Below are 57,671 nucleotides of genomic sequence, written 5' to 3'. Positions count from 1 at the left end.
AAGAGCATCTTCATTTTCTGCCAAAGTATTTAATCCTAGTCCATGTGGCACATAAACAGCATCAAACAAAACGGATGAAGCAGTCAGGAAACTGAATTCTGCCGCAATTGCTCCATCGTTATCTGTTGTAACAGAACCTAAATGCGGTGCAATGACACAGCCTTTGGCACCAGCTTTTTTCAGTGCATTTTTCATGTTCATTACAGCGCCTTCTGAAACGCCGTCCGTTACTAGAATTGCTACTTTTCTGGATTCGATTGTTGGTGAATTGGTTGGATTATTAACCATACTTAAAGCTTGAGACGATTCAACTGAAGATTGAACCGTTTTGGGTTCCTGAGTTCCTGCTTCTTCTATTTCTGGAGATACTCCTTTGTTTATTGGTGTTTCTAATACTGTCGGAACTTTTGCCCCAAGTCCCTGCGCTACTTTTTGAGCAAGTTCTACATCAACTTGTTCCAATAATCCCAGCATTCTGACTCTGATCGCTGTTGTTTCTACTTTTCCAAGTTCAAAGCGCAGTGCTTTTACAATATGGCTTTTTTCTTCAGGCGTCTGGCTGTTAAAAAACAATTTGGCCTGACCAAAATGATCGTTGAAACTTTCGCTTCTGGCTCTTACTTTATGCGAGTCAACACGTTCGTTGAAACTTGCAAAACCTCCTTCGGCAATTTTTGCCTGATACGGGCATCCTCCTCCAAGTGAATTTGGAGAATAACTTACACGTCCTTTGTTGATTTCCTGACGCATATGTCCATCACGCTGATTGTTGTGAACGGGAGCAATGCTTCTGTTGATTGGTATTTCATGAAAATTAGGGCTTCCTAATCTCGATAATTGCGTATCGGTATAAGAAAACAATCTTCCCTGCAAAAGCGGATCGTTGGAAAAATCAATTCCTGGAACAACATGACCGGGATGAAAAGCAATTTGTTCGGTTTCGGCAAAGAAGTTTTCAGGGTTTTTGTTCAAAACCATTCTTCCCACAATGGTTACGGGAACTAATTCTTCGGGAACAATTTTTGTTGGATCTAAAAGGTCAAATTCATATTTGTGTTCGTCTTCGGCTGGAATAACCTGAATGCCCAATTCCCATTCAGGGAAATTTCCTGTTTCAATGGCTTCCCATAAATCCTGTCTGTGGAAATCAGGATTTTTTCCTGAAATTTTCTGTGCTTCATCCCAGGCAACAGCGTGAGTTCCTAATTTAGGTTTCCAGTGAAATTTAACAAAAACCGATTCTTCCTGAGCATTTACCAATCTAAAGGTATGAACACCAAAACCTTCCATCATTCTGTAGCTTCTCGGAATAGCGCGGTCTGACATTACCCACATAATCATGTGCATAGATTCCGGCATTAGCGAAATAAAATCCCAAAAAGTATCATGAGCCGAAGCTGCCTGAGGAATTTCGTTGTGCGGTTCTGGTTTTACGGCATGAATAAGATCTGGAAATTTCGAAGCATCCTGAATAAAAAATACAGGAATATTATTGGCTACTAAATCGTAAATCCCTTCCTGCGTGTAAAATTTCACGGCAAATCCTCTAGCATCTCTCGCAAGATCGGTAGAACCTCTTGATCCTGCTACGGTAGAAAATCGAGCAAAAACAGGTGTTATTTGTCCTTTTTCCTGAAGGAAACCTGCTTTTGTCAATTCTGGAATTGGATTAGTTACTTCAAAAAAACCGTGTGCACCCGAACCACGTGCGTGAACGATTCTTTCGGGGATTCGCTCGTGGTCAAAATGCGTAATTTTTTCTCTTAAAATAAAATCTTCTAATAATGATGGCCCACGATCTCCAGCTTTGAGCGAATTGTTATCATCGTTAATTTTAACGCCTTGATCTGTGGTTAAAATTTTGTTTGTTCCATCGGAGGTATTGATGGATAAATCTCTTTGTTTTTCGTCTTGAAAATTTTTCATGGTGTTTCTTATTAGTTAAAACTTTAAAATAATTACAGCCTATCTTTAAGATTTATAGGTAGTTGCTGACCGTAATTTATCAAGTGTTTCAAATTTAATTTTTGCATAAATGTGTTTTTTATACAATTGCAAATGATAATTCTAGAATTACCACAAATGGTTGTAAAACAAAAAAATCTCCATTTCTGGAGATTCTTGTTTTATAGATTTGATTTTAAACGGGGAGATAGATGTAAGCTATTGTCCCTTTGTTGGGTTCACTTGAAAGTTTAATAAATCCTTTATGATTGTGCACGATTTTTTGAACTAATGTTAGTCCGAGTCCGCTTCCGTATTGTTGGTCACTTGTGTTCAATTTATAGAAAGGATTAAAAATAAGGGTTTCAAAATTTTTTGGGAAACCAATTCCGTTATCGCTAATAAAAAGTTTGATATATTGTGTGTCGGGATTGGCTCCAAAATCTATTAATTCATCAGGAGCAACTTCGGCTACGCCAATTTTGATTTTCGGACTTCTTTCTTGTTTGGCATATTTGATGGCATTAGAAATCAAATGAGTCAAAAGCTGCTGCATTTGCGAAGGAATAATGCGAAGCGATGGCAGCGTGCTGTACTCTATTGTTGCTTTCTGCTTGCTTATGTTGTCTTTTAAGTCGGATAGTACTTTTTTTAGCACAATATTCAAATCTGTTTTTTTAAACTCTTTCTGTCCAAAATTTATTTTCGAATAATCAATTAGATCTTCCATAAGCTGATTCATATTTACAGCCGAAGTCAACAAGCGGTTTAAATTGTGTTTTCCAGATTCCGTCAGCGTTTTTTCGGAATCTAAAACTTTTTTCCCAAACATATAAATTTTGCGAATTGGCTCTAATAGATTATCACTTGCCGCTATCGTAAACGATTCCAATTGTTTGGTATAATTATGAAGTTCCAGATTTTTTTTTCTTAAAGATTCATGGCTTTGTTCTAAATCAGTAATATCTTCCAGCGCTATTAAGATCATTCCGTTTGAATTAGCATTTACAATTGGAGTGGCGTTAATGAGCATTATTTTTTTTCCCTGGATATCAAAGTCAAACTGAATTTTGAAATTTTCTACAACCTCATTACGGCTTGCCTTTTTCAGTACAGATTCTCTAAATTCTGGTATATCCCAATGGGAATTTCCTATATCGAATATCGAAAGCCCTTCTGTTTGTTCTTCAGTGATTTTAAAATAGTTGTAAAAAGCAGGATTGGCACTTTTAATGATAAAATTTTTATCAATAATAAGAAGCGGTTCTTTAATGGTATTGACAATAGATTCGTAATAATTACGCATAGAATCTATTTCTTCCCGACGATTTTGGAGTTCATCATTTAAACAGGAAAGTTCCTGATTATTAGACTGCAATTCCTGAGCAGAGTTTTCAAGCTGTTGGTTTATCAGCATCATTTCTTCGTTTGAGCTTACCAATTCTTCGTTTGTAGTCTGCAATTCTTCGAAATAAATCTGCTGTTCTTCAGTAACTCTTTTAAAATCGCCGCGAAGTTGCAGCAGTTCTTTCTCCATTTCCAGCGAATGATGATTACTGGAATCTGCTGAAGCAATAGGTTTTTTACAGAATATAATAAGCAGTAAATCAGCATAAGCAGGAAGGTAAATAATTTCGAATGAAGTTAAAAAAGACTGCTTTTTCAAGGCGATAAAATCTCCAGAAAAGTTCTTTTTTTCGTTTCTGGCTTTTAAAATGTTATTTCTAAGTTCAAAACCCCATTCCTCACGAACCATATTCAAAATATTGAAACTGGGTTTTCCGGGTGCAGGCTGTAAAAATGGACTGGTATCACCATGGAAATGAACAATTTCAAGATCTTCGTTAATGATTACCGCGGCGGGTGAATAATGCTCAAGCAGAATATCTGAAGCAATTTTTCTATAGTTTGTTTCAGGGTCACTGCTTTCATTTATTTCCCGAGTGTTATAATCAGTTCTTGTTATTTTTTTTGGTAGAAACTGCTCCACTGTTTTACGAGTGTAAATCCTATTCAATTTGTCGACAGTTGTAAATAAGTGCGGAACGTGTTGTGTCCATTCCGGTTTTCCCAAAAACAAAAATCCTTTGTCACGAAGCGCATAGTGAAAAGATGCTAATACCTGATTCTGCAAATCGGTATCAAAATAGATTAAAACATTGCGGCAGGAAACAAAATCAATTTTGGCAAAAGGGGCATCTTTTGTTAAATCGTGAACGGCAAAAACACACATATCCCGAATAACTTTATTGACATGAAAGCTGTTGTCTCTTTTGGTAAAGTATTTTTCAAGTCTCTTTTCGCTTATATTTTTGATGTCTTGTGCCGTATAAATGGCTAATCTTGCTTTCGAAATACATTTTTCAGACAAATCCGAAGCGATGATCTGCACCTTGATATCGTTTCTGTTGATTTCTTCCAAATATTCGTGAATACAGATTGCAAGGGAATAGGCTTCTTCTCCTGTAGAACAACCAGCCGACCAAAATCGTAAAGTTGAATTGGATAGGTTTTTAATCAAAGAAGGAAAAATGCTTTGGCACAAATCATCAAAAGCCTCCTGATCTCGAAAAAAATAAGTAACCGAAATCAATAGATCATCAAACAAAAAATCTTGTTCTTTGGTATTGTTCCGCAACAAGATAAGATATTTTTCGAAGGTTTCCTGTTTGGTAACCACCATTCTTTTTGCAATTCTTCTTCGTAGTGTTGTATGTTTATAATGATGGAAATCTGTACCGGTTCTTAAAAATAATATTTCGATTATTTGATGCAGCAGTTCCTGTTCGTCGGGTGTTGATTCTTTTTCCCCGTAAGAATGCGTTACTAAGTTCCGTTCATGAATTTGCATTAGTTTATCAGCAATATCATCTGGTGGTGTAAAATAATCGATGTATTCAGAAGTTACCGCATTTTGAATAAATGCTTTTTTTGACAAAACAGCCATTGTTGATCCGCCAGCTTCTTTCAGTTTTTTAAGACCTGTAGAGCCGTCAAAGGGCGACCAGGTTAATATTAAACCAATCGAATAACTTTTAAAAGTATTTCCGACGGCTTCAAAAAACAGATCGAAACCGTTATTGGTTTTACTGCCTCTAATTAGAGGTTTTAATTGTAATATTCCGTCCTTGTAAATCAGAAAATTATTTTCAGGAATGACATAAATATGGTTGGATTTTAAGTCAATGTGATGAACGATTTCGGTAACTGGTATTTTGGTTTGTGTTGCAAGTAAATCTGCAAGGTTAGGAGTCTGAGCGACTGAAAAATTTTCAAAAATAAGATATGCTCTTCCTGAGTCTGACGGCAGATCAGATATTATTTTTTTTAATACATCAATTTCAGCGGAAGAACTTCCTATTGCTGTTACTGGAAAATTAGAATTTGATTGATTTATTAATTCATTTGTTTTCATTTTTAATGAGGGTTTATGGCAATCCTATTAATTTAAATGTTTTTAGGTGTAAATGTTTGATATTTAAAACGATAAAATTGAAGTTAAAACAAATAAGCATTGTTTTGAAAATCAAATTATTAATTAAAAGAAATGAATTATGAGAAATTTAATTGCAAGCTTTTGTATAATCCTGTTTTTTGGGTTTGCATCTGCGCATGAAACTCCTGTTAAGAAAAAACAAAGTACAGACACTATTCACAGTAAAAAAAGCAAACACAAAACTAGTACGCAGAAAAGCATCACTACAAAGAAAGATACAGTCAATAGACAGCGTACTGAACAGAAGGGAAAAACCACTAAGTCTAAAGAAAATACGACTCAGCAGGGTAGAGATACCATTAATAGAACAAGACCGTAATGGTATGGATTTGTTCTGTTGGATAAAGTCTATTTTAGTATCTAAAGTAAACTTTGTTCCCTTTATTTCACACTAATAACTTCTGTTTTAAATTGCCGTAATAGATGCTGTAGTTCACTCTTTGGACTATTTTATCAGGCGATTACAGAAATGCTATAATTAAATTGAACGTTCAAATAATTCATTCCATCTCTTTAATTATAAATATAAACCTACTTTTTTGAAATTTTTATTATAATTGATTAAAAGACTTTCATAATTCCCATTATAATTATGAAATGACTATTTGGTTATGAAGGAAGATAAATGCTCATAGTCGTTCCAATATCAATTTTACTTGATGCTTTGATAAAACCATTGTGGTTTGAAACTATTTTTTTAACCAGAGTTAAACCTAGTCCACTTCCTGCGTATTCACTTTTACCATGAAGTCTGTAGAAAGGCTCAAAAATTCTGTTTTCGAAATCCTTATCAAAGCCGATTCCGTTATCAACTACATTAATTTTGACGTATTCTGTTTCAGGATTTCCTCCAAGATTTATGATTTCTTCCGAAGAAGCTTTCGTTGTTTCTATCGTGATTTCAGGCGCTACATTTTCTTTAGAATATTTAATCGAATTTAGAATCAGGTTGGTAAGCAATTGTTGTATTTGAAAAGCGATTACATTTACCGAATAAGCTGTAATATCAACTGTAACCACCGCTTTCTTTTCATCAATGGAATCTTTGATATCGTTTAAAGTTTTTTTGACCAGAAGATTAAAATCGGTCTTTTTAAATTTTTTTTCCGTAAAGTTTATTCTGGAATAATTGATAAGATCGGCAATGAGCTGATTCATATTTTTTACCGAATACATAACACGCTGCAGATTGTGTTTCCCATTTTCCGACAAACCAATTTCTTTTTCAAAAATTCGCTGACATAGCATGTGAATTTTATTAAGAGGTTCCTGCAGATCATGGCTTGCCGACGAAGTGAAGTTTTCCAACTGTTCGTTGTAGATTTGCAATTCTGCATTTCTTTTATTTAATAATTCATTTGAAGCCACTAAATCTGTAATATCTTCAAATGCCAGAAGTATCATTCCGTATGGTTTGGTGTTCTGTATTAAACGTGCGTTTACCATCAACGTTTTCTTTTCAGTGCCATTGCAGAGAATCTGTAATTTATAATCTTCAATGGTCTGCTTCTGAACGAGCATTTTAAAAATTAAATCTTTAAATTCTGGAATATCCCATTGACAATTTCCAATTTCAAAAAACGAAAATCCTTCCGTGTCTTTTTCAGCATAACCAAAATATTTATAAAAAGACGGATTGGCACTTTTTACATTGTAGTCTTTGTCAATAATAATTAAAGGTTCTCTGATAGTTTGTACAATAGATTCCGCATAATGGCGCATCGAAAGCAACTGTTCCTGACGATCTAAAAGTTCATCATTGGTACACATCAATTCCTGATTATTGGATTGCAGTTCTTCAGTAGAAGTTTCCAATTCCTCATTCATAGCCTGAAGTTCTTCTGTACTGCTTAATAATTCTTCATTGGTTGTCTGAAGTTCTTCAAAAGCAATCTGCTGTTCTTCTGTAACACGTTTTATATCTTCACGTAATTGTGATAATTCTTTTTCGAGTTCTATAATTCGAAGTTGATCGACACTTTTTTTATCATTTTTTGAATTGGAATCGGTTTCTGGAATGGGACTTTTATAAAAAAGTATCATAAGATGTTCCTCATCATTCAAAAGGGGCAAAATTTCAACAGAAGCCTGATAATTTTGGTCTTTTACAGAAAGATTTTCTAAAATGATATTTTCTTTATTCTTTCTAATTTCTGAAATAGCATTGCGAAGTTCAAAGCTGATTCCTTCACGCGCCATTTTTAGGATATTGAAATTGGGCCTCCCGGGTGCTGGCAGTAAAAAAGGAGAGGTATCTCCATGAAAGTGAACAATTTCCAAATGCTCATTTACAATAACACTTGCAGGTGTATATCTTGAAAATAAGATGTCATCGGCAACTTTTCTGAAATCGGTTTGCGGATTACTGCTTTCGTATGTTTTTAATTTATTGCTTATTGCATTAGAAGGTTTGAATGCCTGAGGTACATAACGGGCAGGTGTGAATTTTTTTGAGTAAATTTTATCTTGTTTGACTACAGTATCAAATAAATTGGGCACAATATTGGCTGATTCCGACTTTCCAAGAAATAAAAAACCTTTTTCTTTAAGAGAATAATGAAAAGAACCCAATACTTTTTCCTGCAGGAAATTAGTGAGGTAAATCATAACATTACGACAGGAAACCAAATCGATTTTGGCAAACGGAGGATCTTTAATAAAGTTATGTGTCGCAAAAATGCACATATCGCGAATTATTTTATTGACATGATAATGACCATCGCGTTTTGTAAAATAGCTTTCTAATCTCGTTTCAGAAATATATTGTACATCTTGTGCGGAATAAATGGCAGATCTCGCCTTTGCTATGGATTGCTCCGAAATATCAGAAGCAAAAATCTGTACTTTTATATCTGTTATATTATTAGCGGACAAATACTCGCATATAATAATAGCCAAAGAATAAGCTTCTTCACCAGTTGAACATGCTGCTGACCATAAGCGCAAAGTATTATTGGTGCAATTGTGCACTAACTGCGGTAAAACGGTTTTGGAGAGAGATTCAAAAGAATCTTCGTCCCTGAAAAAATAGGTAACAGGAATTAATAAATCATTAAAAAGAAGATTCTGTTCATTTTTATCGTTACGAAGAATGGTGTAATAATCGCTCATGGTTTCTTTTTTCAAAACCAGCATTCTGCGGGTAATACGCCTTCTTATGGTTGGTTTTTTGTAATTAAAGAAATCATTTCCCGTTTTTTGCAGAATAAGATTCAAGATTTGATGAAGCACGTCTTCTTCCTTTTTAGAAATATGTTCTTCATCGCTGTAGGCATGATTGCTTAGATAACTTTTACGGATGTTGGTTAACTCAAAAGCAATATTTTCCGGAGCCAGAATAAAATCGACCGCAGTTCCTTCAATGGCATTTTGAGGCATTGTTTTAAAAGTTGCCGTTTCAGGATTCTGAACAATGGTTATACCGCCAAATTCTTTAATTTTTTTTAATCCGTGAGTACCGTCAAGTGTTGTACCGGAAAGAACAACACCAACGGCAAAACTTTTATAAACTTGGGCGATTGCCTCCAAAGAAAGATCAATATTATTACTGATTTTATCAATGCGTTTAATGGCATGCATTTTTAGAACACCTTCTTCTGCCGTAATATAATTGTTTTCAGGAACCACATAAATATGATCAGACTGAAAATCTATTTTATTTACAATCTCAACAACAGGAATCTTTGCTAACTTCGATAAATCAGCTGTAAGATTGTTTGTATTATTTGAGGATAAATGCTGTAAAATAAGATAAACAATACCCGAATCTTTAGGAATCTGCGAGACTATTTTATATAAGGCTTCTAATTCTTCCGCAGAGCATGCAATGGCTGTCAGGGAAAAGTTTGGAGAAATGTTTTCAGTTAAAGCAGTATTTAGAAAGGTCATTTATATTATTAAATCAGAAGGTGTAAATTACTTAGTGATTTGTATACTTGTAATTTTTAATTTAAAGATACTATAATTTTTAACTTTTGTCTTTTAATTTTGAGAAAATGCATATTAAATATTTATTTCCTTCACTCTAAATAAGCTGTAAATGTGGTCTAATCTGCATGCTTACAATGTCAAATCTTTTAGGGGACGCTATTATAAAAGTCTCATGTTTCAATTTAACTTGAAAAAAGTAAATCAAGACAGTTACTCTCCGGTTTCCATATGCGGTGCATCGACTGGTTTGGATTGTGAAGAACCTATTTGGCGGAAATAAATGGATAGCATGATTATAGCAAAAACAGAAAGAAATTCGCTCTGCCAGTTTTGAAATGATTCAAACCAAAATCTTGAATTTTGTATGTAGGATGAAACACTTTCCAAAGGTTTTCCTTGGAGAAGCAGTTTTTCGTTTTCGTCTTTTAAACTTCCGTAGAAATGAATTATAAACGAAATAACGAATAACAAAAGTAGTATTATAGTTAAGGAGTGTTTGTAAAGCTGCAAAATTAAACCGCCTTTTTTAACAGCCCACGGTGCATCTTTTCGATTTGGGTCAGGTTCTCTGTCAACTTCCTCGGGTTCATCTATTTTTTTGGATTCTGACGATCCTTTTTGTTTTAAGGAAATTGTAAGAACAACAAAAAGTGCCATTTGAAGAAATTCACTTTCCCAGTTTTCAAAAGTGGACTCGAAGAAATGTCCTGAAGTGAGATAGGAACTTAGGGAAATTATTTTTCCACCTTCTTCAATCAATTCTTTATTATGTTCTTTAAAACCTAAAAATATCTGTCCTATTAGAGCGCCAATGAAAAGTAGTATAAAACAGATCGATAATCCATTGTTTTTAAAAAAGGTTTTCATTTTTGATTTGTTTACAAATGAATTATGTAAACATTTTTAGGAATGGCTACATAATTCAATTTTGATTTATAAATTAAGAAAAGAATAAATTTTATAATTCAAATATTTAAAGTTTTTGAACTATTGATCAGCAGGAATAAGCAGCGAGTCCATAAATTTTGCTGTTATAATGTTTCCTTCATCATCTTCCCACTGTGTCACTACATTTTCTATTAGTTCAGGTTCAAAACCAATTACTTTCATGACGGGGCCGCCAAATTCCTGACGAACTTCCTGTCCTTTTTTTAATGCAATATCCATACTCTGTTTATTCATTGGATTCCAAGTGTTTTTTTAAACTCAAAATATCCGCTTCCACTAATTTTTCAAAATACGGATTCAGTAATTTTGCCGCACTTTCTCCTGCAATTCCAAGTGGCGCATGGTAAGAAATTGTAATATCAAGTTCTGTGGCAGTATGGCCATGAGCTTTAAAAATCACTTTGCCGGCATTTCTAATTGTGGAGCCATCAACAGAAAACCAGCTTAAAAGTTTATCTTTTCGATCTTTAGCAATTTTAGCGATCCAGCTTATTGATCCAATTCCGCCAGGTCCTTTTGCTGTCCATTCAGATGTATTCTCATCAATAGTTTTAATACCTGAAAGATGGCTCATAAATTTAGGCAGGTTTTCAAGATTACGCCAGAAATCATATACTTCGCCTACAGGCTTATTAATCACAACGTTCAATCTTATATTAACATTAGATGCTTTGTCATTCATTAAATGTCCTGCGGCATCATAAACGGGACAGTATCCAGAAATACCTCTTAGAAGCATTGCGCCACCTGCACCTGCTTTTGAGATGCTTTTCTTTTCTTTAGATAAGGCGCTATATAATAAATAAGCTCCGCTGGTTACCATTAAAACTCTTTCTAATGTCGAAACGTTTTTCTTTAATACAGATTTTGATTTTTGTGCTTGCTGAGTTATCGCTGTTGTATTCATATTAATCTTGTTTAAATTGTTAATAATCAATTTTTTATTAAAATTAAGGTCTTGTAAAAACTTTTTTTTACAGGATTTTAAACATTGATTACACAATTATGTGAATCGTTACTAAATAAGATGTAAAATGTATTTGATTCTTGTAAACCATTTCTATAATTATGTAAAAACACTGTTTGTAAGGACTTTACATTTGATTTTATTACAAACTAAAAAAATATGGTATTATGAAAAAGTTATTTAGATTTAAAGTTTTAATGTTACTTCTTTTAATAGGATTGACATCAGCGTGTAAAAAAAATGAAAACAACACTGTAGATCCACAGCATAATTATGAAACGGATAGTATGGATATGTCAGTTGATACTATTGGGCCTGCTGTGGACTCTTCTGCGACAATGAACCAGAATCAAAATGGTACAAATGGTACAACAGGAGCTACTGGAGAGGGAGCTACTGGATCAGGAACTGATGGTTCAAAACAAAAAGGGAATCAAAATGTTAGAACAGATTCAATTAAAAAATAGTTAGTCCTTCAGAGAAGCTCATCTATAAATATCAATTATGGGGAGAGCTTTATTTATTAAACTAAAATCAGTGTTATGAAATTATCTAAAGAAATAATTAACGGCTTTTTGATATTTGCAGGGATAGCATTATTTTTCCTGTTGATGGAGGTTTTAAATCTTTCCAATCTGTTTTACTTGAGATTGCTCAATGTTCTTTTCATTTTTTATGGTGTAAACAGAACATTACAGATGAATTTGGCTGAAGGTAAAAATGAATTTGTTCCAAATGCAATCTCAGCTATGGTTACTTCGTTTACAGCTGTGGTAATTAGTATTGTCGCACTGCTTATTTACAGTTACGCAAAGGGAGGAGACCAATATGTCAAATCATTGTCAGAAGCCTTTATGTTTGGTGGTCAACCTTCGGTTGCAAATTACTGTCTTTCCTTGTTTTTTGAAGGAACTGCTTCGTGCGTTATTGTCACGCTTTTATTGATGTTGTACTGGAATAATAAATATGTGGCAGATTAAATTAAACAAGCATTTCAATAAAAAATAAACCCTGAAAGAATCTTACAGAATTCTTTCAGGGTTTATTTTTTTGAAACTTTTTAGATTTGATGATGATTTTTTTAAAGTGACCTCAACAGAACAAATTAAAACATTTTTTTTTGAATGATTTAAAGAAATTAGCTCACTATACGTAATGGCTTGTCTTTCATCTGGTTTTATAAATTTGGTTTAGATGTCTCGTCGTGGATTCATGGGAAAATTTATTTGATTCTAAATTGATTAAATGAATATTAGTATTTTTATTATATCGCATCAGATATATCGTTTGCTCATTTGTGTACATGAAATAAAAGTTTAATTTTACTTTTTAAACCATACAGCTTTTCTCCTTGTCTTTTAAAAAATAATCCTTCCTAATTATTTAGACAAACGCGATTTAAGAATGCATTTTAAGTGCTTATTTTTTATTTACAAAATCCAAAATTCATGTATCAATTTGTAAAATATATTTTGATGCTCTTTTTAGCATCTTTAAGTTTAATCTCCTGTAAACAAAAACAGGGTGACAAAATTAGAGTTGGTTTCTCACAGGCGATGACGACCGATGATTGGCGCAAGCAAATGAATAGTTCAATAAAAATTGAAGCTTCCTTGCATCCTGAAGTAGATTTAACAATCAAAGACGCCAATAATAACGTTGCGAAACAAATCGAAGATATCGAGCGTTTTATTTCGAATAAAGTGGATGTTATTATTGTATCGCCAATCCAGTCCAAACCTTTAACGGCAGTTGTAGAAAAATCGATAAAAGCGGGAATTCCTGTTCTTGTTGTCGATCGAAAAATTGAAGGGGAAAGTTATACGGCTTATCTTGGAGCCGATAATATTGAAATTGGCCGAATCGCTGGTCGTTACATTATCTCGCACAGTAAAGGTTCCGGTAATATTATAGAAATCACAGGCGCCAGCGGATCATCTCCAGCTTATGAAAGAACACTTGGTTTCAATCAGATTATCAACGAAAGTAAGCGTTTTAAGATTGTAAACACCATTCAGGGCGACTGGGAAAAAGAATCTGTTAAGGCGCCTTTGAAGGCAATTCTGTTGCAAAATCCAAATATTGAATATATTTTCGCTCATAACGACAGAATGGCCTTAAGCGCCTGGGAAACTGCCAAAACCCTCGGGCTTGAAAAGAAAATCAAGTTTATTGGCGTGGATGCCCTGAACTCTGTAAATGGAGGAATTGAATTGGTAAAAAGTGGCGTTCTTGATGGAACGATTTTATATCCAACCGGAGGAAATGAAGCGCTGAAGCTGGCACTAAAAATGTACAACAAAGAGTCAATTTCGAGAAACAACATTCTGAATACGATTGTTATTGATAAGAACAATGCTGAAATTATCGAAAACCAAATGGATAAAGTCGATCAGCAACAGTTGGTTATCGAATCGCAGCAAGGAGCAATCAAAGTACAGGAAAGAGAATATGCTTCGCAAAATAATTTGGTAAGATTGCTTAGTTTTTTTCTTGTAATTATTTTGAGCTTAACGATTTACAGTATTTATTCTACAATTTCGATTTCAAAAAAGAAAAAACAACTGGAAAGAATCAATCAAACTGTAATTGACCAGAATAATGAAATTCAGGAAATGGCTCAGATCGCAGCTAAAAGCAATGAAGCAAAACTGAATTTCTTCACTGGACTTTCGCATGAATTTAAAACGCCTATTACGCTAATAATGAGTTATGTGGAATCGTTAATCGAAAATGAGAAAATTAAAGGTACCGCATTGATAGATGAAGTAAAACTGATTCACAAGAACTCAAACAGATTGCTTCGTTTGATCAATCAATTACTGGATTTTAGGAAAATTGAAGAACAAAAGTTTACGCTGAGAGCTTCCAATACAAAGATTTACGATTTCACAAATGAAGTCATGGCAAACTTTAAAGGCGAAGCGGCCCGAAGAAATATTGATTTTCAATTGGTTTGTAAAAACAAAAATCTGGAGCTGTTTATTGATCGCGGTTTAATGGATAAAGTGTATTTCAATTTATTGTCAAATGCCTTTAAATTTACCCCGGACAATGGTAAAATTAGTATTTCAATTGTCGAAAATCAGGATAATACAGTCAAGATACATTTTAAAGATTCCGGAATTGGAATTCCTGATGATGAACTTTCAAATGTGTTTGATCCCTTTTTCAGGGCTTCAAATAACAATAAGAATAGTTCAGGAATCGGGCTTCATCTCTCAAAAGAGTTTGTGCTTTTGCATCAGGGAACGATTGAATTGAAATCAAAACAAGGCAGTGAATTTGTGATTACCTTATTAAAAGGAAGCAGTCATTTGCAACCAGCACAGATTACTCACAAAGTGGAAAACCTAACCAGTATTCCAAGTTTAATAACCGATAATTTAAACATAGAACCCGATTTAAAAAATTCAAACCCAATTTCTGATGCTGAAAAACATTCGCTATTAATTATAGAAGACAATGTAGATCTGGTTAACTTTTTGAAAGCAAAACTTTCCAATGAATATGTAGTTTATAATTCGGACGGAAGCGATGCGATTGAAAAGGCTTTAGAAATTATTCCAGACATTATTATCTGTGATATTAATTTAGTTGATAAAGACGGTTACGAAATTAGCAAAGAACTAAAGAAAGATCTTCGTTCTTCACATATTCCTATTATAATTCTAACGGCTCAAAGCAATAAAGAATCGGTTCTAAAAGGGTTGCAGAGTGGAGTAGATCAATATTTGACAAAACCTTTTAGTCTTTCAATTCTAAAACAATCGCTATCGAGTTTGCTTTTCAACAGAGAAAAACTACGTTATTATTACACCAATAATATTTACAGAGTTGAACCTGAATCTAAATTTGGAAATCAGGAACAGTCCTTTATTACCAAAATGAATGACATTATTAAAAAGAATGTCGAAAATCCAAAGTTTTCAGTTGAAGATTTGGCGGACAAATTGTGCGTTTCGAGAGTTCAGCTGTATCGAAAGGTGAAAGCAATTATTGGAATTAATATTAGCGATCATATTAATAATGTCAAATTAGAGAAAGCCGCAGAACTTTTGAAGGCAAATGAGATGAATATTTCTGAAATTGCGTACTCATTAGGTTTCTCTTCTCCAAACTATTTTTCTACAGCCTTTAAGAATAAATTTGGAATTTCTCCTAAAGAATATAAAACGTCAAGCTAATTTGTCTTTAAAATTGTTTCATTTAAAGTATCAATTTTGAAGGTTATGTAACATAATTGAAACTACATGGTTTTCGTAAAAGTTTTTTAATTTGCGTAAAACCTTGTAAATAAAGGTTTTGGATTTAAAATGCTAAACTATCAATATTTATAGAAATAAATTGTAACATCATTAAAAATAAGTTGTTTTTTTTGCAGATATCTTAGCAACAAGTTTTTAATACATGTACAATGAATAAGATATTGATTTGGTCTGTTACTGCTGCACTGGCAGGTTTTCTTTTCGGTTTTGATACCGTAGTTATTTCTGGAGCTGATAAACAATTACAGCTTCTGTGGCACTCGTCAGATGCCTTTCATGGTTCAGTTGTTATGGCAATGGCATTATGGGGAACTGTAGTTGGTGCAATCTTTGGAGGAATCCCAACTAATAAAATAGGACGTAAAAAAACGTTGTTCTGGATTGGAATTTTATATTTCGCTTCAGCAATCGGTGCCGCTTTCGCTAATGACCCGTTTGTTTTTGCTGCCTTTAGATTTATTGGAGGTTTAGGAGTTGGTGCTTCTACTATTGCTGCTCCGGCTTACGTATCAGAAATTGCTCCGGCAGACAAACGCGGAAGATTGGTAGCCTTGTATCAGTTTAATATTGTATTAGGAATTTTAATTGCTTTTATATCTAATTATTTTCTAAAAGATATTGGCGAAAATGCCTGGAGATGGATGATTGGCGTTCAGGCAATTCCTTCTCTAATTTATATTCTTTTTATTTTGACTATTCCCGAAAGTCCAAGATGGCTTTTGTCTAAAAACCGTGACGAAGAAGCGCGTAAAGTTTTGTATGCAATAGATCCAACGGCAAATATTTCCGACTTAATAGACGATTCCCGTGAAAACGGTGTTGCCAAACACGAAAACATTTTCATGAAGAAATATCGTTTCCCTTTAATTCTGGCTTTCTTAATTGCCTTTTTCAATCAGTTTTCAGGAATTAATGCATTTCTATATTATGCGCCAAGAATTTTTGAAGAAGCCGGATTGGGGCAGAATACAGCGTTGTTAAGCAGTATCGGAATCGGAGTTACAAATCTTATTTTCACCTTAATTGGTGTGGCATTAATCGACAAATTAGGAAGAAAGTTGTTAATGTACATTGGTTCTGTTGGATATATTATCTCACTCGGATTAGTATCGGCTTCTTTTTATTACAATTGGGGAGGTTTATCGGTTCCTATTTTTCTTTTCCTTTTTATTGCTTCACATGCAATTGGTCAGGGTGCGGTAATTTGGGTTTTTATTTCCGAAATATTCCCAAATCATATTCGCGCATCCGGACAAGCATTTGGAAGTTCCGTACATTGGGTTTTGGCAGCTATTATTCCGTCTTTAATTCCGATGTTGTTCTCAGAAATCGGCCCCGAAGTTGTATTCCTTATTTTTACATTGATGATGGTATTGCAATTATTATTTGTAATGTTTTTAATGCCGGAAACAAAAGGACTCTCTTTAGAAGCTTTAAGCGAAACACTAACTAACAAAAACAACCACAAAAATGAAATCAAAGAAACATCTGCCGTTAGCTCTTTATAGTGCCGTTTTACTGTCGATAGCAGGATGTAAACCCTCTTCTGCAGTAGCGCAAACTGCTAGTGTTGCGGTATCAAGCGCGGCAGAAGAACAAATGTATCGCCCAAACTTTCATTTTACGCCAAAAAAAGGCTGGATGAATGATCCCAACGGAATGTTCTTTGCCAACGGATATTATCATTTGTTTTACCAGCATTATCCTGATGGAAACACATGGGGACCAATGCATTGGGGACATGCGATTTCTAAAGATTTAATTAAATGGGAAGAACAGCCAATTGCACTTTACCCAGATAAAGACAAATATATATTTTCAGGAAGTGCTGTTGTCGATACGGAAAACACATCTGGCTTAGGAACAGGAAAAACAGCTCCGATTGTTGCCATTTATACGTTGCATGATATGACAAAGGAAAAAGCAGGCAAAATGGATGTGGAACAGCAGGATATTGCTTTTTCTAACGATAATGGTTTTACATGGCAGAAATTTGAGGAAGGAAATCCTGTCGTGAAAAACCCTGGAATTAGAGATTTTAGAGATCCAAAAGTATCCTGGGACAAGACACATAAACAATGGATCATGGCTTTGGCTGCACAGGATCGAATACAGTTTTACAAATCGTCAAATCTGAAAAATTGGGAATTTGCATCTGAATTCGGAAAAAATATCGGTGCTCATGGCGGCGTTTGGGAATGTCCTGATTTCTTCGAAATAAAAGTGGAAGGAACAAAGGAAACCAAATGGGTTTTAATAGTAAATCTGAATCCCGGCGGACCAAATGGAGGTTCCGGAGTTCAATATTTTGTTGGCGATTTTGATGGAAAAACATTTACTATGGACGCCGGTTTTGCTGAAAGAGTACAAAACGAAAAAGCAGTTTGGGCAGATTATGGAAAAGATAATTATGCAGGAGTGACATGGAATAATATTCCATCTTCAGACGGAAGAAGATTATTTATCGGATGGATGTCAAACTGGGAATATGCACAGCAGGTTCCAACAACGACTTGGAGAAGCAGCACCACAATTCCGCGCGAACTGCAATTGGTAAAAAAAGGAAACCACTATAATTTGGAGAGTAAACCAGTAAGAGAATTAAATAATTATGTTGCTAAAACTCTTAAAGTGCAAAGTTTGAACGGAAAAGGAACTTTAAAAGTAATCGAAAGCGGAAAAGCAGATTTAACAAAAGCCGTTATTAGTCTGGATTTAAAAAACCTGAAGCAGGACGATTATACTTTTACACTTTCAAATGCAAATGGAGAATCTTTAAGTTTTGGTCTAAACAATAAAGAAAATTATTTGTTCATTGATCGTTCTAAAGCCGGAAGAATTGATTTCTCAGATAAGTTTGCTTCAAATGTAAGTAAGTCGTTTTTGGAGGGAAGCCAAAAAAGTGCTGCTTTTAAAATTATTTTGGATAAAACTTCAATTGAAATTTTTTATAACAATGGAGAGAAAGTGATGACGGAGATCTTTTTCCTGAACAAACCATTTTCAGCCCTTACTATTTCTTCAAAGCAGAAAATAGAACTAAAAAATGGGATTATTCAAGTATTGGACATTAATAAAAAGCAATAAGAAAATCGAATAGAATTTTTCTAATTCAATCCAAAAACAAATCGTACAACCGTAAGAAGGATAATCTCTTTCAGGCTCGTTGCATCTATTTGCAAAATAAAAAAACTGCTAGGGAATGGCAGTAAAACATCACTAACTATTAAAATAACCTTAACCAAACCAAAATTTATGAGAAATAAGATTTTTTATTTTCTATTTTTCTTTTTTCCAATGCTCATGATAGCACAGGAAAACGGAATAAAAGGAACGGTAATTTCATCTGATGACGGAATGCCACTTCCAGGTGCCACAGTAATGATTTCGGGAACCAATACCAGTTCGGTTACCGATTTTGACGGGAATTTTTCCTTTCCCAGCGTTGCTTCAGATGCTGTACTTGTAGTTTCTTTTGTAGGTTACAGTCCGCAATCCATTTCAGTTAAAGGGCAAAAAACAATCAACATAACGCTGAAAGTCGATAACAATCAACTGAATGAAGTTGTGGTAACAGGATACTCTAAACAAAAGAAAACGGATATTACAGGGGCAGTTGCCGTTGTGAACATGAAAGACGTTATGAAACAGCCGGAGCCAAACCCAATCAAAGCTTTGCAGGGAAGAATTGCCGGAGTAAAAGTGTCGTCTGATGGCTCGCCAAGCGGAGGAAATACCAAAGTGGTCATTCGTGGTGTTGGAACTTTGAACAATACAGATCCGCTTTATGTAATCGACGGAATGCCAACCAAATCGGGAATGCACGAATTGAATCCTAATGATATTGAGACTATTCAGGTTTTAAAAGATGCTTCTTCAGCAAGTATTTACGGTTCTAGAGCTTCAAACGGTGTAATTATCATTACAACCAAAAAAGGAAAAGAAGGAAAAATGAGAATCAATTTCAGTACGTATGCCTCATTTTCTGATTATTCAAGAAAGTTGGATGTGCTAAATGCAAACCAGTTTGGACAGGCACTTTGGCAGGCAAATATTAACGACGGATTGAATCCGAATAATAACAATTTGCGTTATCAGTTTGACTGGTCAGTAAACAACAATAAACCGCAATTGAACAAAGTTTTGGTTCCGGAATATTTAGATGCTCAGCAAACGCTAAAAGCTTCAAATACCGATTGGTATGATGCGATTTCTCAAACCGGAGTTGCCAATTCTTATGATTTATCGGTTTCAAATGCTTCTGAAAAAGGGAATTATGTTTTCTCTTTAGGATATTACGGAAATGAAGGGGTGGTAAAAACGACTGATTTCGAAAGAATTTCTGCCAGAATGAACAGTTCATACAAGTACTTTGACGGAAAATTAGTTATTGGCGAAAATTTCAGTTTAAACCGCACAAACGAAGTTACAGATCCAGGTGTTTTAGATCCTGCACTTAGAGCTTTACCAATTATTCCAGTACACACTGTAGATGGAATAGGTTGGGGAGGACCTGTTGGGGGAATGAACGACAGACAAAATCCGGTTCGTCTTTTAGAATATAATAAAGACAACAAATACGATTATTTGCGCCTTTTTGGTAACGCTTACGCGGATTTGGAAATCATTAAAAACCTGCACATCAAAACCAGTTTCGGAATGGATTATGGTTTTTATAAAAAACGTACGCTGCAAAGAAGTTACAAATCGGGTTATCTCCAAAATGATCAGACTTCTGTAACTATCGATCAGTCAATAAGTGATAAATGGACTTGGACGAATACTGCGATTTATAGTTTAAACTTTGGAAAAAGCAATCTGAATTTGATGGCGGGAACGGAGATGTATAAAGATACTTATGATACAAACACGTTGCGTAAAAATGACTTTTTGATCGAAACGCCGGATTATATGTATCCGGATGCAGGAACAGGAGAATCTTTTACCAGCGGAACTTCAACCGTATATTCTTTGCTTTCATATTTTGGAAAAGCAGATTACGAGTTTGATAATCGTTATCTAGTTTCGGCTACTATTCGCCGTGACGGTTCTTCTCGTTTTGGTAAAAACAATCAGTTTGGGACATTTCCAGCAGTTTCTGCAGGATGGAGAATCAGTAATGAGAATTTCATAAAAGATAAAATAACTGCTATTTCTGATTTAAAATTAAGAGCAGGATGGGGGCAAACGGGTAATCAGGAAATCAGTAATACAGCGGTTTACTCGTTATATCTGGCAAGTTACGCAGGCGGAAGCCCAACTTGGGCAACTTCTTTTGGAACGGCTTATGATATTGCAGGAAACGGAAACGGATTGCTTCCGTCTGGTTTTATCGCAACGCAGTCAGGAAATGATGATTTAAAATGGGAAACTACAACACAGACCAACGTTGGTTTGGACTTTGGTTTATTCAAGCAAAAACTAAGCGGTTCTGTAGATTATTATATCAAAAAAACAGATGATATTTTGGTATTGCCACCGTATTTAGGAGTTATAGGAGAAGGTGGAAATCGTTGGGTAAATGGAGCTTCAATGGAAAACAGAGGTTGGGAATTTTCTTTAGGGTATCATGACGAAACTTCATTTGGACTGAAATATGATATTTCTGGTAATATTTCGGCTAACAGAAATAAAATGACCAAATTACCAGATGAAGTTAAAAACAATTATGGTGGCGATGGTCTAAACGATAATATCTTGGGACGCCCAATTAATTCAATGTATGGTTACGTTACTGATGGATTGTTTACAAGTCAGGATCAGGTTGATAATTCGCCAATTCAGGAAGGAAAAGGACTTGGTAGAATTCGCTATAAAGACTTAAATGGAGATGGCGTAATTACAGACAAAGACCGCACATGGATTGGAAACCCAAATCCAGGATTGCTGTACGGTATCAATTTAAATTTGTCTTATAAAAACTTTGATTTTACTACTTTTTGGGAAGGTGCGACAGATGTTGATGTCATCAATAACACAAAGTATCAAACTGATTTCTGGAGTGTCGATGATGTGGGATCAAATAAAGGAACCCGTCTGCTGAATGCTTGGTCTTTGGATAATCCAAATTCAACTATTCCAGCTTTGACAACGGTTGACAGAAATGCAGAATCAAGATTCTCGACTTATTATGTAGAAAATGGCAGTTACCTTAAACTTAGAGTTTTACAGTTTGGCTACAGTCTACCAAAAGATTTATTGAAAAAATTAAGCATGGAAAGTTTCAGGTTTTATATCAGCGGTCAGAATCTATTGATTCTTGATGCGAAAAGCTTCACGGGAGTAGATCCTGAAAATGCAGGTTTTGGATATCCGCAGCCAACAACTTTTACTGCTGGTCTTAATTTTACTTTATAATAAAAGATTTAAAAATGAAAAAAATACTATATATAGCAGGATTTGCAGTGTTGGGTTTCTTTGCTTCCTGTTCCGATTTTTTAGAGAATGATCCACGTGGCGTGTTGTCAGAAAAAGATATTGTTACGCCTGAGAATGTTGAAGGATTTATGAATGCGGCTTATGCACAGTTAGGAAATGACCATTACGATTCTCCGTATAGTTTATGGCCGTTTGGGAATGTTCGTTCAGATGATGCCTACAAAGGCGGAAGCGGTACTAATGATATTCAGGATTTTCACTTTTTTGAAGTATCCAATAATATCCGTCCAGATTTTGGCGAATTGGATAGTTTCTGGTACATCAGTTATGTTGGTGTTTCAAGAGCCAATAAAGCATTGAAAGCTTTGGAACAAATCTCAGAAGCCGATTATCCATTGAAGAAAACACGAATGGCTGAAATGCGTTTTTTGAGAGGACATTTTTACTTCATGCTGAAAATCATGTTCAGAAATGTACCTTATATTACCGAAGATATTCCGGTTGAAGATTATAAAACGATTTCAAACAAAGCGCTTTCAAACGAAGATCTTTGGAGTAAAATCGCTGAAGATTTTCAGGCAGCGGCCGATAACTTGCCAGATACGCAACCAGAAGTTGGACGTGCCAATAAAAAAGCAGCTTATGCATATTTGGCAAAAACAAGATTGTATCAGGCGTATACGCAGGATGAAACATTTAAAGTTACAGGAATCAATCAGCAGCATTTGCAGGAAGTAATTGCAGCAACGGATAAAGTAATTGGAAAAGCGTCTTTAGAACCAGATTTTGCCAACAACTTTTTACCGGGAACTTATGAAAACGGACCGGAATCTATTTTCTCGATTCAGTTTTCAGATAATGACGGAACGCTTTATGGAAGATTGAATTTTTCAGACGTTCTTTCTACACCGCAAGGTTTGGGCTGTTGTGATTTTCATAAACCTAGTCAAAACCTAGTTAATGCTTTTAAAACCGGAGCAAATGGTTTACCTGAGTTTGATACATACAACAATGAAGATTTTGATTATAAAAATATCGATGCCAATACAGTTGATCCAAGATTGTATCATACCGTAGCGATGCCTGGTCTGCCGTATAAATACGATCCTGAATTTCTATATGTTGAAGCTTGGGTAAGATCGCCTGGAACTTACGGATATTATGCTTCATTAAAAGAAAACGTTGCCCCAAACTGTAGCTGCGTTGTAAATATTGATCCGTTTTACGGAAATTCTAAAAACAGAATTCAGATTCGTTATGCCGATGTGATTTTGATGCGTGCCGAAGCTTTGATTGAATTAGGAAGACAATCTGAAGCTTTGCCGTTAATTAATGAAATCAGAGAAAGAGCAGCGCAGAGTACAGGAAGATTGCCATATGTGAGCAACTTCAAAATTAGTACTTATGTTGACGGAATCAATTGCAACTGGACACAGGATTTTGCACGTAAAGCTTTGCGTTGGGAACGTCGTTTAGAATTGGCAATGGAAGGAAGCCGATTCTTTGACCTTGTTCGTTGGGGAATTACAGATCAGGTTATGAATGATTTTTATGCAAAAGAAAAAACAAAACGTACCTATTATCAAGATGCTTTTTTTGATGCGCACAAAGAAGAATATTGCCCAATTCCGTTGAAGCAAATTAATTTCAGTCAGGGATTGTACAAACAGAATCCAGGTTATTAATCTTTAAAAAATCAGCAATATGAAAAAAGCTTTAAATAAATATTGGACCAAAGTGTCTATAGCATTGGCGATGATTTTTATGATTACTGCCTGCGAAAATAGTTTTGAAACTGGCGGATTTGATGTGAGTTCGCCATCCAATGTGCTTTCATTCAAGTTAAACGGAGTTTCAGGGAGCATTGATCAGGCAACAGGAAAAATTACTGTTGTAATGCCTTATGGATCAGATATAACTGCTATAAAACCAGAAGTTGTTTTTGTAGAAGGCGCAACATCAAATCCGGAATTAAATTCGGCGATGAATTTTACAAATCCGGTAAAATTTAGAGTGGTTAATGGTAATTTATATAAAGATTATACGGTAACCACAACCGTTTTGAGTCCAATTAAGAGTTTTACAATTAATGGCGTTGCAGCAACTGTAAACGACATTAGTAAAACCATTAATATGACGCTTCCTGAAAATACAGATTTGACAGCGCTAAAACCAGTAATTGAAACAACTGCTGGTGTTACGATTTCACCTGCTTCAGGAGCAACAGTTGATTTTACAAATGCAGTTACTTTTGTAATAACATCAAACGGGAAAAGTGTTAATTATACAGCAAATGTTGGAGTTCCAGTTACAGGATTAACTGTGGCATTTTTAGGAACTGCGGCTACAAGATCAGGAATTACAAATATGGATGAAGTTACGGCTTCAAACTGGTTGTTTGATAATTTCCCGGGAGCGAAATACATTTCTTTTGAAAGTATTCAAAACGGTGCTGATTTAAGTGATATTGATGTGATTTGGTGGCATTTTGATTCGGCTACAAATTTACCTTCTGTGGCTTATAATCCTAACGTTACTAATGCATTAAAAAACTTCAGAACAAATGGCGGAAACTTGCTTTTGACTTCTTTTGCTTCACAATATGTCGATGCTTTAGGAATTGTTCCGTCAGGAAAAGGACCGAATAATGTTTTTGGAGATTTTCTTCCAAACGGTTTTGTAGACGGAAATTCATGGGGAATGTCATTCGTTGGTCATGAAGATCATCCAATATTTCAAGGTTTAATCACTTTTGAAGCCGGAAAAGCCAATTTATTGCAAAGCGGCACTTTCAGATTAAACCATACGGCATGGTGGTTTTTACCGGAATGGGGCGGATACAATAATGGAGAAGGCTGGAGAAACCAGACCGGAGGAACCAATCTCGCAAGTGAAGCTTGGGATAATGAACTGAACGGAAGAGTTACCATTGCAGAATTTCCAAATACAAGCACAAATAAAAATGTAATTGTTATTTCTATGGGGGCTTATGATTGGTACAATGAAACGAATAGTAGCGGAGTGCCAAGTCAGGCAAATGAGTTTATCACAAACATCAAACTGCTGACACAAAACAGTATCAATTATTTAGCAGCAAAATAATCCACTTTGAATTTAATTAAAATGAAATATAGAAATATAATCACAATTGCCTTTATTTTCTTTTCACTTGTTTCTTGCAGTCAGGATGAAAATTATATTGGAGGTTCTATTTCAGGAGGAAATTCTGAAATTACAAGTGTTTTTCCTGTTCCTCCGGCGCAATGGATGGGTACAACAGATCCCTATTATAGTGCAGGTTATACCGGAGATATTATGCCTTTTTTCGATAACGGAAAATTTCATATTTATTTTTTGCATGACGCACAGAATAAACCTGCCGGAAAAGGATTTCACGATATTCATGAATACCAGAGCACAGATTTATCGCACTTTACCTATGAAGGTCAAACCATTCCGTATGGTACAACTTTGGAACCAGATTTTGCAATAGGTACAGGATCGGTTCTCAAAGTGGGTAATCTCTATTATTTTTATTATACAGGCCACAATGAAAATCCGGCTTTTGTCCAGTCGAATGCAAGAGAAAGTGTTTTATGTGCAACCAGCAGCGATTTGAAAAAATGGACAAAAGTTCCGTCTTTTAAGATTACAGCTCCGGCGGGATATTACAACTATGATTTCAGAGATCCGCATGTGTTTTATAATGATGAATTGAAAAAATATTCAATGCTGGTAAGTACGCAGACAGAACCAGGAAGAAAAGCTGTTTTGCTGCATTATACAAGCGCAGATCCTGCATCAGGAAAATGGGATGTTCAAGCTCCAATTTATACCACAACGCCTGAAGATAATTATCTGATGATGGAATGTGCGGATATTTTCAAAATGGGAAGCAATTGGTATTTGATTTTTTCTGAGAATTGGAGTGGCAACAAAGGAACGCACTACAGAATTTCATCATCTATAAACGGTCCGTGGACAAAACCGGAAAATGACAGAATCGACGGAGAATATTTTTATGCTGGAAAAACAGCTTCTGACGGAAATAAAAGATATGTTTTTGGTTGGAATGCGAGAAAAACGCCTGAGAATGATTTAGGAAACAAGGATTGGGCAGGAAATATGGTTATTCATGAATTGATTCAAAATTCAGATGGAACTTTGGGAACGCAATCGCCGAAATCGGTTAAGGATTTATTTTCGAAAAAGAATGCTACTGCAGAAATAGATGCTATTTCATCAAATGCGACAGCTAATAATGGAACTTATTCTTTATACGGAGAAACAGAAAAAGCAATGGTTACTTTTAAAAGTGTTGGTAAGAAAGTCAAAATAAAAGCCGAAGTCACTTTAGCGAAAGCTAGCGGAACAACCGGATTTGTTTTTCATACAAATGATACAGGAAGCTATTATAAAGTAGTTTTAGATATTGCTAATGCTAAAATAAGCGGTTATAATTCGGCTTCACAGGAAATGACACGCTTGCCATTTGCTTTTCAAATCAATACAAAATACACTATTGAAATAATTGCCGAAGGAAGTGTTGTAGTAGTTTATATTGACGGAAAAGTAGCGCTAACCAACCGTATTTATGGAAGAGACAAAAACAAATGGGGTTTAATTGCTGAAGGACAAACGAGTACAATCTCAAATCTTCAGATAACCCAGCCTGAATAAGAACAATAATAAAATATTTTAGAATGAATAACGGAAAAAACCTTAAGGCGGTGGCATACGGAGAGGTACTTTGGGATGTTTTTGCCAATGAAAAAAAGATTGGCGGAGCACCATTGAATGTTGCCCTGCGAATGAAAACGCTGGGTTGCGAAGTGGCCATGATAAGCTGTGTAGGCAATGATGAAGACGGGAGAGCAATAAAAGAGCAAGTGAAACAACTGGGACTTGAAACGGATACAATCGTAGTTTCTGAAGATTTTCCAACCGGTTTGGTTAATGTTACCTTGAATGAGCGTGGATCGGCAACTTATGAAATCAGTTATCCGTCTGCCTGGGATAAAATTGAATTGAATGAATTGGCAAAAGCAACGGTAAAAGCGGCTGATGTTTTGATTTATGGAAGTTTGGTTTGTCGCGACGATGTTTCAAGAAAAGCTTTGGAAGAACTGCTTCAGAACGATGTTTATAAGGTGTTTGATGTGAATCTAAGAAAACCACATTATACCTATGAAATTCTGAACCAGCTTATGCTATCGGCTGATTTTGTAAAATTTAATGATGAGGAATTGCTTGAGATAACGGCAACTATGAATTCTCCTTTTACAAGTCTGGAAGACAATATGCGTTTTATTGCAGAGAAGAACAAAGTGAGGGCCATGTGTGTCACTAAAGGAAAACACGGCGCTTTATTAATGTGGGAAGGAGAACTTTATCAGAATGGGGGATATCCTGTTAAGGTATCCGATACGGTTGGAGCAGGAGATTCCTTTCTAGCAGCTTTAATCACATCGTTGCTTACAGATAAAACACCGCAGGAGGCAATTGATTTTGCGTGCGCGGTAGGGGCTCTAGTAGCCGAGTCTCCAGGAGCAAATCCTGAAATTTCACATTCCAGAATTGAAAATCTGGTAGGGAAAGTTAAAATCTGATGTTTTAATCTTGAAGTAAATATTTCCCCTTAGGTTTGTCGGGTTGGTGTTTGTCTGTGCAAGCAGGCCTGATGTCTTTTGGCATCAGGCTTTTGTTTTGAGAGTAGCAAGAATTCTGTAACATCAGGTTTATTCTTTATTTTTTGCTCCTACGAACAGCAGCCACAGACAAGTTCCAATCTCACCGAAAGCAGGTAGCAATCCTAAGTATTGACTTAGACCAAGTGTTTTGTAAGAATCTGATAAAGTGTTGCCGAAATAGTTTATCAGATAGCCCAAACAGCCAAGTACCAAAAATACCCCCAGCAGTTTTGGTAGGAAACCGGATCGGTATGTAAGATACCCAAATGGTAAAAGCCATAATCCCCAAAAAACAGTTGAGATCAAAATCCCGTTATCATATTGGTTGAGATACAGCATCGTCTGGGCGTGAATTTCTCCTATCGAATATGCACCCTGTTGTCTGGATATCTCAACTAAGTAAAGAATTGCATATTTATTTTGTAGATTTATTAAAGAAATAGGAACACTTACAATGGCCAGAACTGCCATAATTTTTGCTGCAAAGCGATTGACAGACCCTAACAGCTGATAAAGTACTAATGGAAGGAAGATAAAAGTTACATAACAGATCACACTGCTTGCAATACTCATTCGGAACAAGGTTTCATTGTTCCGAATATTCTCAAATGTACGCGATGGGGAGTCCCATGCAAATAACTGATTGGGAACATATGCCAGACTGAACATTCCTGTTATGACTATTATAAGATAAAGTAAGCCGGAAATTTTTGAAAGTTTTCTTTTGTTTACCATTGTTCTATTTTTTCATATAAGACACAAAATATTCTATATTGTTACAATTGTATTTTTTTTTAGAATACACGAGTTTGGTTACTGTCTTCCTGCTTTATTTTGCTGGTACACAACAGAATGCAACATCTATGCTATTAACCGCTTCAAATCTGTTATCTAGTCTTATCATATAAAGTTACTTTTATTATTTAATTGAAATTAAATAACCTCTAAACCACAAATTATGAGAAAAGTAAACACCATTACATTACTATTGACCTGCTTTCTAGGATTTTCTTCATGTGCTGAAAATGCTTTGAAGGAGGAAAAAAAGGCAGATACCAATGCAAAGGAAAGTACTCAGAAAGTTGCCGGATCGCCTTGGGTGAAACAATTTGAAGATACTTTTGATGTTGGCTCCGGTTTGTCGCAATGGACAAAGGAACAAAGGGCCGATTATAATTCCTGGTACTGCGATTATTCTAGCTCAGTGCCGACCACTCAATGGAGAGACGGCAAACAATGCCTGGAAATTAAGACAACAAAACTGAACGCTTATAAATACCAGTCGGGTTTCATTACGTCTAATTATCAATACAAACCGGAAAATAACACTGAGTACATGCTTTCTGCTAATATTAAGCTAATAGCAATGGATGGCGGAACCTACAAATCTTTTAAAGATACATACGGTGCCTGGCCGGCTTTTTGGTCCGTGCAGGGCAATGGCTGGCCGACAAAAGGTGAAATCGATATTATGGAAGGTTATTCTTTTGCGCCTAATGCAAGCCGTTTTACCTCCAATATTTTTTATGGAACATCTGTCGGAGCAAATTTATTGGGAAATGCAGCAGAAAGAAATTATCCGGCTAATTTTAACGTCGATGGAAATAATGGATGGCATTTATATGAATCTTTCTGGAGAATGAAAGACAACGTTGTCACGGTAACTATTAAGGTTGATAATATAACGGTTGCAACTTATACCAATGGTAGCGTATCAAATTTAAATTTTAATAATTTCGGTACGCATTCCATTATTTTCAATATAAATGTAGGTTCAAAAGATTCTAATTTTATTGATCCAAATAAAATAAACTTATTTACAACTGTAATGATGTGGGTAGATGATGTTACGGTGTACAAAAGGCCAATTTAAATCAGGATAATCATTCTACGGGATAAAAAAGCCTGCGAAATTATTTCGCAGGCTTTATTTTTTTTAGATTTCAGATTGGGATTTTGAATTTAATCTAAACCTTCCAAAAAACCTGTATGTGAACTTTTAATTGCAAAATTGGAATCGTACAATAAAGGCCAGTCATTCCCCGGGTGATTCAGTTCAGTACTGTAAGGGATCCATGATTCATTGTCTCTCATTCCCCAAATGGTAAGGGCATATTTATTTGCGGCAGGAAGCGCATTGTAAAGCTGTACCATTTCTTTGTATTTTGCTTTCTGGGCGAGTCTTCTTTCGTTTGTAAATGAAGTGATATCATTAAATTGATTGACTTGTATATCTAATTCAGAAACGTGAATTTTCAAACCTTTTGCTACAGCTCGGTTAAGATCTGTTTCTATTTGAGATTTGGTCGGACTTAAATAAGTATTATGCATTTGGAAACCAACACCATCAATAACTTTTGCCGTTTTTAGATCATCTAAAATACTAAACACTTTATCTTGTTTAACGATATTGGTTGAAGTCGCATAATCATTGTAGAATAACAATAAAGATGTATCGCCTGCCGCAGTTGCCGCATTTCTTGCCCACTGAAAACAGTCTTTTACGTAATTTGGCCCCATTCGTTTAAGAAAAATGGTATTTCTCATGACACCGCCGTTGTCATCTACGGCTTCATTAACAACATCCCATGATTTTACTTTTCCTGCATAATGTGTAACTACATCAGTAATGTATTTTTTTACTTCTACAGCAAATTCAGCATCAGTGCCCGAAAAATCTTTTAACCATTGTGGCACCGCATTATGCCAAACTAAAGCATGACCATGAACGTTGATTTTATTAGCATTTCCATAAGCCACAATTTTGTCTGCAACAGCCCAGTTGTAAACACCGCTTGCAGTTGAGATTTGATCCATTTTCATTTCATATTCGGCAGAAATACTGCTGAATTCATTTTTCAATATGACATCATAAGGAGTTCCGTTGGTTAATTGGGAAGCTTTTACAGCCATACCAATAAAAAATGGATTTGCCAGTTTATTTGCTTTTACTTTTAAGAAAGTCGGATCTTCAGGAATACCGCTGGAACCCGTAGTGACAACACTAATTACATTGGAATAATCTGAAATCTGAGTTCCTGTTTTGGCTCTTACTCGGTAATAATATTGCGTTCCGCCAGTTAGTCCTACAACGACTTCATTTAAATCGGTAACCTCTTTTGCATTATAATTTGGTACAAAAGCCGAAAAATTTTCGTTGGTCGAAACATCTAATAGATAGCTTTTGGAATGGGAAACGTAATTCCACTTTGCTCTAAAACCATTATCAACAATGTCTTTTGGAGCGTTTGCAACTGGTGTTTCTAAAATGTCCAGTACTGCATTGTCGTCTTTTGAACAGGCATTTAAAAAAAAGACTAGACTAGTCAGCATCAATAAAAATCTAATTTTCATACTGTTTTTTATTATAGAATATTCTTTTATAGAATGATCTTATTTATAATTATTTGTTTGGTTTAATAAAAGAGGCTTCTTTTTATTAGAGCCTCTTTTAAAGTTATTATGCAAGGTCAGTTATTGATAACGAATTTTAATATTATCAAATTTGATGGCGCTTGGGTTAGGGGAGTCTCCTTGAGCGATTCCGACTTTAATTTCATTAATTTTAGACGGATTTAAAGTCTCAGCTGTATTAGACCCAAATCCATAATTGTCTTTGAAATCAGCTATTGATATGGTTTTGGTAGTCCAGTTTATATCTGTAATTTTAAAATTGTAACCATAGTTTACACCATCAATAGTATTTAATTGAATGGCAAACTGAGCCCCAACAACATTTGCACTTACATCCATATCAATATAGGCCTTTGTGGCATCTGTATTAGAAGTGCTTAAGAAGCTGGCTCCGCCTCCGCCACTGCTTCCATTGTAACCATTGGCAGTTGAACCAGCCCAGACTAATGTGGCGTAATTTCCTGTTGGGCCACCCGCTGTACTTGTATTAAAACTTTCTACGTCGCCATAAGATGTCCACTCCGTTCTTGCTCCATTTCCGTCGAAATCAGATATGAGAACGATTGTGGCAAAATCTATTGTTTTCTTTGCAGAACCTCCCGGTGTAGTGATTACCAACTCTGATCCCGAAACGGCATTGGCAGGCAGACCAATAATAATTGATGAAGACGATTTTGTTGTATAACTAAGTGCCTTTCCTCCTAAGGTTATAGATGAGATATTATAAAACCAAGTACCTTCAATTTCTAATGGAAATCCTGGAGTTGCTACAGCTGGAATTGTTTTTGTAACTGTTGGAACAGGTTGCAAAAGCTCAATATTTTTAGTTATTGAACCAGTTGCAGTTATAAATGTGATAGGCTGTACACCAAATCTGCTCCCTAGTTTTTCATCAAAAGGAATAGTAAAAATAAACGCTTTATCCGAATTATAGTTTGGATTAAAACTGATATCAATTTTATTATCCAGCGTAATCTTTTTTAATCCTTGTAAACCTTGGCCTTCGACTCTAACTTTATTTGAAGGAAAGGCCTGATTCAACAAATCCCCTGGTTCAGCAACCATAGCCTCTACATTAGCCGTTACCGAATCGTTATTTTCACAGGCTGTAAAAGCAACCAATGCGAAAAGAATTAGAATTCTATATTTTATTTTATCGATCATAGTATAATTAATTAAAGTTAAAAGGAACAGGAGCTTCTAATAATGATGGATTAGTATCAATAGCAGATTGCGGTAGAGGCAGTTCAAAATAATTGCTTCCTGGAGTTATTTTTCTGGAAATCAAATTTGTTCTCGCATCGTCAGAATAGAAACCAACTTCCTGCTGCGAAATAATCGCTGTTGCTTCAGCTAGACCACGGCGTTTTAAATCGAAAAAGTATTGTCCCTCAAGTGCAAATTCAATTCTTCTTTCATTAAAAAGTTCGTCTCTTGTCAATACTGTTTTTGCAGGCAATCCTGCTCTAGCTCTTACTTCATTGAATGAACTTAAAGCAGATGCAGAATTGGTAGAACTTGCTCCAGCCAGAATTGCTTCAGAATTCATTAATAAAATGTCGGAATATCGCAGTATGATAGTATTTTGCGAAGTTCTCATAAAGAATACATCATTTCTTTCTGCAGCAGAACCTACAATGTATTTTCTAAAATTAGCCGCTGTAGATGAGTATATTTTTTTGTATGTAAAACCACCTTGATTTTTTAGCAGTTCTGGATAAAAATCGCCGTCAGTCATAATGGTGCTCTTTTTTCTGGTATCTTTTGGTTCAAAGCCGTTTTGAAGTGAGATAGAAGGCAGATAAACGCCCCATCCGTCTGCGCCACCAGTAATTCCTGTGCCTCCAGGAACTATATAAGCTTGATTTGTATTTTGTGTTCCCCATTCTGTAGCAATTGCTTTCCATTGTAAGGCAAACATGCTTTCTGCGCTATTATTATTTTCTGGACTGCTGAATAAGTTTCCGTAATCTTGAATTAAAATATATTGATTTCCTATAATTTTCTGCGTTAAAGTGGCGCATTCTCCATATTCATTCAGGGTTAAATGAACTTTTGCAAGAATCCCCATAGCGGCATATTTCGTAATGTATCCTTTCTTTACTGCTCTTTCTGGTAAATTTTCAACAGCAAATTGTAGGTCCTGTTTAATGAATTTATAAACATCAGAAACAAGATTTCTCTTTGGCTGTGCTGCAGAACCTGCCTTGTTTATAATAGGTACGGCTCCAAAAGTTCTTACTAGATAGAAATAAGCATTTGCTCTCATGAATCTTGATATGGCGATAGCATTTTTGTATGATGCTTCTGGAAGTTCACTTTTTCTAGCCTCGACTAAACTCATTAGATTATTAGACTGGTCGATAACCGAAAATAACGATACATATCCTTCGGTAAGGATTGGATTTTGTGAAGTTACCTGAGCATCTTTGAACTGCGCATACGCACCATCAAATGTAAATGCATTTCCGGCATACATATCTCCAACAGCAATCAGAAATTTATCATTAAAAGTAAACCATGGTTTAAAGTACAGACTCTCTGCGATTCCGTCAAAAGCTGTAACTCCTTCAGGTAAATCTCCAGGTGTTAATTGATTTTCGGATGGGGCATCCAAAAAATCATCAGAACAGGAAAATAAAGACAGCAATGGTATGAGCATTCCCATCATAAAAAGTTTAAAAAGTTTTTTCATAACTATTTTTTTATGTTAACGATCGTGAATCATTAAATTAAATGTGTTTTTTTATCAGTCTTAGAATTCTAAATTCACTCCTACAGAAGTTGTTCTTGGTACAGGATAGCGCCCTAAATCAATACCGCTTAGGGTTATATTCTGATCTAAATTTCCTAATGCAGGATCAAAACCAGTATATTTTGTAAACGTGTATAGATTTTGAACATTTATATACAATCTTACTTTAGATATAAAAGAGTTCTCAAATATCTTGCTTGGTAAATCATAGCTCAACGATACATTTTGAATTCTTAAATAAGAACCATCTTCAACAAAACGATCTGAGATTCTTCCGTTTCCATTTGGATCGTTAAGGGTAATTCTAGGAACGTCTGTATTTTCGTTTATACCAGGTTCAAAAGCATGGATTGCCTGAGTGCTGACATTTCCAAATCGGTCTCCAAATCCTGGATAAATTCCGTCTATATAGTGACGTGTAAAATTATAGATTTGGTTGCCTTGGCTTCCTGTTAAAACAATTCCGAGATTAAAGTTTTTATATTTAAAGTTATTGGTAACAGCATAAGTAAAATCGGGAATAGCATCTCCAATTGCCGTCTGGTCTTTACTGTCAATTTTCCCATCACCGTTAAGATCCTTAAAACGGATATCGCCAATTCCTGTTCCTGCTTCCTGAACAGGCCCTGCAGCTAATTCGGCAGCATTTTTAAACAAACCATCCGTTACATATCCGTAAAACTGTCCTACTGGTTGTCCTTCTGTAGTTCTGGTAACGTTGTATAAGTCGAATTGTACTTTTCCTAATAAAGATTTTCCTTCGCCTTGAAAACGAGTAAGCTCATTATTGTATTTTGAAAAAATAATGGTGCTGTCCCATGTGAAATTTTCTGTTGCAATATTTCTTGTATTTAAAGTAAGTTCGATTCCCTTTGTTACAATTTCTCCAGTATTCAGGTAATAATTGAGCGCGCTTTGATTTGATTCGTCATTAATTTGTTTAGTCAAGAAATCGGATGAATTTTTAACATAATAATCAAAATCTATTTTTACTCTGTTATTAAGCATTGCTAATTCAAAACCGGTGTTAAAGGATTTTAGTGACTCCCATTTGATATCAGGGTTTCCTAAATTGTCGATTGTTGGCGAAACGCCTCCAAAAGGAGATGAAAGCAATGATAGAATGGTCTGATATCTGTTTGCTGGAATATTTTGATTTCCAACCGTACCATAACCTGCTCTAAATTTCAAGTAATTTATACTGTTTGACAGAGGCTCAAAAAACTTTTCGTTGCTAACTGTCCATCCTCCAGAGAATGAAGGAAAATAACCCCATTTGTTGTTGGGCCCAAAGTTTGATGAAGCGTCAGCTCTTATAGAAGCAGAGAAAGAATATCTGTCTGAAAAGCTGTAATTTAATCGTGAAATATAGGAGGTCATTGACCATCTTCCAGAACCATTTCCGTTTACCGCAGTGTCAATATCTCCAATATTTAAATTCGTGAAATTTTTGCTTAAAAATTCACCAGATCTATAACCGCTTAAATATTCATAGCGACTTTCTTGTGCTTCCTGACCTAATAAGAAAGTAAAATTGTGTTTCTGGTTGATTGTTTTATTGTAGGTTAAATAATTTTTGATGTTCCAATAGTAGCTTTGATCCTGCTGTTTGAATGATTTGTTTAAAAGCTCGGTTACATTTCCTAAAGTATATTTAGGTGCAAAAGTGCTGCTTTTCGCAAAATTCAAATCGTAGCCTAATTCAGTTCTAAAAACTAATCCTTTGATCAGCGTAAAATCGGCAAATAGATTTCCGTTTATTTTAAATCTTTCTGTAGTTGAATTATTATATTCTGATAAAGCGATTGGATTAGTAGCCTCATTTGCCGAAGATCCTAAACCGCTTGTTGGGCCAGCATAAGAACCGTCGGGAGATCTAACCGGTAATTCTGGTGATTGTCTTAAGGCATTCATTACTAAACCTCCTCTGTCATCATTACGTACCACTTGCTGGGACGATTTACTTACAGATAGGTTGTTGCCAATTTTCAGCCATGATTTCACATTAGAATCAACATTTAACCGCATTGATAATCTGTTGAAATCTGAATTCAAAACAATCCCTTCCTGATCAAAATAGTTCAAAGAGGTATAATAACGTGTTCCATCTTTTTCGCCAGAAAATGATAGCTGATGGTTGTACATGGTAGCAGTTCGGAAAAGTTCATCCTGCCAGTTGGTTCCATTTCCTAATAAATTAGGTTTTTGATATTGATAAGGAACAGGCTCGCCATTTAATTTGTAAATTTTTGCCTGATAAGCGGCATACTCCGGCAGGTTTAAAACATCAACTGTATTTCTTATTTCCTGAGTTCCTAAATAGGTTTCGTATGCGAATTTTGACTTTCCTTTTTTTCCTTTTTTAGTTGTAATTAAAACTACACCATTTGCCCCGTTTGCACCATATATGGCTGTTGCCGATGCATCTTTTAAGATGTCAATCGTTTCAATATCTGAAATATTCAAACCAGACAAAGCTGAATTTTTAGTTTGTCCATTTCCTCCACCTAAAGCACTGAATGAAAAAGTATCGTTGTTTTTATCCGCAAAAACTGGTGTTCCGTCAATAACATATAAAGGTTCATTCCCATTAATAGAAGTAATTCCTCTAATTTGAACAGAAATTCCTCCTCCCGGAGTCCCTGAATTTTGAGTAACATTTACACCTGCGGCTTTTCCAACAAGAGCTTGATCGATAGATGTAAAAGGTTTGTCCTGAATTTCGGAAGCTTTAATAGAAGAAACGGCTCCATTAATATCTTTTCTTTTTGATGTTCCGTATCCTATTACAACAACTTCATTTAATTTTTCAAGGTCGCTTACCATTACTACCTGCATCACTGATTTTGTATCTGCGGGCAGTGATAGATTTTTGTATCCTACATAACTAAAAAGCAACATTGCTTTTGGTTCTACATCGTTTAATACAAAACTACCGTCAAAATCGGTAACCGTTCCGTTTTTTGTTCCCTGTACTATTACACTAACACCAGGGAGGTTGGCACCGCCAGATGTTACTTTACCCTTAACAGTTTGAGCGTAGAAAAAATTTCCCCACATACATACTATTAAACACAATAGTTTTTTTAATGTTCTTTTCTGCATAAAAATTTGGTTGTTAGTTTACTTAAATAATTAGTGTTAAGTTTTGTTAAAACATTTAATAATTCGAGTCTTCTGTTAGTTGATTTTTTGAGTTTATAACAAGAAAGCTTTTTTCTTAAATATTTCTTAACGAAAGTAAAATGTAGCGGTATGCTATTGTAGAATAGATGAAGCATATTCTGCAACAAATGATGCAAAAAGAACAGTTGATACCCTATAATTAGTAAATTAGCACCCTTAACTGTCAAAAATTAAGACTGAGTTTTTGCTAAAATTTTTACTTAAAAAATAGTGTTTGTTTAAAAAAATAAGGGAATATTTTTTATATGTTGATTTTTTTATGAAGTTGAAAAAAATGCTTTTTAAGAAATAGACGCAAAAAAAAGAGCCTCTTTGAACTGCTCCCAAATAGTTTCTAACTTTTTGGATGCAGTCTAATTAGATCGAAGCTCTTTTTATATTTAAGTTATATTTCTGTCAATTGTTTGACATTTTATTCTTTTATCCTTTTTTCTTGAGTAGGCAAATGCCCATATTTAATTTTATAACATTTAGCAAAATAGGAGGGAGAAGTAAAACCTACTTTATAGCTGATTTCATTGATGTTGTTATTTCCCTGTTCTATAAGCTGTTTTGCTTTTTCCAATCTTACATTTCTAATAAATTCATTGACTGATATTCCAGTGAGTGTCTTTATTTTTCTGTAAAGCTGGCTTCTGCTCAAAAATATTTTAGAAGATAAAAGTTCCACGGACAGTTCGGGTTCGCTGATATTTTCAGTAATGAAGTGCAGGATTTTTTGAATGAATTCATTATCCAGTGAAGTTGTTTTTTCTTTCCCCTGTCTGGTTATGCCACTGTAGAACTTCTTAAACATGATTTGTCTGCTTGTAATAAGCTGAGCAAGACTGGATTTTAAAATATCCAATTCAAATGGTTTGCTTAAATACATATCGGCACCGGAATCTATACCTTCTAATCGATCTTTTACCATTGCTTTTGCTGAAAGCATTAACAGAGGAATATGGCTTGTTTTTAAATCTCCTTTTATGTTTTTACATAGCTCTAATCCATCCATAACTGGCATAATAACATCCGTAATGATTAAATCTGGCAATTTTTGAACGGCAAGGTTATAACCCTTTTTGCCATTTTCAGCTGTAATAACTTTGTATGATTTACTTAGTTCCTGTTTTAAATAATTTCGCAATTCTGGATTATCTTCCACAACTAAAACCGTATATGATTTTGAAGAATCAAGATCGGAATTATTGTTTTTTAGATCTTTAGGTTCAGCATCATCTATTTTGTTGACAGATTCAGTTAAGAAATGATTTTTGTTTTTTTCTATTGTAAAGACCTCGTTAACTATTTCACTTTTTTTATAAAAAGAATTCCCTAAAGGAAATAGTACTGTAAATTTTGTGCCTTTACCAACTTCACTTTCAACCTCTATTTTTCCTTTATGCAGTTCAACAAATTGTTTTACAACCTCTAAACCAATTCCAGTGCTGCCATAATAATCTTTGTTTACGTTGTTGAGCTGATAAAACCGGTCAAAAATTTTATTCAAATCTTTCTTGCGAATTCCAGATCCTGTATCTGTAATGGTTATGGAAAATGAAGGTACTTTTTCTCCAGAAATAATCAGGGAATTATCATCTTCTAAAGCAGCTATACGAATAGTTATCAAACCATTGTCGGGCGTAAATTTGAATGCGTTGGAAATAATATTAAAAAGTATTTTTTCCAGCATTTTAGGATCAAGCCAATCTTCAAGTTCATCTGGTATTGATTCAAAATTAACCGTGATATTTCTGGTGGCGGCTTCCTCGTTGAAATAAGCAATAATTCCTTCTGTAAAAGCGACAATCTCAATTTTTTTTGCTTGAAGCGAAATTTTGTTGAATTCTAATTTATTAAAATCCATGAGCTCATTAATTAGTCTCGAAAGCCTGTCAGAGCTCTTATGTACGATTTTAAGTTTATTGTGTATTTCTGGAGATAAATTTTTACTTCTTAAAATATCCTCCAAAGGATTGATTATCAACGTTAATGGCGTTCTGAATTCATGTGAGATATTGGTAAAAAACTGTAATTTTTTATTGTTTAATTTCTCTAACTGAATCGTTTTTTCTTTTTCTAAGAGGATGGCCTGTTTTGCTTTAAAGCGATTTTGATAAATCTTATTGACATATCTAATTAGAAAAATTAAAATAGCGGTATATATTAAATAAGCCCAAATGGTTTTCCACCACGGAGGTAGTATTTTTATTTTCAATTCTAATTGTTTGTTGCTCCAGGAACCATCTGCATTTGCTGACTTTACTTTAAAAGTATAATTGCCCGGCGCAAGATTGGTATATGTTGCGGTTCTGTTATTTCCCGCGTAATTCCAGTCTTTTTCAAAACCTTCTAGATAATAAGCGTATTGATTTTTTTTAGAATAATTATAGTTAATTCCCACATATTCAATCGTAAAAACCGATTGCGTATAGTTGAGCGTAATTTCCTGAGTTTGAGAAATTACTTTGGTCAAAGGAGAACCCTCTTCATTTGGTTTGACAGATCGATTGAATAATTTAAAATCACTGAAATATAAGCGTGGTGCTTTTTCTGATTTTTTAATCTCGCTGGGATTAAAATAATTTACGCCTTCATAACCGCCAAAATATAAATCTCCATTTCCATCTTTAAAAACAGCATTGTTATTAAAATCATTATCAATAAGACCATCATCTTTGTTAAAGCTGGTGCTTTTGTTGTTTTTAAAGTCGATTTTTGTCAAACCAGACCCTCCGCTTACCCATAAAGAGCCATTATTGTCAGAAATTATAGCACGAACGGATTTCTCCTTAAAGCCCGGATAATCATCATAATTCGAAAATGTTTTATTTTTTTTGTTATAACTAAATAGTCCTTGCCCATCAGTTCCTATCCAAATTGTTTTATCATTAGATTCATAAATAGACAAAATAGTCTGGATGCTGTTGTGGTTGTTTATGCCGCTGAACATCGCATCGCGCATTTTTGTTACTTTAAAATTCAATTCGTCTTTTAAATTGACCTGATACAATCCTAAGATTGTTCCTACCCATAAAATATTATCGGAGTCTACAAAAACCTTACGAATAAAAGCGTTGTCTAGAGCATTATCTGTAAACGGTCTGGTGTTGCAATGAATAAAAGTACTGGTTTTATTATCAAAATAATGAAGTCCTTTTATAAAAGTTCCAATCCAGATTCTGCCTTTTGAGTCTTCTGAAAAACTGAAAATCCGATTTGATTTTAATCCTGTTGTATTTGAAGTATTATAGTTAATAAATCGGTTTGTTCCATTTTTCAAAAAGTAAATGCCACGATCCCAGCTTCCGATCCAGATATTTTGTCTGCTGTCTATAAAGATGGTCTGAATGTCAACGGCGTCCAAACCAGAATAATAATTTTGATTTGTCTTGTTTACGTGGATGTAGCTTTTATCACTTAAATTATAAATATCAAGTCCGCCACCTTCATTGCTAATTAGTAAATTACCCTTTTTATCTTTTACAACAGAAGTTACATAGCTGGTCTGTAAAGAATTATCGTTGTTTGCAAGTGATTCAAGCGAATTGAATTTATTGTTAGGTTTGTCAAAAACACCAAGACCTTTATTGAAATATCCTAACCAAAGTCGTTTTTCTTTGTCTTCATATAGAGACCAGACAGAATTAGATTTTAAACTGAAATTATTGTATTTGCTATGCAGGTATTTTCTAAGTACTTGTCCCTTATAATTTACAACCAATAATCCGTCATTTTCGGTGCCACATACAATATAATCAAGACTACTTTGTACAATCGATAAAATTTTGTTTTTGGTTATAGCAAAATTCTCAAATTGATAATTATCTGTTTCGGGTTTAATTTTTATCAGTCCGTTTTCTGTTGTTCCCAGCCATATATATCCAAATTTATCTGTAACAAGATTTTCTATATCGTCTAACAGAGGTTCTCTCTTAAATTTATCTTTGTAAACCTGCTTTACTTTTCCGTTTAGATCAATTTCTAAAAGACCATAGCTGGTTCCTAAATAAATAATTCCTGACTTACTTTTTACGGATGACTTTATTAGAAAATTGGGTTTGTCCAAAACTTTTGACTGCACTAAAGAAACTTTTAAAGTTTTCATATTAAGTTTGAACAATCCAAAGCCGTAAGCGCCAAGGAATAAATTACCATTATTGTCTTCAATGATTGTTTTTATAGTAATTGGTTCACTGTATCCCTTTGTGATTACATCTTCAATATTGATTCTAGTAAAATTATCTAAATCCCTGTTATACAAACATAAACCTTCATCAGTACCCACCCAAAGATTATTTTTTGAATCAATGAAAGTGGCATAAATAAAGTTGCTGTTTACAGAACCAGGTTTTTTGTCATACTTATAACTAAAATAATTAACGCCGTCGTATCGGTATAAACCGCTTCCGTTTGTGCCTATCCATATAAATCCATTATTATCTTGGATGATGGAAGAAACAGCCCTTTTTGAAGTAGTTTCCTGAATGCTTCTAAACTGGTAATTATCAAATTTACCTTGAGCGAACAAGCAGTTTATGACGCTCAAAAAGCATAGTAGGAGGTAGGTAATATTTTTCATTTAGATGTAACAGTATAGGTTATCCAGTATATTTTAAAAATGAAATTTTCAGGATATAAGAAACAATATTAATAAAACTAAACAGAAGACTTAATTTTTTTTGTTCAAATTTGACATATTGCCAAAATCCTGAGTACAATTAATAACCTATAAAAGGAATTATTGTACTCAGGATAGAAGATAAAAAAACTATTCTTTATAGAATTTATGTTTTTTTTATTCTTAAGATTTATTTTAGTTCAAATTTAGAGGATAATCCTTCGTTTGAATTCCAGCCAACCATGATGTTGAAGAGACCTGATTCTACTAAAAATTTACCATCATTATCATAAAAACCAAGTGCTTCATCTGACAATACAAAGTGGATGGTTTTGGTTTCTCCTTTTTTCAGCTCTATAAGCTCAAAAGCTTTTAGTTCTTTTATTGGTCTTACCAGACTTGCGACAGGATCGTTTATATACAGCTGAACAATTTCTTTTCCGTCAAAATTTCCTGTATTTGTAACGTCAACAGAAACTTCAATTTTTTCTCCTTTTTGAAAAGAAGGTTTTGCTATTTTTAAATTTTTATATGCGAAAGATGTATAACTTAATCCGTAACCAAAAGGATACAGCGGTGTTTTTTCAACATCTGAATAATGAGACCAAAATACGTTATTATCTTTATCTGTTGGTCTTCCAGTATTGTACAAATTATAATAAATAGGACATTGGCCTACATTTCTAGGAAATGACATTGGCAGTTTACCACTTGGATTATAATCTCCGTATAAAACCTGCGCAATAGCATTTCCAGACTGTGTTCCCAACTGCCAGGCCTCAACAATAGCAGGAATGTGTTCTGCAGCCCAAGGTAAAGCTAATGGACGTCCGTTATTTAAAACCAAAACAATATTTGGATTTACTTTGTAAACTTCCTCTAGCAACTGCTGTTGATTTCCAGGTAAGTCCAATTCGGTTCTGCTACGTCCTTCGCCGCTTTGAAAGCCAATTTCTCCCAAAACCATTACAACAACATCTGCCTCTTTTGCTATTTTTTTTGCCGCTTCAAACCCAGAAAAATCGGTTGAATTAATTTTTACTTCGTCTAGAAATGATTGTTTATTTAAAGCGACATCTGTTCCTTGCTCATAAACTAATACATTATTTTTATATTGCTGCATTCCTTCCAAAACTGAAACTGCCGTATTATCATCGGCAGCAATTCTCCAACTGCCTAATGGACTGTTTTTATCATTTGCCAAAGCACCGATCAATGCTATTTTAGCACCTGATTTTTTCAAAGGCAAAAGATTTTTATCATTTTTTAATAAAACAATAGATTTTTTAGCCATGTCCAACACATCTTCATTATTTGCTTTATTGCCAATATTTGATTTTTCACGAGCTTCATCACAATATTTATAAGGATCGTCAAATAAGCCTAATTCAAATTTTACTCTAAGAATTCTGCGTACAGCATCATCAATTAGACTTTCTTTTACAGTGCCTTTTTTGGCTAATTTAACCAATTCTGTCACATAAACATTTGATTCCATATCCATATCCGAACCAGCAACAACAGCTTTTCTGGCAGCATCAGCACCATTGGCTGCGTAACCGTGTGTAATCATTTCTGCGATAGAAGCCCAATCAGAAACTACAAATCCTTTAAATCCCCATGCGCCTTTTAAAATATCTCTCTGCAAAAAAACATTTCCCGTTGCAGGTATGCCATTTAAGGTGTTGAATGAATTCATAAAGGTGCGAATCCCAGCATCGACTGTTGCTTTAAAAGGTGGTAATACTGTATTGTACAATTTTGAATTACTCATATCTACGCTATTGTATTCTCGGCCAGCTTCTACAAAACCATAAGCAGCAAAATGCTTCGCACAAGCTATAATTGAGGTATTGTCAAAGTGCTCGCCTTGAAAACCTTTAACTCTTGCCGTTGCAATTTTACTTCCTAAATAGGGATCTTCGCCAGCGCCCTCCATAACTCTTCCCCATCTAGCATCGTTAGTGATATCAACATTTGGAGCAAAAGTCCAGTTTAACCCCGATGCAGATGCTTCGAGAGCAGCTACTCGAGCTGAATTTTTAATGGCTTCCAAATCCCAGCTTGCCGCTTCTGCAAGTGGAATAGGACTGAGGGTTTTGTAGCCATGGATAACATCAAAGCCAAAAAGTAATGGAATCCCAAGACGTGTTTCTTCAACGGCAATTTTTTGCACTGCCCTTACTTCCTTCACACCACGAACTGTTAACATAGAACCAACCCACCCTTTTTTTATATTGTTGTATTTTTCTTCATTAGAACCAGATTCTGGTTTTGGTCCCGTAACATCCCAAGAACCATTGTACTGATTCATCTGACCTACTTTTTCCTCTAATGTCATTTCTTTAATCAGGAATGAAATGCGTTCTTCAATTGGTCTTTTGTAATCCATGTGTTTCTTGTTTTGTGCATATCCATTTGCAAAGATGATCAATGTTAAAAATGAATAGGCTTTTATCCGGTTTTTCATGATAGTGTTTGGTTTTAGGTATTAAAAGTTTTTTTGAAATCAAATAGTAATAAATAATTATGTTTTTTTTATGAAATCTAGAATACTAAAGATTGTAAAAGTAGTTTTAGGGCTCTAATTACAATAATAAATTTGAAGCATTAAGTAATACAAATGATGCATTTGAAAACCTTTAAATGGTAGGATAGGCAGCAGACTTGTTTATTCCAAGAATAAGTTCTCTCGGTACATGTCAGATATCGAACCTTCAGATTATAAAATAATGAAAGATGATTACAGCACAAATTTCGAACCTGCAAAGTGAATTAATGAAATGGTCAACTGCATCTGTTTTGGTAAACAGTAGATTAATTGCAAAAAATAATCGGAACAAAAGATGATTTTAATCTTTTGTCCCGATTAGTGACCTCTACGATACAAATTCAAACAAATTTTATGCAAGATTTAAAGAAATTAGCTTACTTTCAAGTGAATTTGTATGATAAATGATGCTATTATCCAGTGAAGTGGTTTTTTTGTATTGTAGGGGTTATTTACAATTTCTTTATTATCACCATATAATTTTACAGTGGCACCTTTTCCTAATCCGCCACCATCATAAATAAATTCAACTTTTAGTTTTGTTTCCCTTTAACTAAATCTGGTGTCAACTCTAATGGATATCCAAACCACTTTTTTTTAGGGATATATGCTTGTTAAATATATCTTTTTTTTCTGACGGGGACAGGACAAATTACAACATCATTTTTGGAAGATTTGAAGAAATTGGCGTACTATATTTAGAGTCTGTCTTTCATTGGCTTTGTAAATTTGATTTAGATGTACTGTTGGGGTTTGATGCAAAAAAAATATAAAAACTCAATTGGTTTGTGTCATTAGATTAAAATACAATTCTACAAATATTATGGATGGATTGAAAAGATTGTTGTGCTTAAGGTAAAATTGTCTTTCTTTGGCTCTATGGATTACTTTATGCGATTTAGGTTTTGCTGTACAAAATAATCCCTTTCATCAATAACCATACGCCATATTCCTGCGAGTGTAAGATTGGCAAGCGAATTAGACCGCTATGGTGAAGTACTGGAGAAGTTTCCAATTAGTGTTCAGATTAAAACATATTAATTTTAGCTGGTTCTGTCCCAAAGCTATTATTTTGCAGCGCTTATTATTATTTTAATGTTTCATTTAAAAAAATATATGGTTTCATTTTATAATATGAAACCATTTGAAGGGGAAAAAAGTCATCTTTATGAGGATTGGTTTTTAATTTTATTGAATACTAATCCATATAAATTAAAGTTATGAAACAGAAAAACATATTATTAGCTGCAACTTTATGTGCGGTAGTGATTTTTAATGTAGAAGCTCAGACTATAAAGAAGCCCAATATTATAATGGTTATCTCAGACGATACGGGCTGGGGAGATTTAGGAGTTTATGGAGGAGGAGTCGGACGAGGAATGCCGACACCCAATCTGGATCGAATGGCTAAGGAGGGAATGCAATTCTGGTCCTTTTATGGACAGCCAAGCTGCACGCCCGGAAGAGCTGCAATGCTCACTGGACGCATTCCGAATCGAAGCGGCATGACTACTGTTGCTTTTCAGGGTCAGGGAGGTGGGCTGCCTAAAGAAGAATGGACGCTGGCTTCGGTGCTTAAAAAAGCCAATTACAAAACGTATTTTTCAGGAAAATGGCACCTTGGAGAAGCAGATTATTCGATGCCTATTGCTCATGGTTTTGACAAAATGCAGAATGTAGTGCTTTACCATCTTAATGCTTATACTTATGCTTTCCAGTCTTGGAATCCGGAAATGTCTCCGGAGATGTTGGAGCTTTTCAAAAAAGTAACTACAGGCATACTTGAAGGCGAAGCAGGCGGAAAAGCTAGAGAGGTTAGTAAGGTTACTGAAGAGAATATTGCTGAACTGGATATGATGATGGTGGAAAACAACTTAAAGCAGCTTGATGAATATGGAAAAAGCAAAGATCCATTCTTTATGTGTATCAATTTTGCTAAAAACCATCAGCCAAACCTTCCTTCCAAACAATTTATTGGCAAATCTCCCGGAAAAAGCAAATATTCAGATGCCGTAGTGGAGATGGATTATAATGTAGGTCGTATTATGGATAAAATTCGTTCTTTGGGCATAGCAGAAAATACAATTGTCATTTATACAGTGGATAATGGTGCCTGGCAGGATGTGCATCCTGATTCAGGATATACTCCTTTTAGAGGTACTAAAGGAACAGACAGGGAAGGTGGAAGTCGCGTGCCTGCAATTGCTTGGTGGCCGGGACAGATTGAGCCAGGAAGCCAAAGCCATGATATCGTAGGAGGACTCGATCTTATGGCAACATTTGCAAGTCTTGCTGGCGTGGAGCTTCCTAAAAAGGACAGGGCGGGTGCTGATATGGTATTTGACAGTTATGACATGTCTAATGTATTGTTTAAAAAGGGAACGCCGCTGCGTGATAGATGGTTTTATTTTACAGAAGCAGAATTGTCTCCAGGAGCTGTGCGAATCGGAAAATTCAAAGCAGTATTTAATACCCGTGGGGATAACGGAGCTATTGCAGGAAGTGACGCTCCCGGACAGCAGCTTGGCTGGAGAGGAGATGAAACGTATGTAGCGACGGTTCCGGCTATTTATAATTTGTGGCAGGATCCTCAGGAGCGTTATGATTTGTTTATGAACAGCTGGACAGAGAAAACATGGACTGCGATAATTTTTAATCAGGCAATTGCCGATCTTATGAAAACTTATGCCAAGATACCTCCAAGAGCGCCTCAGAGCGAAACCTTTACAGGCGAGATGCAGATTGAGCGCTACAGGACTATTGAACAGGTGAAAAAAATGATGAATGAAAAGAAAGTTAATCTTCCGCCACTAAGCGTGGACTCTAAGCAATAAAATTTTTCAGCCTATTATATCAGAAGGGACGGCACGGCCGTCTCTTTTCATTTTCAGCAGAAAAAGAAATAAATCAATTTTTTGCTTTAGTCGGGTAGCAATTACATTTGAAAAGGAGAACGGGAAATTCAAATAATTTTGAAATATTAGACAATTTTAAAATAAGATTTCATTTTATGAAATTGGACATTAATTAGAAAAAACTAGGGTATAATAAAGTCATAATTTCACTTCATTCTGGGTGTTCGAATTCTGTTAAGTTATTGGATGATAAATCAATTATTTGCGCAGTTTTTTGCATAAATATATACACTGATGCAATTTACTATTATTTTAAAGAATAAAAATAGAAGTAAAAATGATTCAAAGTTATCGTATTTATTGAGCTTAAATAAAAAAAAGGCGCCAATTGAAGACAATTGGCGCCATCTGGTTTTTGTGACCCTTAATGAACAATTTACAAACCATTTTATGAATGATTTAAAGAAATTAGCTTATTTTCAAATGAATTTGTAAGATAATTATTTTAAGTTTTTGTTTTGTTGCGGTTTGGGTGTCCTGTTAAGGTTAAACGTTAAAAAATGTTAAAACTTATGGATATTTAAATTTATTAAGTTGTAATAATTTTTTATAAAATTCTTTAAAATGAAATTTGCTATTATTTAAAGAGAACGGGTTGATTTTAGTAAAATTAAATAAATGGTTGGAGATTATTCTAATCAAAATGCGGTCGGGATATTAGTGTTTTTAAACTGCTTTAATCTAATTAGTGGGTAATTATGTATATTTAATAGGGATGAGGAGAGCAGGATTCGAACTTTAAGCTTGAACCCGCTGTAAATGCCACCTTTATTTTTGTCTTGAACCTCAGTGCACCGATTCTGCACCAAATTCAAATTTTACTATTTCAATATTAAATTATACACAAAACTTAAAATACTAACAAATGGCCGTAGTATTATTCTTTTTGTATAACAAATATATTAAAAATACTGAATACTTAAGCTTAAAAAATATTTTGATCGCTCAGCAATTCGAACCTAAGATATATAGAGCCTGGTTTTAATGATTTAAGAAGCATAAGAAAAGTTATGCGCCACGATTATGCCATGGATATATACAGGGTGAAAAACGTGGAGCAGGTAAATTAGTTGATAGTTATGTAAAGTATTGTTTTTTTGCTGTTTTTGATTATTTTTGAACGTTGTAAATGGCAAATGGAAATCCGATTAAAGGATTTCATTCTAAATAAATGAAGGCATAGGATTTAAATTATTAATATACTTAACAATACTGCTAATCGTATGAAAACAGTGCAGATACTGATCGCAGGGATTATGTTCCTGCTTGTCACGCCGTCCCGGGCGCAGAATCTAACGAAACAAGAAACGGTAAACTACATTAATAAAAAGATAACCGAGGCCAGAAACAAAATCCATCCTTTTGTAATCGACGATAAAGTGCAGTTTGCAGCACCGCTTTCATTTTCGGATTCTTGGGCTTATATCTATGAAAATAACCTTGCTTCGGGGTCAAATAACAAGATTGTATATACTGGAAGCTTCGCTACTGATCAATATGGCTGCTATAACAGGCAGCACTATAATTTCACTACCCCTGAATATTATAGCGGTGTTTATTCCAGTGTAGAATTCCTGCCTGCCCATATAAGTGCAGTCGAAATAATCCCAACCCAGCCACATCAGGAAGTGGGGCTCTTAAAACTCAGTTTCATTCCCAATGCACTTAAGCAGTTGGCATACCAATATAAAAAGAGGGTGTACTGTACCTATCCTGGCAACGGGGACGCTTTTTGCGACTGTTGGAATTATGACAGCAGGCTGGTTGGATCCATGTATACATCGACATATTTTGATTATGATACCGTAATTTACATTCCATTTCTTAAACTCGATGGAGATGAGAATAGACTGAAAAAAGCTTTTGAATACCTAAAAGATTTATACTTGGCGGAACAAGAGGATGATCCTTTTGGCAAATAAACATTTCAGGATGAAAAATTACATATATTGCTTAGCGCTTACTGTTTTCTGTACGATGAAATTGCATGCGCAGACTGTAGGAATCGGAGAGGTATCAGCCATTGAAAGCAAGGCAGGATCTATAGAAGCGTCAAGATTGCGGATTCTACAGCTAGAGTCCGAGCTGCCTCAGCTAGAGAAACTATGGCAAGACAAGCTGCAAAAGCTACGATCTGAAATCGAGCAAATTTATAAGGATAGGGATAACCTGATAGCAGATATGAAAGCGGGTGCAAGATGCAGCAAATGCAATGAATGGAAATCTGAATTTGAAAAGAAAGGACAAAGCTTTGAAAAACATTTAGGGGAAGTAAAAGGATATGCCATTCCAGCTACAACATCTGAATTAGAGACTGCTCGAAAAGGATTCTCAGAGAAAATTGCCATTCTTAAGGTGCAGCTTAAGAATTTGGAAAAAGGCGATAATACTATTCTGAAAAAAAAGGAGCAGATTCAAAAACTTAAAGATGACAACGATAGGCTGTGCCAGGAAATAACTCTCCACAGCAAAAACTACGAAATGATTCTGCTTGACGACTCCAAAGCAAAGCAGAAAATGTGGTCAGATGAACTTATGACTTCTGCTGTAAAAACCCTTATATCAGATGACAAGATTACCATTTGCAAAGCTAAAATACCGCGAATTGAGAAGGAATTTCAAAACCTAAGCGAAGAAATTAAGCAGAAATTGAAAAATGATAATGAAAAGTTACTGCAATCAAAAAATAACATCATATCGTCCAATGAGCAGAAAATCAATACTATACAAACTCTGTATGAAAGCAGGCTATTGCAGCTACAGGTGCAGGTGCAGGAATTGGAAGCCCTGAAAAATGGTCTGCAGAAAGAGCTCTCTTCCGACAGCATAGCGGCCAGACTTGAAATGACTGGAAAGCAGATCGTTGTAATTAGAGACAGTATTACCGAGCTAGAAAAACAGACAAAGGACAGCATAGCATTACTTCAAGCAGAAAATAAAAAATTAAATGCAGAGATATGGTCTCTTAAGACCGATCTGCCAAACGAACAGCAAAAGGCCCTTCTGCCTTTAAAAGAAAAGCGGGATGCAAAGAAAAAAGAAATTGAACTCTTGCATGCTGCGGCCATATCTGAGCTGGCAGAGAATAAAAAATCCTTTGCAGAGAAGACAGCGCAGTGCCAGAAGAATAACGACGTTTACACCGCAGAGATATCTATAGAACTCACCCGCATGTACTCAGCAGGACAGAAAGTTGGATGCCCGGTCTACAACAGTATAAAGGGAACAGTGGTGTCAAACTGGAACGAAACGGCTTCCTGCGTGAAGGCGGTCGCATCCTTATCAAAGCCTTACTCAACAAATGTTTTTAATGCTTATTGCAAAGGGCAAGACTCATCGGGATATATGTTTGGTTATAAGAGCTTTTTAGCCTCACTTAGTTCAGAAGATAAACTGGCGGTTAAAGAGGCAAGTAATGCTGACTGGTTTGAATTAATGATGCGCTAGATAATCCTGCTTCCAACGGGTTAGAGTTGGATTTTTTAATATAATTGAACCTAAGTACTGAAGTGGTTGTTTTTATTGATTTTGTTATTCCACAGGAAGTTTAGTGCCACGATTCTGCCACAAAACTTGCAATGAGTGTTTTCAGCATATTTCAAGTGCTATCTTGTGGCGGGAACAGGACTCGAACCCTCTGGATAAATACACTAATAAAATTAAGTTGTATAAGTTTCGAACCTAAGCTTATCAAATGTCGATTTTACCGGATTTCCTGTTTTTCAAAAATACCATGTGCCACGATATTGCCACAAAAACTAAAGCTTATGAAAAATCAGTAAAATTTGCTTAGTTTTTATTCCTAATAGCTGTAGTTTATTTAATTGCGGGTCTTCAATAATACTTTGATAGCTGTGTCTAATACGGGGTCATTTAAGTTTAGCAAATCATTTTGGGTATTTAGAACATGAATGTCAACAGGTGCGCCGATTCCTTCATAACAAATCATTTTGTTGTCGTAGTACCGCTCATTAGAAAGTGAAATAAGCCACCCATTTGGAAGTGTAAAGCCATACATATTTGAGTAAATACCGCGTGTGCTTGAACCGACAATTTTTACAGTGGGCAGTTCTCTCATTATTGAAGCAAATAAATCTCCGGCGCTTACTGTTTTGTCATTCGTTAAGACTACTACGGGTTTTGTAAATTGAAAAACACCTTTAGGCTCAGTGTACCATGTTTCAAGCTGCCCAAAATCTTCATATCCTCCCTTTCTTATTCTCGTTTTTTTATGCATCCCAATTACTTTACTAGCTGTAAATCTGCCAGCAACTTCATAAGCAAATTCATCATTGCCCCCAATATTATCTCTTACATCTACAATAATTGATTTCACATCTTTAAAACTTGCAAACAGCGTATCCAAAAGTTTACCTGCAACTGCTGCATCTGGCACATTATCAGAATCCTGATCAACGAAGCATCTGTTGAAACGCAGGTATCCAATACCATTTGAAGTCGAATAAGCAAACAGAGGTACATGATTAAATTCTGGACCTGTGTATTGCAACGCTGTAAAATGTTTATGCGATAAGGAAGAATTTACCATCTGCCAAAACTCATTACGCAAACTATCCGTTGGGAACTCTTTTACGAACTGCGAAGGTTTCACGGATTTGAATTGCTTTATTCCCGGAACGATAACATTGATATGATTGTCCTTAAAAGGAGCCAGCATCTGAGAAAAAACCGTATATAAAGAATCATCAGAAGTATTGGCGTTTATCAGCGGCCTATATTTTTGATAGGCGGCATGCCAGTCAATATTCCTTAACTTAAAGAAGGCATAGTTGTCTTCAAAAGTATGCCATAATACTTCAAAATTTAATTCCGGTTTTGAAATGGCAGTGTCCTTTGGATAGGATACCGGATTTTGGGCAAAGACAAAACTTACAGAAAAAGATAGCAATACAAGGATGATTTTTTTCATTTTAAAATTTTTAATGTTCGATGTTAGTTTCCATTTTCGAATAGTGGCGATAAGAAAATAAGCCAATTTTTAGAGTCAATACAACAACAGCAACAACAAATCTATCAATACTTCAATAAGAAAAGTAATCTTCCTATTCTTTTTGTAATATCAATGTTTTCTGATTTATCAGGAGTTACTCTCTGGTATTAGTCTTGACAACTATCCATCTCGCGGTCCTTTTTGTTTTTTCTCAAGATTACAGGATTTAGGATTAAATACTGCATTTGCGGCTTCTTTATAAGAAGAGCGTTTACTTCATCACACTCTGATTTTCCAGCTTTTGCAGAAAGTAAAATTACTCGATCGACAAGACATTAAATTGTATAAATGCGAACTGCATACTTTTTTTTGAACGTAAGAAAGAATTAATTAATGTCTTCAATAGAACAACAATTGCTAGGCGTAGATATTTATTTTATCAAAAAAGCAACCTAATTGGAGAAAATAATAGGAAGAATTTCAGATTTGGTTAGATTTCGCGCTTCTTGTCTATCCGCACATCCAAATTTTGTCTAGTAAACATGTAGTAATGTTTCGAACTTATGGCTTCAAGTAGCTGTTTTATAATCTTTTAAATTGTATCTTGAATCTAGGTGCACCGATTCTGCACCCAGATTCAAATATATCTTTTTTCAATATTTTATCTGCCTAAAAATATGTAATACACATTTGAAAATGAGCTTCTTAAGTATTGATTTTTTAAGGTTTATTATTTCTAAATAAATTATACTAAGATTTTACCGCAAATTGGTATGGTTTACTATCTATAAAAAACGCTTTTTCTTTTTGGCGAAATTGTAGGCAACCCCAAATAAAGCTTGTGCTATAAATGTTCTATTTAGCTAATCTGGCATTTTAATTTATCAATACTGAAAGTTAAATCTTTGATTAAAAATTATTATTTAGAAAATTACAAGTACTGCAATAAATTACTCCTTCAGGAGAGACATTTTTTTTCTGCTTAATTTTAGTTGGAGTGTCAGTTTTTTTTATCTAATATGGTATTTTCTACAGTTTCACCACTTTCTGAGTCTTTTAGAAATTTCTTCACAGTACCTTCTGCCAAAAATCTTAAAAAAGACAATATTTCAGCACCTTCGTCTAGGGTGACGTTCATCCCTTCGTCGGTTAGCATTTTATGTGCCTTCTCGTGAGTTATTTTCCATTTGTCATTTTGGTTATTCATCATCTGTTGAGTTTTGTAACTCAAAGATAATCATTTGTTTATGTAGTCTATTAATGGTTTTGTTTTGTATCGTAGAGAGACCTCAACAGGACAAATTACAACATCATTTTTGGATGATTTGAAGAGATTGGCTTACTATATGTAGTGTCTATCTTCCATTGGCTTTGTATTTTTGGTTTAGATGTCCTGTTGGGGATTGATGCAAAAATTATAAAAACCATATTAGTTAATGGTAGTAAACTGATATACAATTCTACAAATATTATCGAGGATTTGGAAAGATTGTTATAATTAAGGTATAATTGTATTTGCTTGGCTTTATTATTTTCAATTTTGAATTCAATAAAGTAAAAGATAGAATTAGAAAAGAAAATTACAATCTTCTGAGTAAGAAAATTGTTGAAATTATAAATATACTTCCAATCCAGTCCATTATACCGAATGTAACATTCAGCCAAAGCACAGAAATAATAGCTGCCGATAAGGGTTCAGCTGATGCCAGCAAACTTGTTTTTTGCGAGCCGATTATTTTTACGGCCGTAAGATAGAAGTAAAATGCTGCGAGAGTTCCAAAAAGTATTATAAATGCGGTGTATAAATAAGTATATTTATCCCATTCTCCGGTAACGTCAAGGGGAGAATGAACAAAACTAAGTACTATTCCTCCAATCAGCATTGCCCATCCAATAACAACTGCCGAATTATAGCGTTTAAGCAGACCAATTGGCTGAATGCTGTAAAAAGCCAGTGATAATGCAGAAGCTAAACCCCAATAAAGAGCTGCCGTGGAAATAGAAAGACCATCAGTTTTACCATGTGTAACTAAGAGATAGGTTCCGACTACCGCAAGAAATATTGCCAGATATTCGATAGGTTTTGGATTTTTTTTATTTTTTAAAGCCAGATAAACAGCTATTATTACTGGACCGGAATATTGAAGTACGGTTGCCGTTGCCGCATTGGAGTATTTAATTGCTGCAAAATAAGTGTATTGAACAGCCATCATTCCAAGCAGGCTAAATAATAACAGATGAAGAACATCTCTTTTATTGCGCCATATCAGCCAAAGATCTTTCTGCTTACTTATTAAGGAAAATAGTAATAATAATATTGCTGAGAAAAGCAATCTCACAGTAACAAGCCATTCGACATTAATTTGCCTCTGCTGAAAGAGGAACTGACCAAACGTTCCGGAGACACCCCAGAAAATTGCTGCAATAATAGCTAATGAAAACCCTGCCAGTTGTTTGTTTTTTTCTTTCATTTAATTGTATTTAATAATAGGGAAATAATTTATGATGCAAAAATAATTCACTAGATGTGTTTATTTTCGTTAATTTACAGTGTTTATTTGCAATTTTGTTTCATAAGTACATAAAAAAATGGCATTAGATAAATTTGATTTAGAGATATTAGAAATTCTTCAAAAGAATAATCTAACACCGCAAAGAGATATCGGCGATAGAATAGGGCTCTCAGCAGCGGCGGTGCAAAGACGTATTAAGAGAATGCGTGAAACAGGTGTTATAACTGCAGACGTATCAGTGGTAGATCAAAGTGAACTTGGGCATCCTCTGACTATATTTGTAGAAGTGGAGTTGAAAGACGAACAACTAAAATTAATAGATGAAGCCAAGCAACTTTTTAGTAGTATTGCTGAAGTGCAGCAATGTTATTATGTAACAGGTGATGTTGATTTTATACTTGTGCTTGCATTGCCTACAATGTCGGATTATGAGAAACTGACCAGAAAATTATTTTTTGGCAATCCTAATGTTAAGAAGTTTAAAACTTTTGTTTCAATGCAAAGTGTTAAGACTACTTTTGAAATTCCGATCATAAAGAAGTAAAAGAGCATTGTATTATCTGCGCATAGGGATTGATGAGAAAATCCATTTCAGTTTGTCAATAATTTTAATAAAATTTTCGACGAATAAACCATTTTTTGCTACAGTCGAACAATAATTATATTTAAAAAAAGTACGAGTAGAAAATTCAAATAATTTTGAAATATTAAAACATTTTAAAATGAGATTTCATTTTCTGAAATTGAACAGTATCTAGAAAAAAATTAGATATTTCAAAGCCATATTTTTTCTTCATTTTTGGTGTTCGAATCCTGTTAAATTATCGAGTGGCAAATCGACTATTTGTGCTGTTTTTTATATAGTATATACTTTAATGCAATTTAGCTATTGTTTGAAATAAAGAAAATAAAAGCAAAAATGATTAAAAGTTAGCGTATTTATAGTGTATATAAAAAAATGGCGTCAATTGTCTTCAATTGGCGCCATTTGGCTGTAGTGACCTCTACGGGACAAATTACAATAAATTTTTTGGAAGATTTGAAGAGATTGGCGTACTACATGTAGTGTCTGTCTTTCATTGGCTATATTATTTTGGTTTAGATGTACCGTTGGGGATTGATGTAAAAATTATACAAACTCAATTGATTCATAGCATTAAACAAATATAAATTTACAAATTTTATCAAGGATTAAAAAAAATGTTTTAGTTAGGGTAGGATTGTTTTTCTTCAGCTTTATGAATTACTCTCAGATTTTTTATATTAATGATTTTTAGGAGCGTTTCCAGCTATCAGTACCAATCTTTTGTCTCGATGTAAAAGAATTTGTGTTGCTATTAGGACCAAAAAAATTGATGTATGTTTTGTGATAAATAGAGGAATGTCAGCAATTTGCCGTCTTTCGGAAACATTAAAATGTTTGCTAATTGGTTATCCTAAATAAGTTTTTCGTAAAAGCAATAAGCCCGAAACAAATCGGGCCTATCGTCTTCAAATTTAATTGTAATTCTAAAATTTTTGATGCATCGTAATTAAACTATTTTTTTTTTGCAATGTTATGCAAGACTTTCTCCTATACGGAGATGGGTGCTGAGAACAACCCTGTTCCAAAGATTGATTGTAATTACGGCCGTTATTATATCTGCTATCTGGCTTTCACTGAAATACTGCAAGGCCTTTGTATAGGTTTCATCCGTTAATCCATTCTCATGGATTAATGTTATTTCTTCAGTTACAGCAAGAACTGCTTTTTCCTCTTCTGTAAAAATGTCCCCAGCTTCCTTCCAGGCACTCAAGAGAAAAATACGCTGGTTTGACTCGCCGTTTTTAACGGCGTCCTGGGTGTGGATGTTGATGCAGTATGCACAGCCGTTAATCTGCGAGGCACGTATCTTTATGAGTTCTTTGGCTGTCTTGGATATGGAAATCTTTGAAAGGTAGCTTTCAAGGCCGATCATCGCTTTCAGTGCATCTGGAGCGGCCTGCTTAATGTTAAGTCGTTTTTGCATTGTATTATTATTTTTAAATTGTTCCATGCAAAATTGAACAATAAGGAAAGGAAAAAACTTAAACTGGTTTAAGAAAGAAGCCTTTTGCGTATTTCGCTCAAGTATTCGGGTGTGAATCCTAGATAGGAAGCAATCAGGTATTGGGGAACACGCTGGATGAATTCGGGGTGGTTTCTGACTGCCTGGAAATAAAACTCTTCCTTAGAGAACGAGAAAAGGAATTTAATGCGTTTTTGGGCCGCCGCATATGCCCTCTGGTAAACAAAACGGAAATAGCGCTCCATTACCGGAAACTCTTCCAGCAACTTCTGCTGCTTCTCCAAAGTGATGTAAAGCAATGTTGATTTCTCTACTGCCTGAATATAAAATTCTGTCGCGAGCTGGTTCTCGTAGGCAAAGTTATCGGTAAGCCACCATGTTTCTATGGCAAATTCCGTGGTTTGTTCGGTACCTTTCTCGTTAATATAAAACTTTCTAAGCAGGCCGTCCAAAACAAAATAATGATGCCGGCAGATCTGTCCCTCCTTTAGAAGGTTCTCTTTTTTATAAGTTTCTTTAATGTCGAAGAATTTTTTGATCTGCTCAAAGTCATTGTCTGAGATCTGTGCAAATTTGGCTATATGGTTTTTGAGTATATTGGACATCTGGCGTAAATGACATATTGGTTTTGACTGTTTGGCCAGCTTTTTAATCGGAATGGCATCGCTGGCAGGCTCTTAAGCAAATATAGCAATAATATGCTTAGATACGTTTTGAAATCAGATTTCATTATTTGTCATTAAATAGTAATTGAAAGCAATTTGGAGATTATATAGAGTCACTTTCTATTATATTCTGGGGGTTCGAATGGATCAAGAACAAAACTTGGGGAAGAATATCAAAATAAAATCAGAAATTTGCAGTCTAAGAATTACACATGACTGCTTTAGAACTTTTAAAATTTATGCTTCCTGATTTTTTAGTAGATCACTTTGAAGTAGTTTCCACCAGCAACACAGAAGAAGTATTGCATCTGTATTTTGAAGAAAAAATAAAACCTCCGCAAGAGTTCAATGCTCTAGAATTGGTTTCCAAGGGTTTCATGGATGAGATTACGATTCAGGATTTCCCTTTAAGAGGCAGGTTTGTATATTTACATATCAAAAGACGTCGT

At 34.8% G+C, this 57,671-nt stretch carries 35 protein-coding genes (1 of these 35 running past the window's edge); 17 read left to right on the top strand and 18 right to left on the bottom strand.

Annotated features, from left to right (window positions below; all coding sequences use genetic code 11):
- Positions 1 to 1,926 carry the 5' portion of a catalase gene (locus BM289_RS23425; RefSeq protein ID WP_091498442.1) on the bottom strand. The gene continues 219 nt to the left of window position 1, outside the view, so 1,926 of the gene's 2,145 nt are visible here — the first part of the coding sequence; its start codon is at positions 1,924 to 1,926; its stop codon lies off the left edge, out of view.
- A 214-nt stretch (positions 1,927 to 2,140) separates the two neighbouring features.
- Positions 2,141 to 5,359 (bottom strand): CheR family methyltransferase, encoded by a 3,219-nt coding sequence (locus tag BM289_RS23420; RefSeq protein WP_091498439.1) that lies wholly within the window; start codon positions 5,357 to 5,359, stop codon positions 2,141 to 2,143.
- Between the two features lie 139 nt (positions 5,360 to 5,498).
- On the opposite strand from BM289_RS23420, the gene BM289_RS23415 reads away from it, so the two are divergent.
- Positions 5,499 to 5,759: a hypothetical protein gene (locus BM289_RS23415; protein WP_091498436.1), complete on the top strand. Its 261-nt coding sequence runs from the start codon at positions 5,499 to 5,501 to the stop codon at positions 5,757 to 5,759.
- A gap of 290 nt (positions 5,760 to 6,049) precedes the next feature.
- Here BM289_RS23415 and BM289_RS23410 read toward each other — a convergent pair whose 3' ends face one another.
- The 4 genes from BM289_RS23410 to BM289_RS23395 all read right to left on the bottom strand — a co-directional run bounded on the left by BM289_RS23410 (position 6,050) and on the right by BM289_RS23395 (position 11,225).
- Positions 6,050 to 9,328: a CheR family methyltransferase gene (locus BM289_RS23410; RefSeq protein ID WP_091498433.1), complete on the bottom strand. Its 3,279-nt coding sequence runs from the start codon at positions 9,326 to 9,328 to the stop codon at positions 6,050 to 6,052.
- 252 nt (positions 9,329 to 9,580) lie between these two features.
- Entirely contained in the window at positions 9,581 to 10,237 is a 657-nt protein-coding gene (locus BM289_RS23405; protein WP_091498430.1) for a DUF6766 family protein, read from the bottom strand.
- A 120-nt stretch (positions 10,238 to 10,357) separates the two neighbouring features.
- A complete protein-coding gene (locus BM289_RS23400; protein ID WP_091498428.1) occupies positions 10,358 to 10,552 on the bottom strand; it encodes a hypothetical protein in 195 nt (64 codons plus the stop codon).
- The gene (locus BM289_RS23395; RefSeq protein ID WP_091498425.1) at positions 10,545 to 11,225 is read right to left on the bottom strand and encodes a YgaP-like transmembrane domain; all 681 of its coding nucleotides are present in this window, start codon (positions 11,223 to 11,225) and stop codon (positions 10,545 to 10,547) included. The genes BM289_RS23400 and BM289_RS23395 overlap by 8 nt, the downstream gene beginning before the upstream one ends.
- A gap of 257 nt (positions 11,226 to 11,482) precedes the next feature.
- Between BM289_RS23395 and BM289_RS23390 the strand changes: the two genes are divergently transcribed.
- The 10 genes from BM289_RS23390 (at position 11,483) to BM289_RS23345 (ending at position 27,540) form a co-directional block, all read left to right on the top strand.
- On the top strand, positions 11,483 to 11,752 hold the full coding sequence (locus tag BM289_RS23390) for a hypothetical protein (protein WP_208610279.1): 270 nt from the start codon (positions 11,483 to 11,485) through the stop codon (positions 11,750 to 11,752).
- 75 nt (positions 11,753 to 11,827) lie between these two features.
- Positions 11,828 to 12,265, top strand: a complete 438-nt coding sequence (locus BM289_RS23385; protein ID WP_091498420.1) for a hypothetical protein — start codon at positions 11,828 to 11,830, stop codon at positions 12,263 to 12,265.
- 468 nt (positions 12,266 to 12,733) lie between these two features.
- A complete protein-coding gene (locus BM289_RS23380; protein ID WP_091498417.1) occupies positions 12,734 to 15,472 on the top strand; it encodes a substrate-binding domain-containing protein in 2,739 nt (912 codons plus the stop codon).
- Between the two features lie 230 nt (positions 15,473 to 15,702).
- The gene (locus BM289_RS23375) at positions 15,703 to 17,061 is read left to right on the top strand and encodes a sugar porter family MFS transporter (RefSeq protein WP_091498413.1); all 1,359 of its coding nucleotides are present in this window, start codon (positions 15,703 to 15,705) and stop codon (positions 17,059 to 17,061) included.
- The gene (locus BM289_RS23370) at positions 17,024 to 18,640 is read left to right on the top strand and encodes a glycoside hydrolase family 32 protein (protein ID WP_091498410.1); all 1,617 of its coding nucleotides are present in this window, start codon (positions 17,024 to 17,026) and stop codon (positions 18,638 to 18,640) included. The genes BM289_RS23375 and BM289_RS23370 overlap by 38 nt, the downstream gene beginning before the upstream one ends.
- A 168-nt stretch (positions 18,641 to 18,808) precedes the next feature.
- Positions 18,809 to 21,910 carry a SusC/RagA family TonB-linked outer membrane protein gene (locus BM289_RS23365; protein WP_091498407.1) on the top strand — a complete coding sequence of 1,034 codons (3,102 nt, stop codon included), beginning with the start codon at positions 18,809 to 18,811 and terminating at the stop codon, positions 21,908 to 21,910.
- A 14-nt stretch (positions 21,911 to 21,924) separates the two neighbouring features.
- On the top strand, positions 21,925 to 23,616 hold the full coding sequence (locus BM289_RS23360) for a RagB/SusD family nutrient uptake outer membrane protein (protein ID WP_091498404.1): 1,692 nt from the start codon (positions 21,925 to 21,927) through the stop codon (positions 23,614 to 23,616).
- A gap of 19 nt (positions 23,617 to 23,635) precedes the next feature.
- Positions 23,636 to 25,033 carry a DUF4960 domain-containing protein gene (locus tag BM289_RS23355; protein WP_091498401.1) on the top strand — a complete coding sequence of 466 codons (1,398 nt, stop codon included), beginning with the start codon at positions 23,636 to 23,638 and terminating at the stop codon, positions 25,031 to 25,033.
- Positions 25,034 to 25,054: 21 nt separating this feature from the next.
- Positions 25,055 to 26,611, top strand: coding sequence for a glycoside hydrolase family 32 protein (locus tag BM289_RS23350; protein WP_091498399.1), 1,557 nt, complete (start codon positions 25,055 to 25,057; stop codon positions 26,609 to 26,611).
- Between the two features lie 23 nt (positions 26,612 to 26,634).
- On the top strand, positions 26,635 to 27,540 hold the full coding sequence (locus BM289_RS23345; protein WP_091498396.1) for a carbohydrate kinase family protein: 906 nt from the start codon (positions 26,635 to 26,637) through the stop codon (positions 27,538 to 27,540).
- Between the two features lie 129 nt (positions 27,541 to 27,669).
- Here BM289_RS23345 and BM289_RS23340 read toward each other — a convergent pair whose 3' ends face one another.
- Positions 27,670 to 28,356, bottom strand: coding sequence for a DUF4386 domain-containing protein (locus tag BM289_RS23340; protein WP_091498394.1), 687 nt, complete (start codon positions 28,354 to 28,356; stop codon positions 27,670 to 27,672).
- 223 nt (positions 28,357 to 28,579) lie between these two features.
- Here BM289_RS23340 and BM289_RS23335 point away from each other — a divergent pair, with 223 nt between their 5' ends.
- The gene (locus tag BM289_RS23335; RefSeq protein WP_091498391.1) at positions 28,580 to 29,494 is read left to right on the top strand and encodes a glycoside hydrolase family 16 protein; all 915 of its coding nucleotides are present in this window, start codon (positions 28,580 to 28,582) and stop codon (positions 29,492 to 29,494) included.
- 89 nt (positions 29,495 to 29,583) lie between these two features.
- Here the strand turns inward: BM289_RS23335 and BM289_RS23330 are convergent, their stop codons facing one another.
- The 6 genes from BM289_RS23330 to bglX all read right to left on the bottom strand — a co-directional run bounded on the left by BM289_RS23330 (position 29,584) and on the right by bglX (position 44,049).
- On the bottom strand, positions 29,584 to 30,975 hold the full coding sequence (locus BM289_RS23330) for an endo-1,4-beta-xylanase (RefSeq protein WP_091498388.1): 1,392 nt from the start codon (positions 30,973 to 30,975) through the stop codon (positions 29,584 to 29,586).
- Positions 30,976 to 31,095: 120 nt separating this feature from the next.
- Positions 31,096 to 32,199, bottom strand: coding sequence for a CIA30 family protein (locus BM289_RS23325; RefSeq protein ID WP_091498385.1), 1,104 nt, complete (start codon positions 32,197 to 32,199; stop codon positions 31,096 to 31,098).
- A gap of 7 nt (positions 32,200 to 32,206) precedes the next feature.
- Positions 32,207 to 33,730 carry a RagB/SusD family nutrient uptake outer membrane protein gene (locus BM289_RS23320; RefSeq protein WP_091498383.1) on the bottom strand — a complete coding sequence of 508 codons (1,524 nt, stop codon included), beginning with the start codon at positions 33,728 to 33,730 and terminating at the stop codon, positions 32,207 to 32,209.
- 60 nt (positions 33,731 to 33,790) lie between these two features.
- A complete protein-coding gene (locus BM289_RS23315) occupies positions 33,791 to 36,850 on the bottom strand; it encodes a SusC/RagA family TonB-linked outer membrane protein (RefSeq protein ID WP_244165444.1) in 3,060 nt (1,019 codons plus the stop codon).
- A gap of 538 nt (positions 36,851 to 37,388) precedes the next feature.
- Positions 37,389 to 41,540: a hybrid sensor histidine kinase/response regulator transcription factor gene (locus BM289_RS23310; protein WP_091498377.1), complete on the bottom strand. Its 4,152-nt coding sequence runs from the start codon at positions 41,538 to 41,540 to the stop codon at positions 37,389 to 37,391.
- Between the two features lie 229 nt (positions 41,541 to 41,769).
- The gene (gene bglX / locus BM289_RS23305; protein ID WP_091498374.1) at positions 41,770 to 44,049 is read right to left on the bottom strand and encodes a beta-glucosidase BglX; all 2,280 of its coding nucleotides are present in this window, start codon (positions 44,047 to 44,049) and stop codon (positions 41,770 to 41,772) included.
- A 1,301-nt stretch (positions 44,050 to 45,350) separates the two neighbouring features.
- Between bglX and BM289_RS23300 the strand changes: the two genes are divergently transcribed.
- The 3 genes from BM289_RS23300 (at position 45,351) to BM289_RS23285 (ending at position 50,492) form a co-directional block, all read left to right on the top strand.
- A complete protein-coding gene (locus BM289_RS23300) occupies positions 45,351 to 46,964 on the top strand; it encodes an arylsulfatase (RefSeq protein ID WP_091498371.1) in 1,614 nt (537 codons plus the stop codon).
- Between the two features lie 1,337 nt (positions 46,965 to 48,301).
- Positions 48,302 to 48,967 carry a hypothetical protein gene (locus BM289_RS23290; protein WP_143102121.1) on the top strand — a complete coding sequence of 222 codons (666 nt, stop codon included), beginning with the start codon at positions 48,302 to 48,304 and terminating at the stop codon, positions 48,965 to 48,967.
- A gap of 10 nt (positions 48,968 to 48,977) precedes the next feature.
- Positions 48,978 to 50,492, top strand: coding sequence for a coiled-coil domain-containing protein (locus tag BM289_RS23285; protein WP_143102120.1), 1,515 nt, complete (start codon positions 48,978 to 48,980; stop codon positions 50,490 to 50,492).
- Positions 50,493 to 50,865: 373 nt separating this feature from the next.
- Here the strand turns inward: BM289_RS23285 and BM289_RS23280 are convergent, their stop codons facing one another.
- From BM289_RS23280 to BM289_RS23270, 3 genes are all read right to left on the bottom strand, one after another.
- Positions 50,866 to 52,041, bottom strand: coding sequence for a S41 family peptidase (locus tag BM289_RS23280; protein ID WP_091498360.1), 1,176 nt, complete (start codon positions 52,039 to 52,041; stop codon positions 50,866 to 50,868).
- Positions 52,042 to 52,996: 955 nt separating this feature from the next.
- Entirely contained in the window at positions 52,997 to 53,206 is a 210-nt protein-coding gene (locus BM289_RS23275; RefSeq protein WP_143102119.1) for a hypothetical protein, read from the bottom strand.
- Between the two features lie 370 nt (positions 53,207 to 53,576).
- Entirely contained in the window at positions 53,577 to 54,467 is an 891-nt protein-coding gene (locus BM289_RS23270; RefSeq protein WP_091498356.1) for a DMT family transporter, read from the bottom strand.
- Between the two features lie 118 nt (positions 54,468 to 54,585).
- On the opposite strand from BM289_RS23270, the gene BM289_RS23265 reads away from it, so the two are divergent.
- The gene (locus tag BM289_RS23265; RefSeq protein ID WP_091498353.1) at positions 54,586 to 55,053 is read left to right on the top strand and encodes an Lrp/AsnC family transcriptional regulator; all 468 of its coding nucleotides are present in this window, start codon (positions 54,586 to 54,588) and stop codon (positions 55,051 to 55,053) included.
- A gap of 1,012 nt (positions 55,054 to 56,065) precedes the next feature.
- On the opposite strand, the gene BM289_RS23260 is transcribed toward BM289_RS23265, so the two are convergent.
- Entirely contained in the window at positions 56,066 to 56,518 is a 453-nt protein-coding gene (locus BM289_RS23260) for a carboxymuconolactone decarboxylase family protein (RefSeq protein ID WP_053471468.1), read from the bottom strand.
- 68 nt (positions 56,519 to 56,586) lie between these two features.
- The gene (locus BM289_RS23255; protein WP_091498351.1) at positions 56,587 to 57,162 is read right to left on the bottom strand and encodes a Crp/Fnr family transcriptional regulator; all 576 of its coding nucleotides are present in this window, start codon (positions 57,160 to 57,162) and stop codon (positions 56,587 to 56,589) included.
- A 272-nt stretch (positions 57,163 to 57,434) separates the two neighbouring features.
- On the opposite strand from BM289_RS23255, the gene BM289_RS23250 reads away from it, so the two are divergent.
- Positions 57,435 to 57,671, top strand: a 237-nt coding sequence (locus tag BM289_RS23250) for an ISAon1 family transposase N-terminal region protein (RefSeq protein WP_091498348.1), incomplete at its 3' end; no start/stop codon positions are given.

The organism is Flavobacterium phragmitis, from assembly GCF_900112575.1.
Lineage (GTDB): Bacteria > Bacteroidota > Bacteroidia > Flavobacteriales > Flavobacteriaceae > Flavobacterium > Flavobacterium phragmitis.
This window is presented reverse-complemented; position numbering and strand designations above follow the sequence as displayed.

Bases quoted from the DNA above. Each gene is read 5' to 3' on its own strand.
- BM289_RS23340 (WP_091498394.1), bottom strand. From the start codon at position 28,356: ATGGTAAACAAAAGAAAACTTTCAAAAATTTCCGGCTTACTTTATCTT.
- BM289_RS23360 (WP_091498404.1), top strand. From the start codon at position 21,925: ATGAAAAAAATACTATATATAGCAGGATTTGCAGTGTTGGGTTTCTTT.
- BM289_RS23385 (WP_091498420.1), top strand. From the start codon at position 11,828: ATGAAATTATCTAAAGAAATAATTAACGGCTTTTTGATATTTGCAGGG.
- BM289_RS23400 (WP_091498428.1), bottom strand. From the start codon at position 10,552: ATGAATAAACAGAGTATGGATATTGCATTAAAAAAAGGACAGGAAGTT.
- BM289_RS23380 (WP_091498417.1), top strand. From the start codon at position 12,734: ATGTATCAATTTGTAAAATATATTTTGATGCTCTTTTTAGCATCTTTA.
- BM289_RS23325 (WP_091498385.1), bottom strand. From the start codon at position 32,199: ATGATCGATAAAATAAAATATAGAATTCTAATTCTTTTCGCATTGGTT.
- BM289_RS23405 (WP_091498430.1), bottom strand. From the start codon at position 10,237: ATGAAAACCTTTTTTAAAAACAATGGATTATCGATCTGTTTTATACTA.
- BM289_RS23300 (WP_091498371.1), top strand. From the start codon at position 45,351: ATGAAACAGAAAAACATATTATTAGCTGCAACTTTATGTGCGGTAGTG.
- BM289_RS23270 (WP_091498356.1), bottom strand. From the start codon at position 54,467: ATGAAAGAAAAAAACAAACAACTGGCAGGGTTTTCATTAGCTATTATT.
- BM289_RS23415 (WP_091498436.1), top strand. From the start codon at position 5,499: ATGAGAAATTTAATTGCAAGCTTTTGTATAATCCTGTTTTTTGGGTTT.
- BM289_RS23365 (WP_091498407.1), top strand. From the start codon at position 18,809: ATGAGAAATAAGATTTTTTATTTTCTATTTTTCTTTTTTCCAATGCTC.
- BM289_RS23420 (WP_091498439.1), bottom strand. From the start codon at position 5,359: ATGAAAACAAATGAATTAATAAATCAATCAAATTCTAATTTTCCAGTA.
- BM289_RS23350 (WP_091498399.1), top strand. From the start codon at position 25,055: ATGAAATATAGAAATATAATCACAATTGCCTTTATTTTCTTTTCACTT.
- BM289_RS23390 (WP_208610279.1), top strand. From the start codon at position 11,483: ATGTTACTTCTTTTAATAGGATTGACATCAGCGTGTAAAAAAAATGAA.
- BM289_RS23330 (WP_091498388.1), bottom strand. From the start codon at position 30,975: ATGAAAATTAGATTTTTATTGATGCTGACTAGTCTAGTCTTTTTTTTA.
- BM289_RS23410 (WP_091498433.1), bottom strand. From the start codon at position 9,328: ATGACCTTTCTAAATACTGCTTTAACTGAAAACATTTCTCCAAACTTT.
- BM289_RS23265 (WP_091498353.1), top strand. From the start codon at position 54,586: ATGGCATTAGATAAATTTGATTTAGAGATATTAGAAATTCTTCAAAAG.
- BM289_RS23320 (WP_091498383.1), bottom strand. From the start codon at position 33,730: ATGAAAAAACTTTTTAAACTTTTTATGATGGGAATGCTCATACCATTG.
- BM289_RS23370 (WP_091498410.1), top strand. From the start codon at position 17,024: ATGAAATCAAAGAAACATCTGCCGTTAGCTCTTTATAGTGCCGTTTTA.
- bglX (WP_091498374.1), bottom strand. From the start codon at position 44,049: ATGAAAAACCGGATAAAAGCCTATTCATTTTTAACATTGATCATCTTT.
- BM289_RS23335 (WP_091498391.1), top strand. From the start codon at position 28,580: ATGAGAAAAGTAAACACCATTACATTACTATTGACCTGCTTTCTAGGA.
- BM289_RS23310 (WP_091498377.1), bottom strand. From the start codon at position 41,540: ATGAAAAATATTACCTACCTCCTACTATGCTTTTTGAGCGTCATAAAC.
- BM289_RS23375 (WP_091498413.1), top strand. From the start codon at position 15,703: ATGAATAAGATATTGATTTGGTCTGTTACTGCTGCACTGGCAGGTTTT.
- BM289_RS23395 (WP_091498425.1), bottom strand. From the start codon at position 11,225: ATGAATACAACAGCGATAACTCAGCAAGCACAAAAATCAAAATCTGTA.
- BM289_RS23285 (WP_143102120.1), top strand. From the start codon at position 48,978: ATGAAAAATTACATATATTGCTTAGCGCTTACTGTTTTCTGTACGATG.
- BM289_RS23355 (WP_091498401.1), top strand. From the start codon at position 23,636: ATGAAAAAAGCTTTAAATAAATATTGGACCAAAGTGTCTATAGCATTG.
- BM289_RS23255 (WP_091498351.1), bottom strand. From the start codon at position 57,162: ATGTCCAATATACTCAAAAACCATATAGCCAAATTTGCACAGATCTCA.
- BM289_RS23345 (WP_091498396.1), top strand. From the start codon at position 26,635: ATGAATAACGGAAAAAACCTTAAGGCGGTGGCATACGGAGAGGTACTT.
- BM289_RS23290 (WP_143102121.1), top strand. From the start codon at position 48,302: ATGTTCCTGCTTGTCACGCCGTCCCGGGCGCAGAATCTAACGAAACAA.
- BM289_RS23260 (WP_053471468.1), bottom strand. From the start codon at position 56,518: ATGCAAAAACGACTTAACATTAAGCAGGCCGCTCCAGATGCACTGAAA.
- BM289_RS23275 (WP_143102119.1), bottom strand. From the start codon at position 53,206: ATGATGAATAACCAAAATGACAAATGGAAAATAACTCACGAGAAGGCA.
- BM289_RS23315 (WP_244165444.1), bottom strand. From the start codon at position 36,850: ATGTGGGGAAATTTTTTCTACGCTCAAACTGTTAAGGGTAAAGTAACA.